The sequence below is a fragment of the Streptomyces tropicalis genome, assembly GCF_029269835.1.
Taxonomy (GTDB): domain Bacteria; phylum Actinomycetota; class Actinomycetes; order Streptomycetales; family Streptomycetaceae; genus Streptomyces; species Streptomyces tropicalis.
Window position 1 is genome coordinate 56,949 of record NZ_JARJBB010000018.1, and the last position, 56,512, is coordinate 113,460.

The following is a 56,512-nucleotide window of genomic DNA, read 5'->3' on the forward strand; positions in this document are numbered from 1 at the left end:
GCCTGCACACCGCCGTGCTGCGGCACTCCCTGACGGCCTTCCTGCTGCGCCTCGCGCATCTCGCCGCGAGTTCCGCCGAGGCGGAACGGCGCCCGGGCGACACCACGTTCACCCTCTTCCGGGACGCGGTCGAGGAGGGCTTCACCGTCAACCACAGCGTCAGCGCCTACGCCGAGGCGCTCGGTTACTCGCGCCGCACCCTGGTGCGGGCCGTGCGCGCCGCCACCGGCGAGACCCCCAAGGGCTTCATCGACAAGCGGGTCGTGCTGGAGGCCAAACGGCTGCTCGCCCACACCGACCTGCCGATCGGCCGGGTGGGCGCCGCGATCGGCTACCCCGACGCGGCGAACTTCTCCAAGTTCTTCCAGCTGCACACCGGGCAGACGCCGGTGGCGTTCCGCGCGGACATGCGCTGAGGCGCCCGTCTCCGCCGGGCCGGCGGCAGCGCCCCCGGGCGGCGCGGCGCACCGCGCCGCCCGAGGGGGCGGTCCGCACGGCCGGGTCAGTGGCCGAAGTCGAACCAGTTGACGTTCACGAAGTCGGCCGGCTGGCCGCTGGTGAAGGTGAGGTACACGTCGTGGGTGCCGGTCACCGCGTCCATGTTCGCGGGGACCGTCCGCCACGACTGCCAGCCGCCCGTGCCGGCCAGCGCGAAGCTGCCGACGGGCGTGCTGCTGCGGCTGTCCAGGCGCACCTCGACCAGTCCGCTCACCCCGCCCGCCGCACCGGAGGCGACGCGGGCGTAGAACTGGTGGGCGGCGGTGGAGCCGAAGTCGACTCCCCTGTAGAGGGCCCAGTCGCCGTTCGCGAGCGATCCGACGTCCTGGCCGCCGCCGCTGTCGGTGGTCCCCTCCGTGACGGCGCCCGACTGGCCGTCGTAGGACTCGGCCTGGATCGGGCCGTACGCGTCGCGGCCGCCGGAGGGCGGGGGCGTGGTGCCGCCCCCGCCGCCCGAGGACTGGAGCACCTGGACGTAGTCGACCGTCATGGGGTGCCCGGGCTCCGTCCCGCTGTCCGGGCCGCCGCCGAAGGCGCCCGGGAAGCCGCCGCCCATGGCCACGTTCAGGATGACGAAGTAGCCGTGGTTCGTGGCGTTGGCCCAGGTCGTCGCGTCGACCTGATTGGCCTTCACCGTGTGGAAGTCGACCCCGTCCAGGTAGAAGCGGATCTCCTCCGGGCTGGTCGAGCGGTCCCACTCCATGGCGTAGGTGTGGAAGCCGGCCTGGCAGCTGGTGCCGGTGCACGCCGTCGAACCGCCGATGCCCGAGGTCTCGTTGCAGGGGCCGCCGGGGTTGGTGCCGCAGTGCATCGTGGCCCAGTCGGTGTTGAGGCCCTGGACGTTCTCCATGACGTCCAGCTCACCCACGCCGGGCCAGTTCTGGTAGTTGCCGCGGAAGGGTGATCCGAGCATCCAGAAGGCGGGCCAGTAGCCCTTGGCGGCCGCGCCGGTCACGTTCGGCAGCTGGATGCGGGCCTGGACCCGCAGGGTGCCCCCGGCCGGCGGCCGGAAGTCGGTGCGGGTGGTCTCGATGCGGCCCGAGGTCCAGTTGCCGGAGGCGTCGCGGCGCGGGGTGATGAGCAGGTTGCCGTTGCCGTCCAGCGCCACGTTGCCGGTGCCGGAGGTCATCGACTCGACCTCTCCCGTGCCCCAGTTGGCGGCGCCGCCCGGATAGGACGTGCCGGTGTCGTACTGCCAGTCGGCGGTGTTGACGCCGGAGCCCGCGGGGCCGTTGAAGTCGTCCAGGAACACCTGGGTCCAGCCCGCCGGGGGAGTGGGCGCGGAGGCGTTCGCGGACGGAGTCGCGGCGGTGGCGGCGGCCGCGGCGAGGCCGAGGGTGCCCAGCACCGCGACGAACGTCCGCCGCAGCGAACGCCGTCTGCGGCGCGGGCCTGAAGGGATGCCGGAGGGTTCACGCATGGGGGGCCTCTCGGTCGGAATGGGCGTGCGGATGCCTCGCCGTGGGGCGGCCTGGGAATTCTGAGAGCGCTCTCAGGCGATGGTGCGCCGCCAATGTGCTCCCGGACCCCGCGGTCGTCAAGACTTCAAGCAGCCAAAGTCCTTACGGTGCACGGGAGTTCAGGTGGCGAAGGCCGGGATTGCCCGGATGTCGGGGGATGCCTCCGCCCGGGTCTCCGGCCCCGTCCCGCGCTTGTCACGTCGGTGCGTCCCGAACGTCCGCCGCTTCGCACGCGGTTGACTATCCGCCGCACCTACCCCTCCGTAACCTACGCGTCCGTAAGTTCTGAGCCGCATCGCGTCACCGAACGGAAGGGACGTACAGGTGATGTCACACGTGTGGAGAAAGCCGCCGCGGGGAGCGGGACGGCGGGGCGGGGCCCTGCCGCTGGACGGGGCCCGACCGGAGTGCGGGCCGCCGGTCCGCCGGGGCCGGTCGCGGGGCCGGATGGTCACGACCGTCCTGCTCGGTGCCGGGGTCCTGCTCGGCGGTGCGGTGGCCGGACCCGCCGCCCCCGCGTCGGCCGGTGAGCCGCCCGCCTGCTCCGCGCCGGACGCCGCGATCTACCGCACCCCGGACGGCGCCGGTGCCGCGCCGGGCGCGGTCGTCGCCTGCCGCCGGCTGGACTCCCTGCCGATGATCGGCGACTCCGTGCCGCTGACGGCGTGGAAGGTCCGCTACGGCACCACCGACGGGCGCGGCCGGCCCGCAGAGGTGGCCGGCACCGTCGCCGTGCCCGACGCCCCCTGGACCGGGCCGGGGGAGCGGCCGGTGGTCGCGTTCGTCCCCGGCACCCTCGGCATCGGGACGCAGTGCGCCTTCTCCAAGCAGCTCGCCGGCCAGTACCAGGACGCCTACGAGGGTCCGAACCTCTCCGCCCTGCTGCGCGCCGGGTACGCGGTCGCGGCCACGGACGGCGCCGGCTACCTCGACGGCCAGGTGCACCCGTACGTCTCCGGCGCCGACGCCGGTCACGCCGTCCTCGACATGGTGCGGGCCGCGACCCGGGTGCCCGGCAGCGGGGTGGGTGCGACGGCGCCGGTGGGCATCTGGGGCTATTCCGAGGGGGGCTCGGGCAGCCTGTGGGCCGCGCAGCTCGCCCGCTCCTACGCCCCGGAGCTGCACGTCGTCGGCGCGGCGTCCGGCGGGACCCCGGCCGACCTGCGGGCGGAGGCGCTGCACCTGAACGGCGGGCCGTTCGCCGGGTTCCTCGTGGACGCGGTGATCGGCATGGCGGTCACCCACCCGGAGATGCCGCTCACCGGCCTCCTGAACGCGCAGGGCCGCAAGGCCTTCACGGACGCCGAGTCGCTGTGCGCGGTCGGCACCGTCGTGCGCTTCGCCGGCGCCCGCTTCGAGCAGTACACCGAGGACCGGGTCACGCTGGAGCAGCTCTTCGCGATGCGCGGACCGGACGGCACGACCTGGGGCGAGGCGGTCGACGCCAACCGGCTGGGCACGGACGTGGGCCGGCCCGGATCCGGGGCCCGGTACGAGATCGGCTTCCCCGTCCTGCAGTACCGGGGCGCCCTCGACGAGGTGATCCCCACGGAGGTCGCCGACGCCGAGCACCGGTCGTACTGCGCCGCGGGCGTCACCACCCGGTCCGCGACCCTCCCGGCCGACCACCTCCTGGGCGACGCAGCGGGGGTCGGCCCGGCGACGGCCTGGCTGGCGGACCGCTTCGCGGGCAGACCGGAGTCCGGCACCTGCTGAACCACCGGACCGGCGCCGGCTTCCCTGCGGGGGTGCCGGCGCCGGTCGTCCGCGCCCACGCCTCTCACCGATCAGCGCACCGATCGGCGGGTCCCGGACCGGGCCCCCGGCTCCGAAGGCTCCTTGACCAGCGACGCATCCAGGCCGTGTCCGGGAGGCCGTGTCACAGGGGGGACTTCACGGACGCGCCCTGGACCGCGAGACTCGCCCGCACCCATGTCCTGTCCGCCGTCAGGTACGCGTCCACCTTCAGGCCCACCTCCGCGAGTGCCCCCTCGAACTGCTCCCTGGTCAGCGGACGGGACAGGAACGTCTGCGTCCAGGTGGCATCCGGGAACTCGTACGCCGCGGTGACCGAGTTCACGCCATCGCCGGCCGGCTCCGCCGACACGATCCGCACCGTGAAACCGGCGGGGTCGACGCGCTCGCGCGGCACGTGCGTGTGCCACGCCTCCCCCTCCCGCTGGATCAGCACGCAGCCGGTCGCCGCGAGATGCCGCACGCAGGTACGCAGGAGCGCGCGCCGCACCGCGGCGTCCGAGGCATGGACGAGGAACGACGCGAGCATCACCACGTCGAACGTCGTGCCCAGGTCGAGGTCCTCGATGGGGCTGTGTACCGTGCGTGCCCCGCGGACGCGGTCGAGCATCTCCCGGGACTCGTCCACAGCGGTCACCGTGAAACCCCGCTCCAGAAGCGGGTGGGTCACGCGCCCCGCCCCACAGCCCAGCTCCAACAGGTGCGCACCCGCCGGCACGGCCGCGGCGACGACGTCCGGCTCGGTCCCTGCCGGAAGCCGCGTGTACAGCTCGACCGCGCAGCCGTCCGGCGTGATCGTCCCCGGGCCGGTCCCCCGGTGTCCCGCTCGCCTGATCGTCCCCATGCCGGTCCAACGGATCGGCGCGGGCGGCGGTTCCCTGTCCAGCCGCCCCCTTCGCCGCACCTGCAGCCGCCCCGGTCGCCGGGCCGCCGTCCCGGGACGTCCGGCCCCCGCGCCACGGCGGCGCGGGGGCCGGGGCCGGTCCGTGCGGGCCCGGGCTACTGCTGCCGGTACAGGTGGACCGTGGTCGCCACCTGGCACACGCCCGGCTGGACGACCTCGGTGCGCAGCACACCGCGGGCGGCGTCGTAGTCGACGCCCTCCGCCTCGAAGGTGCCGGTGCACACACTGCGCTGTGGCAGCGCGAACAGGCTGGTCACGTGGCCGGTGACCGGACCGCCGTCCAGGCGGTGCTCCAGGTCGACCTGGAGCACCGGCCGGTCCTCGGGGAAGAGCGTCCGGGAACCGTCGTCCGAGGCGCACAGCAGCCGGGTGTCGTTCACGAAGTCGCAGCCCTGGATGTCCCGGACGGGCTTGTCCAGGGTGATCTGCGGGGCCTGCGGCAGCGCGCCCCCGGCGCGCGGGGTGGAGGCGTTGAGCAGCGGCGCGGGGAACACCTGGAGCCGGTCCTGGTCGCCCCACTCGCCCGACACCAGCCACTGCGCGTCCGGGGAGACGGCGGCGAAGGAGTTGTTGAGCTTCTCGCCCGGGTCGAGCCGGTGGACGTACTCGTAGCGCTGCCCGGCCGGCGTGGTCACCGCGTACATCTTCGACGTCGCCGAGTCCGGGCCCTGGTAGGCGTCGAAGACGTAGCCGCGGGCGATGTCGGGGTCGCCCACGTGGTTCCAGCCCTCGATGCGCAGGCTCAGCGGGATGGAGCCGAGCCCGCGGTACAGCAGGGTGCCGTCCGCGCGACTGGCCAGCCCCTGCCCGCCGCTCAGCGAGTCCACGTACGCCGTGCCGGCCTCCGTCCAGGCCGGTCCCGCGGCCGTCGCGGCGGTGGCGTCACCCAGTACGAGCGCCGCCGACAGCGCGGCCACCGACCATAACTGACGTCTCATCACATACCTGCCGTATCCGTTGGGGGGTGGGCTCCCGCATGCAACCACGGATCGGTCCTCGGGTCACCGCCCCGGGCGGCCCCGCCGCGGAAGCCTCCGCGAGGGACGGGGGTGCCACGGAGGCGCGGGGCGGCGCGGACGGGGGAGAAAGCGGCGCAGACAGGGGCGAGTGGGGTGGAAGGACTCGTCATCCGGCCCCCGGCCGGGCCATGATCCGTGCAGGCGCCCCCCCCGCTGCCGGGGTGGGCGCCGAGGTGGCCGTGGGCGAAAGGATGCAGGCGTGAGGCTGACGATTCTGGGCGGCGGCGGATTCCGGGTGCCGCTCGTGTACGGGGCGCTGCTGGGCGATCGCGGCGAGGGGCGGGTCACGCAGGTGCTGCTGCACGACCTCGACGCCGGACGGCTGTCCGCGGTGACCCGGGTGCTGGCCGAACAGGCGGCGGGCGTGCCGGACGCGCCCCGGGTCACCACCACGACCGACCTGGACGAGGCGCTGCGCGGCTCCGACTTCGTCTTCTCCGCGATCCGCGTCGGCGGTCTGCAGGGGCGCGCCGACGACGAGCGGGTGGCCCTGGCCGAGGGCGTGCTCGGCCAGGAGACGGTGGGCGCCGGCGGCATCGCCTACGGACTGCGCACGGTCCCGGTGGCCGTCGACATCGCCCGCCGCGCGGCCCGCCTCGCGCCCGACGCCTGGGTCATCAACTTCACCAACCCCGCGGGCCTGGTCACCGAGGCGATGTCCGCCCATCTCGGGGACCGCGTCATCGGTATCTGCGACTCCCCGGTCGGCCTCGGCCGCCGCGTCGCCCGCGTGCTCGGCGCGGACCCGGCCCGGGCGTGGGTCGACTACGCCGGCCTCAACCACCTCGGCTGGGTGAACGGCCTGCGCATCGCCGGACGGGACGAACTCCCGCGCCTGCTCGCCGATCCCGCCCTGCTCGGCTCCTTCGAGGAGGGGCGGCTCTTCGGCGCCGACTGGCTGCAGTCGCTCGGCGCGATCCCCAACGAATACCTGCACTACTACTACTTCAACCGCGAGGCCGTCCGCGCCTACCGGCGGGCGGAGCCGACCCGCGGCGCGTTCCTGCGCGACCAGCAGGCCCGCTTCTACGCGGAGGCGGGCGCCCCGGACGCTCCCGCGCTCGCCCTGTGGGACCGCACGCGCGCCGAGCGCGAGGCCACCTACATGGCGGAGAACCGGGAGACGGCCGGGGCGGGCGAGCGCGCGGCGGACGACCTGTCCGGCGGCTACGAGAAGGTCGCCCTGGCGCTGATGCGGGCCGTCGCCCGCGACGAGCGCGCCACGCTGATCCTCGACGTCCGCAACCGCGGCACCCTCCCCGCCCTGGACGACGAGGCGGTCGTCGAGGTCCCGTGCCTCGTCGACGCGAACGGGGCGCATCCGGCAGCCGTGAGCCCGCTCCCGGAGCACGCCACCGGGCTGGTCTGCGCCGTCAAGGCGGTCGAGCGCGCGGTGCTCGCCGCCGCCGCGTCGGGCTCGCGCGCCGACGCCGTACGGGCCTTCGCGCTGCATCCGCTCGTGGACTCCGTGACGGTGGCACGGCGGCTCGTGGACGGCTACGTGTCCGTCCACCCCGGTCTGGCCTACCTGAGGTGATCCTCGCGGGACGGGTCCGGGACGGGGCGGATGCACCGGGACGGCCGGTCGCTCCCCCGTAGCAGCGACCGACCCCCCGTTCCCCCGTGCTCCCCGCCCCGTTTCCCCCGTTCCCCCGTGCTCCCCCGTTCCCTTTCACTGTTGAGAGTCGGCGGCCGGGCCCCTGATACACCCCTCGGAAAAAACTTTCCCGGGTCCCCGTCCCGGACCGCGGACGCCGACGTGCAGGGGCCGCCGTGTCGGCGAGAATGACCGCGTCGATCATGCCGAACGGCCGCAGGACGTGCCGTAGTCCGGGGGAGGAACCAGATGACCGCGATCCATCGTGCCGCCGTGACCGCCGGGCCGCGAACCGTGTCCGGCACGATCACGCGGATGCGTCCGCCGCGGGGGGACGAGATTGAGGGGGACGTCCACCACCGGGCCCTGCCACCCGACGGTCCGGGCGGCCTGCGACCGAGTCGTCACGGGGGAGACGCCCAGGCATGAACTCGTCACTGTCGTCGTCCGTCGCGGAACGGGCCGACGGATCAACCGTGAGGATCGGCGCCCTCGTTCCGCTGACTCGGCCCGGCTGGGCCGAGGCGGGCCGGCACCTGCTCGCCGGTCTCGAGACAGCCGTCCGCGAAGTCAATGACACCGGCGGGATCGCCGGAAGGCCACTCGAACTGGTGGTCCGGGACACCGCGGCCGACCCGCAGAGGGCCGCGGCGGCCGTGGACGAACTGGCGCGCCTGGGGGTGGCCGCCCTGGCGGGGGAGTACCACAGCGTCGTCGCCCGCGCCGCCGCCGCCCGGGCCGACGCCCTCGGCCTGCCGTTCCTCTGCTCGTCGGCGGTTCTCGACGCGCTCACCGAACAGCCGACGGAGTGGGTCGCGCGCCTCTGCCCGGCGCAGTCCCACGGCTGGCAGATCTACGCGGACTTCCTCCTCGGCGCGGGCCACCGCCGCATCGCCGTGGCTGCCCAGGCGAGTGTCTACTGGGCGGCTGGGACCCGGATTCTGCGGGACTGCCTTGCCCCACGCGGCGGCACCGTCGTCGAACTCGACATGGGCAGGCTCGCTCCCGCGGCCGTGTGCGACGAACTCGTCCACCATCGCACGACAGCCCTCCTCCTTCTGGCCGGCCACCCGGAGCCGGCGGTGTCGATCGTCCAGTCCGTCCGCCGTGACGAGCGCCTCGCCGAGATCCTGATCGGCGCTCCGGCCGGGCAGCCGGAGTTCGCCGAATGGGCGGCGCTGCTGGGCGACGACGGCTCGGCGATCCCGTTCCTGCGCTACCTGCCCGAGCGTCTCGGCCCGCTCGGTGCACGAGTCGGGACGGCCCTCCGGGAACGGCTGGGCGCAGCACCCTCGTTCGTGGCCTTCGAGGGCTACGACACGGTGGCCGTCCTCGCCGATGTGCTGCGCTCGCACGGCGCGGACCGGGCGCGCATCGCCGAATCCTGGCCGCGGGTCGACGTCGAGGGCACCCGCGGGCGGATCCGGTTCTCCCGCGCGCCGGGCATCGGCGTGTGGCAATGGACGTGGGCGTCGGTCCAAGTCGTCGATCGGGATCCCGCGGAGCCCGATCGCCTCCGGATCCTTCACGTCGGCTGAGGGAGCACGGAGGCCCGACTGCCCGGATCCCGCAGCGGGACGATCCGGCCGTCCCGCTGCGGGAGTCGGACACGCTCTAGGCCGGCGCCGCCGCCCGTGAGGTGTCCGGGGCCGGGGGAGCGGTCGTGGGGGCCGGGACGGCCGGGAGCAGGGGGCCGGCCGAATGGGTCCGCTGGGCCGGGAGCGTCACCGGGCGCACCGGCCGCGGGCCCGACACCACCGCGTAGTCCTGACCCAGGAAGGGCGGCACGATCCGCCCGGGATCCTCGCCCAGCGCCAACTGCACGGCGGCCCACGGGGCGTTGAGGCCGCACAGGGACAGCTGGTGCAGTCCGCCCGCCGGGCGGCTGTTGACGTCGAGCAGCACCGGCCGGTCGCCGTACATCCGGAACTGGATGTTGGACAGGTAGTGCAGGCCGAAGCCCTCCGCGATCAGCCGGGCCGGCGCCAGCCACTGCTCGTGCAGGGTGAAGCCGCGGCGCCGCCCGTGCTTGGTGCGCCCCACGGCCAGCCGGATCCGGTTGTCCGGGCCGGTCAGGCAGTCGACCGACACCTCCGGCTGTTCCAGCCGCGGCATGACCAGCCAGTCGACCTCCTCCTCCGCCTGCTCCAGCGCCCGCAGCACCAGATCGAGCTGCACGTAGGGGCTCGGGAAGCCGTCCAGCTGTGCCAGCGAGAAGGGGGTGCGGGTGAGGACGCGGAAGCCGACCCCGCCCGCGCCGGACGCAGGCTTGAAGCAGGCCCGGTGCCCGGCACCCTCCAACTCCGCGACTGCGGAGCGGAGTTCGTCGGCGTTGCGGACCCGCCACCACGGCGGCACCGGCACCCCCACCGAGCGGACCGCCTCGTACGCGGTCGCCTTGTCCTCGAAGACGGCCACGGCCTGCGGGGTCGGGGCGAGCAGCGCCGTGCCCACGGCGGCGAAGTCGGCGCGGTGCGCCACGATCGCGGCCTGGTGCAGCCGCGGCACGAACACGTCGATGCCGCGCCGCAGGCACTGGTCGAGTGCGTACTCGACGTACGCGGCCGGGGACAGGCCCTCGGGCTCCGGCTCGGCGGTGTCGGCGGCGGCCAGGACGGGGGAGTCGGGGTCGCCGTGCGTGGCGTGGATCTCCACCGCCCGGTCGGCCGGATTTCTCCGCAACTGGTCCATGAAGAACACGTTCTCCGCGTACGTGCGGTTGAGCCAGACGCGTACGCGAGAGACCATGCAGAGGCCGCCTTTCACGGTGCGCGGGCAGGGCGGAGCGGGCCGTGCCCGGCCAGGGGGGATGGAGGTACACCAAATCGCCCTGCACGAGGGAGAGTTGCGGGCGCGGTGTCGGGCCGATCATACGGCTTTCAATCGACCCGGCGTGCAACGCGCAGGTTACGGATTTCCGGACCCGCCTCGCCCCCTCTCCCGCGCTCCCCTCGTCCGCCGACCGCGCACCGCACCCCGTGGAGGCCGGCGGCGAGCCTGCCCCCGGCCCCACGCCAGGGCCGGGACGTGGCCTGAGCGGCGGCTTTCGGCCGTACGGCGGACGCGGCCCGCCCGGGTCCCGTCTTGTCCCGCGCCGCCGGGTGTGCTCTTGTGGTCCCGGCAGTGACTGCGACGGGCGACGAGGGGTGAGCGGTGACGGGGACGGCCGGTGACGCCGGACAGCTGCTGGCCATCAGCGACCTGCACATCGCCTACGCCGAGAACCGCGCTCTCGTGGAGCGGATGACGCCCCGGTCGGACGCGGACTGGCTGCTGGTGGCCGGCGACGTGGCCGAGACCGTGGCCGACGTCCGCTGGGCCCTGAAGACGCTCGCCGCCCGCTTCCACAAGGTCGTCTGGGCCCCGGGCAACCACGAGCTGTGGACCCACCCGCGCGACCCGGTCACCCTGCGCGGCACCGCCCGCTACGACCACCTCGTCGCCCTCTGCCGCGACCTGGGCGTGATCACGCCCGAGGACCCCTACCCCGTCTGGGATGGCCCCGGCGGCCCGGTGGCCGTGGCGCCCCTGTTCCTGTTGTACGACTACTCCTTCCTGCCGGACGGCTGCGCGACCAAGGAGGAGGGGCTCGCGTACGCGCACGGCACCGGAGTCGTGTGCAGCGACGAGCACCTGCTGCACCCCGACCCCTACCCGACCCGGGACGCCTGGTGCCGGGACCGGGTCGCCGGGACCGAGCGCCGGCTCGCCGCCCTCCCCGACGACCTGCCCACGGTGCTCGTCAACCACTACCCCCTGCACCGCCATCCGACGGACGTGCTCCGGTACCCGGAGTTCGCCATGTGGTGCGGGACCCGGCTGACCGCGGACTGGCACCGCAGGTTCCGGGTGGCCGCCATGGTCTACGGGCACCTCCACATCCCCCGGACCACCTGGCACGAGGAGGTCCGCTTCGAGGAGGTGTCGGTGGGCTACCCCCGTGAGTGGCGCAAGCGTCCCGAACCCCCGGGAAGGCTGCGCCGGATCCTGCCGGTGGAGGTCGGACCGCGTTGATCGAGGAGCTGCTCCCGGACTCGGTCGTCGCCGTGGAGGCGTACGGCGACGACGAGACCGACGGCGCCCCGCTGTACCCCGGGGAGGAGGCGCTGGTGGCGCGGGCGGTCGCCAAGCGCCGTCGCGAGTTCACCGCCGTGCGCGCCTGCGCCCGCCGGGCGATGGAGAAGCTCGGTGTGCCGCCGCAGCCGATCCTGACCGGCGAGCGGGGCGCCCCGCGCTGGCCGCAGGGCCTCGCCGGCAGCATGACCCACTGCGACGGCTACCGGGCCGCCGCGCTGGTCCGCGCCGCCGACCTGGCCTCCCTCGGCATCGACGCCGAACCCCACGGCCCGCTCCCGGACGGGGTGCTGGCCACGGTCGCGCTGCCGGGCGAGCGGGAGCGGCTGGACCGGCTGGCCGCCGCGCATCCCGAAGTGCACGGGGACAGGCTGCTCTTCAGTGCGAAGGAGTCCGTCTACAAGGCGTGGTTCCCCCTGACCGGGGAGTGGCTGGACTTCGCGGAGGCCGACATCGCGATCGAGGCGGACTCCGGCGCGGGCGGCCGCTTCCGCGCCGAACTCCTCGTCCCCGGACCGGTGGTCGCCGGCCGCCGGCTCACCCACTTCACCGGCCGGTGGACCGTCGGGCGCGACCTCGTGGTCACCGCGGTGACGGTCCCCCACGTCTGACCCGGGCGGCACGCCCCCGGCCCGGCCGGCGGGTCACGGCCGCGGGCACCACGCGCGCAGGAGGTGGAAGAACTCCGCCTCGTTGCCCGTCAGGCCGGCGCCGGACAGGGCGTCCTCCGCCTCGGCGAGGACGGCGGGCGGGACGAGGGGTGGCCGGCCGCCGTCCGGCGGGCCGTCGAAGGCGGCGCGCACCGTGTGCAGCAGCCGCAGATAGGCCTGGACGGCGGTGCGCTCGCGGTCGGTCAGTACGGCGGTCGGCATGTCGCTCTCCCCGGTCGGCGTCACACGGTCGCGCGCCCCGCCCCTCGCGGCGCGCGCGCACCGCCGCACGGCGGCGGCGCACTCCCAGCTTGCCGTCCGCCACTGACAATGCCCCGCCGGCGCGTGCCGCCGCGTCAGGACTCGGGGCGCCTGACGCTCTCCAGGAGCATGTCCAGCCACTCGGCGACCTTGTCGCGGTGCTGGTCGGTGGGGAGCTGCGCGGCCCGCCAGGCGATGCCGCGGACCCCGTGGTCCTGCAGAAGCCGTTCGAGCGGGTCGTCCTCGGCCGCGGCGGCCTGCCGCTCGGAGTCGGCGAGCCGCTGGAGGAGGTCCTGCTCGGTGCGCTGCAGGGCACCCGCCAGGGCCTCCGGGTCCTCGGCCGTCAGGAAGCCCGCGTGCACGCGGAAGAAGCGCTGGATGGCGTCGCAGTGCTCCATCGTGGGCCGCCGGTCGCCGTTGATGAGGGCGCCCGCCTGCTGGCGCGACATGCCCGCCCCGTCGGCGATCTCCTGCTGGGTGTAGCGTCGTCCGTTCGGCTTCAGGCGGGTGCGGCGCAGCAGGTCCAGACGCTGCAGGAACCGGGCCTGCACGTCCGGCTCGCCCGCGGCGCCGCCGTCGAGCAGCGCCCTGACCACCGGCTCGGGCACGCCGCAGGACGCGGACAGGCGCTCGGCGCCGAAGACCTCCGCGCGGGGGACGCCCAGACGCTCGGCGAGTGCCGTGACGCGCGCGACGACGACCGGCAGCACGGCAGGCCCCCCGGTGCCCGGATCCTCGAAGCCATCCGTCACCGACAGATCTCCTACGTCTCTCACAGGCTCTCACAAGCGGTTGCCGTGAACTCCCCGGAGGTTATCGGTTCGTTCGAACGCACATCCAGGTCTCGCCACAACTGTGGCCAATTTCAGCCGTCAACCAGCATGAAATGCCACGATAGTTGACACGGATCGCGTCCGGGAAGGAGGATCAAGGCGCCGCGTGAAGGCCGCAGAGGCAAGAGGGGTGACCTCCCGATGGCAACTCAGGCAGGAGGGCAGCCGTCCGTGCCTCAGCCCGTGCCCGACAGTCCCGAGGTGCAGGCCTATCTGCGGGACTGCGCCACGCTCCTGGAGGCCGTCTCCTTCCCGTCGTTCGTCGTCGACCACCGCTGGGACGTCCTGCTGTCCAACAGCGCGTTCGCGTCGCTCTTCCAGCGCGTCGGCCCGCACCCCACGGCGATGCCGAACGCCAACTTCCTGCGGTTCGTGCTCTTCCACCCCGACGCGGCCGGCGTGCTCGGCGAGCACGAGTCCCGGTGGTGCCTGCCGATGCTGGCACACTTCGCCGCGGCCGTGGACCGCTGCGGCCACGATCCCCAGCTCCAGTCCGTCCGGCGGGAGATCGCGCAGGACCCGATCATGGAGGCCGCCTACCGGCACGGGCTGCCGCACTGGATCCGCGCGGTCGGCGAGGCCGCCCTCGCCACCGACGGCGCGGTGCGTCCCCTGCTGCACCCCGACCCGCGCTGGGGTGCCACCGAGTGCCGCATCGTCGAGGAGACGCCGGGAGTGCTGCGCGAGCTGGGGTGCACGCGGTTCACGCTGGTCCTGCGCGACCCGCGCCGCCCGGCCCCGGCCGCGCGCGGACCGCAGGGCACCCGCCGGTCGGCCGGTCACCTCAGTGTGGTGCCCGCGCCGGAGTCCTGACCCGGCCCCGCCGGCGTTCAGGCCGCCGACGGCGCCGGGTCCGCCGGAGCCGTCCACCCCCCGCGCGCGGCCCCGGCACACCCGTGGAACGGCGGCCGGTCCGTCGTACGGCAGGACGCGACCGACCCGCGCGGGGAGCGACGCCGGTACGGACCTCCGGCGGGACGCCGGGGAGCGGTCCCGGGCGGGACCGGCACGGTTCTGCGGCGGGACACCAGGGGGATGCGGCTCCGAGCGCACCCGGCCGGACCCGCGGCGGGAAGCGGAGGGGTGCGGCTCCGAGGGGCCGGGCCCGTGCGCCGCGTGGCGCCGTCGTCATCGCTCCGACACGACGAGGACCAGGGGGACGGAACGGCACGGCACCAGGCGCCTGCCGTCGGCGGCGGCCGGCCGGGCCCGCTCCAGCACCGCCCCGAAGTCCGGGCCGCGGGTGAGCGACCCCGCCAGGTGCGAAGGGTCCGCGGACGCGGCCACCCGCCCCCGCGCGTTCACCAGATGGGCGGCCCCCGGCAGTTCGCGCAGCAGGGGCAGCACCGCCGCCTCGAAGTGCCGCAGGTACACGTCGGCCGCGGCCACCCCGGCGAACCGGCCGGCCAGTTCCACCGGTACGGACAGGGTGAGGCTGTACTCGTCCGAGCAGAGGTAGTCCACATAGGGCCCGGCCACCGCCCGCAGCCCGGTGTCGCGGGGGAGTGCGAACCAGTCCCAGTGCGTGTAGTCCGCGTAGGCGGACCGCCCCGGGTCGAGGTCGGGCAGCAGCGGCCGTACGTCCCCGCGCGCCGTGCTCTGCCACCACTCCAGCCACGCCGGCACGTCGGCCAGCAGCCCCGGCGCGGCGACGAAGCCGACCCCGGAGACCAGCTCCCCGCCTGCCAGGCGCCGGTGCAGCCCGGGCCGCAGCGCGGCGAGATCGGCCGTCGCCGGGCACCGGCCGCCCACGGCCACCCGGGCCAGGAGCGCCGCCGTCTCCGCGGCGGTTTCCGCGACCGCCTCGAAGACCGCCTCCAGTGCCCGGCCGACGCGCGCCGCGGCGCGTTCCTCCGCCGGGCTGCCGGGCGGCGCGGCCGCCGCCCCGGCGGGTGCGGGGCTCCTGCTCATGGCGCTCTCCAGCGGACGGGACCGGACGGGATGCGGCTACAGGGCCAGGCGCACGGCGACGAGCCGTGCCGCCGAGGCGCGCACGCACCGCTCGGCCAGCGCGCGGGCCGCATCACGGGAGCCATCCTGCACGGCGCGGATCACGGCGCGATGACGTGTCGCGACTTCTTCACGATATTCGTCGTCGCCGAGCACGAGGCAGAGCAGCGCCCCGACGTCCGTCTGGAGGGCGATCTGCTCCCGGGTCAGCCGGGCCGACTGCGCGGCCGCCGCCAGCTCCACGTGGAAGCGCCCGTACACCCGGCTGCGCTCCGCGGCCTCGCCCGCGGCGGCCAGTTCGGCGGCGGTGCGGTGCAGCGGGACGAGGTCGCCCGGCTCCGTGCGCTCCGCCGCGAGCCCGGCCGCGGTGCCCGACAGGGCGGCCCAGTGGTCGCCCAGGTCGCGCAGCTCCTCGGTGGACCAGCCGCGCAGCCGGGTGCGCAGCCGCTCGGCGCCGGGCCGCTCGGGCAGCGAGACGAAGCTGCCGCCGCCGCGACCGCGCCGGGTGGTCACCAGTCCCTGCTGGCGCAGGGCCATCAGCGCCTCCCGCAGGGTCACCGTGGACACCCCGAGCCGCCCGGCCAGTTCGCTCTCGCCGGGCAGCTGCTCCCCGTCGGCGAGCAGCCCGAGTTCGATGGCGTCGCCGATGCGGCGCACCACGGTCTCCACCCGGGCGCGGTTCTCCAGCGGCGCGAAGACGGCACCGCGCGACCCGGTGGGCCGGCCCGGCCGCCGGGACGGCCCCGCCACGCCGACCGCACCGGTGCCGCCGTCCTTATCCCGTTGTTCCACGGCCACCACCTTGCCAGTTGACTCAAGTTTTGCCCGGAGGCGGTCTTGAGTTTTGAACTATGACTTCATATGTTTCCCCCCAACGTTCGAGAACGCCAGAAAGGTTCCCCGCATGGAGGGAAGTGCCGTCCGGCTGCAGGGCCTGCGCAAGACGTTCGGAGAGACCACTGCGGTCGACGGGGTCGATCTGGACGTCCGGGACGGGGAGTTCTTCTCCATGCTGGGCCCGTCCGGCTCGGGCAAGACCACGGTCCTGCGCCTGATCGCCGGCTTCGAGACACCTACCGAGGGCCGCGTCGCCCTCGCCGGCCGGGACGTCACGGAGCGCGCCCCGTTCGTGCGGGACGTGCACACCGTCTTCCAGGACTACGCCCTCTTCCCGCACATGACGGTCGAGCAGAACGTCGCCTACGGCCTCGCGGTCCGCAAGGTCCCGAAGGCCGAACGGCTCGTCCGTGCCCGCAAGGCGCTCGCCGAGGTGGACCTGGAGGGGTTCGGCAGACGCCGCCCGGACCGGCTCTCCGGGGGCCAGCGCCAGCGGGTCGCGCTCGCCCGCGCCCTCGTCGGGCGTCCCCGGGTACTGCTCCTCGACGAACCGCTCGGCGCCCTCGACCTCAAGCTGCGCGAGCAGATGCAGGTCGAACTCAAGGCACTGCAGCGGGAGGTGGGCATCACCTTCGTCCTGGTCACCCACGACCAGGAGGAGGCCCTGACGATGAGCGACCGCATCGCGGTCTTCCGGCAGGGCCGCATCGAACAGGTGGGCACCCCCGCCGAGATCTACGAACGCCCGGCCACCGCGTTCGTCGCCTCCTTCGTCGGCACCTCCAACCTGCTGCAGGGCGACGCCGCCCGGCGGATCCTCGGCACCCCGGAGACCCACAGCGTCCGCCCCGAGAAGATCCGCGTGCTGAAGGAGTCGGCCACCGCCGACGAGCCGGAGACGGCCACCGCCACCGGAACCGTCGCCGAGGTGGTCTACGCGGGCGGCAGCACCCGCTTCCTGGTCGACCTCGACGCGGGCGGCCGGCTCACCGCACTCCAGCAGAACCTGGACACCTCCGCCGAGGACGTCGCCGCCTACCGCGGCAGCCGGGTCCGCCTGGCGTGGCGGCGCCGCCACGCCGTGCCGATCCCCGACGCCCGCTGACCCCACCCGCCCCCAGGGAGAACGTCGTGCCCCTCACCCGAACGCTCACCGCCGCGGCCGCCACCGCGCTGCTGCTCACGGCCACCGCCTGCGGATCCGGCTCGGCCGGATCCTCCGGCGGCGGGCTCAACCCGCCCCGTCTGAAGGCTCCGTCGAAGCTCGGCCGGGCCGAGGGGCAGGTCGACCTGGTCGCCTGGGCCGGCTATGTGGAGGACGGCTCCAACGACCCCAAGGCCGACTGGGTCAGCTCCTTCGAGAAGAGCACAGGTTGTCAGGTCCACTCTAAAGTGGCGGCCAGCTCCGACGAGATGGTCAAACTGATGAAGACCGGCGAGTACGACGCCGTGTCCGCCTCCGGCGACGCCTCGCTGCGCCTGATCGCCTCCGGCGACGCCGCTCCCGTGAACACCTCCCTCGTCCCCAACTACCGGGACATCTTCCCCGACCTGAAGATGCAGCCCTGGAACTCCGTCAAGGGCACCGCCTACGGCATCCCGCACGGCCGCGGCGCCAACCTCCTGATGTACAACACGGCGAAGGTCCACCCGGCACCCGACTCCTGGTCCGCCGTCTTCGACGACGCCGCCGCCCACCGGGGCCACGTCACCGCGTACGACTCGCCCATCTACATCGCCGACGCCGCCCTCTACCTCCGGGCCACCCGCCCCGAGCTGAAGATCAAGGACCCCTACGCGCTCGACCAGAAGCAGTTCGACGCCGCGGTCGCCCTGCTGAAGAAGCAGAACCGGTCCGTCGGCGAGTACTGGGGCGACTACCTCAAGGAGGTCTCCGCCTTCAAGAGCGGCGACTCCGTGGTCGGCACCACCTGGCAGGTCATCGCGAACCTCGCGGCCTCCGAGGGCGCCAAGGTCAAGGCCGTGCTCCCCAAGGAGGGGTCGACCGGCTGGTCGGACACCTGGATGGTTTCGGCCAGGGCCAAGCACCCCACCTGCGCCTACAAGTGGCTCGACTGGATCGTGTCCCCCAAGGTCAATGCCCAGGTCGCCGAGTACTTCGGCGAGGCCCCCGCCAACGCCAAGGCCTGCGCCCACACCTCCGACAAGGGCTTCTGCACCACCTACCACGCCGCCGACACCGCCTACTGGAAGCGGATCGCCTTCTGGAACACCCCCATCCAGCAGTGCCTGGACGGACGCACCGACGTCCGGTGCGTCCCGTACGCCCGGTGGGTGCAGGCCTGGACCGAGATCAAGGGCTGAACCATGACCGTCACCGCGCAGCCCGCCGGAGGGCGCCCCGAGGGCGCCCTCCGGCGGCTGGCCGGGCTGCTGCACCGCCGCCCCCGGCTCCGGCTCACCCTGCTGCTCGCGGCGCCGCTGCTGTGGCTGACCGTGCTCTACCTCGGCTCCCTGGCCGCGCTGTTCGTCTCCGCCTTCTGGACGACCGACTCCTTCACCTCCCAGGTGGTGCGGGTCTGGTCGGCCGACAACTTCCACGAGCTGTTCACCACGCCGGTCTACCGCCAGGTCGCGCTGCGCAGCGTCGGCGTGGCCCTCGCGGTCACCGCGCTGTGCGTCGTGATCGCCTTCCCGCTCGCCTTCTACACCGCCCGGATCGCCCCGCCCCGCAGGCGCCCGTTCCTGGTGGTCGGGATCCTCACGCCGCTGTGGGCGAGTTACCTGGTCAAGGTGTACGCCTGGCGGCTGATCCTGTCCCAGGGCGGGCTCGCCGACTGGCTCCTGCGCCCCCTCGGGCTCAGCGGACCCGGGTTCGGCCTGACGGCGGCGGTCCTGACCCTCACCTACCTGTGGCTGCCGTACATGGTCCTGCCCGTCCACACCGCGCTGGAGCGGCTCCCCGCCGCCCTGCTCGACGCCTCCGCCGACCTCGGCGCCGGTGCCTGGCGCACCTTCCGCTCCGTCGTGGTGCCCCTGGTGCTGCCGTCGGTCGCCGCGGGATCGGTCTTCACCTTCTCGCTCAGCCTCGGCGACTACATCACCGTGCAGATCGTGGGCGGCAAGACCCAGCTCATCGGCAACCTCGTCTACTCCGACATCGAGCTGAACCTGCCCATGGCCGCCGCGCTCGGCACGGTCCCCGTCGTCGTCATCGTGCTGTACCTGCTGGCCGTGCGCCGCACCGGCGCCCTCAGCAGCCTGTAAAGGGGGTCCCACGTCATGCAGCTGTCCCGCCGGGCCCGCGTCGCCCTGCGCGTCGCCGCCGGCCTCGGCTTCGCGGTGATCTACGTCCCGCTCCTGCTCGTCCTCGTCAACTCGCTCAACCCGGACCGCAGCGCGAGCTGGCCGCCGCCCGGCCTGACGCTGCACTGGTGGTCGGTCGCCTGGACCAACTCCGGTGCGCGGGCGGCCCTCTGGGTGTCCGTCAAGGCCGGACTGGGCGCCACCGCGGTCGCCCTGGTCCTCGGCACGCTCATCGCCTTCGCGGTGGCCCGGCACCGCTTCTTCGGCCGCGACGCCCTGTCCTTCGTCGTCGTCCTGCCGATCGCGCTGCCCGGCATCGTCACCGGCATCGCCCTCAACTCCGCCTTCCAGGCCGTCCTCCAGCCGCTCGGCATCGGCCTCGGCCTGTTCACCGTCGTCGTCGGGCACGCCACCTTCTGCGTGGTCGTCGTCTTCAACAACGTCGCCGCCCGCCTGCGCCGCACCTCGGGCTCCTACGAGGACGCGGCGGCCGACCTCGGCGCGCACACCTTCCGCGCCTTCGCCGACGTCACCTTCCCGCTGGTGCGGTCGGCGCTGTTCGCGGGCGGGCTGCTGGCCTTCGCGCTCTCCTTCGACGAGATCGTGGTGACCACCTTCACCGCCGGCCCCGGCATCGAGACCCTCCCCGTGTGGATCTTCGGCAACATGACCCGGCCGCAGCAGGCGCCGGTGGTGAACGTCGTGGCCGCCGTCCTGGTGCTGCTCTCCGTCATCCCCGTCCACGCCGCCCAGCGCCTGTCCGCGGACACCGCGACCGGAAGCCGGGTCTGACCCCCCTGCCCGGCCCGGAGACCGGGCAAGGCAGCGGCCTCATCCCGTCGGCACGGGCACCGGTTCCGGCTGCGGCGCCGGCTCCTGCCCCGGTTCCGGGCGGGCGCCGGTGGACTCCAGCCGGAGCATCGCCGCCTCGTCCGGGGAACCGGGCACGGCCTGGTAGACCACCATCCGCCGGCCGCCCGTCGGGGCCAGCCGCATGACCTCGTACGTGGGCGTCATCGCTCCGGCCCCCGGATGCCGGAAGCACTTCTGCCCGCCACCGCGCTCACACACGTCGTACCGCTCCCACAGACGCGCGAACTGCGGTGACTTGAGCGCCAGTTCGCCGACGGGCTCGGTCAGTCCGGGGTTGTCCGGGTCGGCGCCGGCGACCGCGCGCAGATGCGCCACCGGGTGCGCGACCGTGTCCTCCCAGGGCTCGTGGAGCGTCCGGCCGCGGAGGGAACGCAGTGAGGAAGTCCCCGGCCGAGCCGGACGACGTCCCCTGGCCCACCCACGCCCACGGTCCCGCCGAGGCCGTGCCCCGACCGACCAGGGCGCTCCACGAGGGCGACGGCGAGGTGGCGGACGGGGCCCTCCGCCCGCTCGACGATCCGCCACCCTCCGGCGAGGACCGTCCGGACGGCGAACTCCGCGCTCTGGCACGATCGTCGCCGGCCCCGGACCGGCCGGCCGGACCCGGGCCCGGGCCCGCCGCAGGCACGCACGCGGTGACGCCCGTCGGACGCCCGCAGGAGGACACCCCGTGACCACCGTCGTTCCCGAGACCGTCCGCACCGCCCGGCTCACTCTGCTGCCCCTGGCGGCCGTGCACGCCGACGAGATGGCGGCGGCGCTGTCGGACCCGGCCCTGCACACCTTCGTCGGCGGGACCCCGGCCACCGCGCAGGCGCTGCGCACCCGTTACGCACGCCTGGCCGCCGGCTCGCCCGACCCCGCCGTCACGTGGTGCAACTGGGTCGTGCAGCTCCGCGCCCCGGGTTCCCCGGAAGGCACGGTCCCGGGTTCCCCGTCCGGCACGGCCGCGGGCTCCCTGACCGGCACGGTCCAGGCGACGGTCACCGGCGACGGGCTGGAGGCGGAGATCGCCTGGGTCGTGGGAACCCCCTGGCAGCGGCACGGCATCGCCACCGAAGCGGCCCGGGGACTGGTCGCCTGGCTGCGCGGACGCGGCGTGCGCACGGTCACCGCCCACATCCACCCCGGCCACACGGCGTCCGCCGCCGTGGCGACCGCCGCCGGCCTCACCCCGACCGGCCGGTGGCACGACGGCGAGGTGAGGTGGGAGCTGACGATCCGGTGATCACCGATCGTCCCGGTACGCCCTGGCCGATTCCGGTCCGTCCGGACCGTCCGGTGTTTCCGGCCTGTTCCCCGATGCTGTGGTATGTGACATAGTACCGGCGTGAGCGAGTCGCTGACCTGCGATGTCGTGGTCGTCGGTGCCGGGATGGTGGGCGCCGCGTGTGCCTTGTACGCCTCCCGGGCCGGACTGGACGTGACCGTCGTCGACCGCGGGCCGGTCGCCGGGGGCACCACCGGCGCGGGGGAGGGAAACCTCCTCGTCTCCGACAAGGAGCCCGGACCCGAGCTGGACCTCGCCCTGTACTCGCTGCGCCTGTGGCGGGAGCTGGCCGGCGAGATCGGCGACCTGGTCGAGTACGAGTCCAAGGGCGGCCTGGTCGTCGCCGCCACCCCCGCCTCCCTGGCCGCGCTCGGGGCCCTGACCGCCGCCCAGCGGCGGGCCGGGGTCACCGCGACGGAGGTCGGGGCCGACCGGCTCCCGGAGTACGAGCCGCACCTGGCCGCCGGACTCGCCGGCGCCGTGCACCATCCGCAGGACGCCCAGGTCATGCCCGCCCTCGCCGCCGCCCACGTCCTGCGCATCTCCGGCGCGCGGCTGCTGACCGGCCGTACCGTCACCGGCGTGCTGCGGGACGCGGCCGGGACCGTGCGCGGGGTGCGCACCGACCGGGGCGCCGTCCACGCCCCGTCCGTCGTCAACGCGGCCGGCGTGTGGGGCGGTGAACTGGCGGCGCACGCCGGGGTGTCCCTGCCCGTGGCGCCCCGCCGCGGCTTCGTGCTCGTCACCGAACCGCTGCCGCCGCGCATCCGGCACAAGGTCTACGCCGCCGAGTACGTCCAGGACGTCGCCGGCGGCACCGCGGCCCTGCGCACGTCGCCCGTGGTCGAGGGCACCGCTGCCGGGCCGGTGCTGATCGGCGCCAGCCGGGAACGCGTCGGCTTCGACCGGACGCCGTCCCTGCCGGCGCTGCGGGCGCTGGCGGCCGGGGCGACCCGGCTGTTCCCCTTCCTGGCCGGCGTCCGTGCCGTGCGCGCGTACGCCGGGTTCCGTCCCTACCTGCCCGACCACCTGCCCGCGATCGGCCCGGACCCCCGCGCCCCCGGCCTGCTGCACGCGTGCGGGCACGAGGGCGCGGGCATCGGGCTGTCCACCGGGACCGGGCGGCTGATCGCCCAGGTCCTCACCGGTGCGGAACCCGCCCTGGACCTGGCGCCGTTCCGGCCCGACCGCTTCCCGGCCTCCGCCCCGACGGCCCGTCCGGCGACGGAAACGGGGGAGGCGCGGTGAGCGCCCGGGAGCCGTCGGCGCGGCCCGGTCCCGGCTGCACCCGTTCCTTCACGGTCACCTTCGACGGCCGGGAGATCGAGGTACTGCCCGGCCGCACGGTCGCCGCCGCGCTGCTCGCGGCCGGGGTGACCTCCTGGCGCACCACACGGCGCGCCGGCCGCCCCCGCGGGGTCTTCTGCGGGATCGGAGTCTGCTTCGACTGCCTGGTGACCGTCAACGGCCGCCCCGGCCAGCGGGCCTGCCTGCGCCCGGCCCGCCCCGGCGACGTCATCCGCACCGAGGAGGGGACCGGACATGCGGACTGACCTGGTGGTGATCGGCGCCGGCCCGGCGGGGCTCGCCGCGGCGCTGGCCGCGGACGCGCGCGGGACGCGGGTCGCCGTCCTCGACGCGGGCCCCGCGCCGGGCGGCCAGATCCACCGGCAGCCCCCCGCGGGCGCGGACACCGCCGCCGCCACGGCGCCACCGCACGTGAGGCGCACCTGGCGGAGCCTCGCCGCCGCCCTCGCCGCCAGTACCGTGACCGTGCTGACGGAACATCATGTCTGGTGCGTGGAGCCCGGTTTCACCGTCCACGCCCTGTGCGGACCCGGCCAGGACGAACCGGTCGCAGTCCGGGCGGCCGCGGTGCTGCTGGCCACCGGGGGCTACGAGAAGGTGCTCCCCTTCCCCGGCTGGACCCTGCCCGGCGTCCTCACCGCGGGCGGGGCCCAGGCGCTGCTCAAGGGCGCGCTGACGGCACCCGGGCAGCGGGCCGTCGTCGCGGGCACCGGGCCGCTGCTGCTGCCGGTCGCCACCGCACTGGCCGCGGCCGGCACCGAGGTCGCCGCCCTCGTGGAGTCCGCGGGTCCCACGGCGCTCCTGCGGCACGGACCGGCCCTGGCAGCCAAGGCCCCCGAGGGCGCCTGGCACGCCGCCCGCCTGCTGCGCCACCGCGTCCCCGTGCTGACCCGGCACACCGTCGTCCGCGCCCACGGCTCCGCCGCCCTGACCGGGGTCACCGTCGCCGCCCTGGACCGCGCCGGACACGTCCGCCCCGGCAGCGAGCGGCTCCTGCACTGCGACACCCTCGCCGTCGGCCACGGCATGCTCCCGCACACCGACCTCGCCGGCTCCCTCGGCTGCCCCCTGGACGGCTCGGCCGTACGGGTCGACGCCGAACAGCGCACCGGCGTGCCCGGCGTGTGGGCGGCGGGCGAGGCCACCGGCGTCGGCGGCGCGGCGCTCGCCCTCGCCGAGGGCCACATCGCGGGCCGGTCCGCGGCGGCCCGCCTGCGCGGCGCCGCGCCCGACCCGGCGGGGTGGTCCGCCGCCGCCCGCGCCCGCCGGACCCTGCGAGCCGGGGCGGCCGCCCTCGACGCCGTGTTCGCCCCGCCGGCCGGCTGGGCCCGGCAGGTCACCGACGACACCGTGGTCTGCCGCTGCGAGGACGTCACCGCCGGCGCCGTGCGCGAGGCCGTCGACCGACTCGGTGCGGAAGACCTGCGCACCGTGAAGCTGCTCACCCGGGCCGGAATGGGCTGGTGCCAGGGCCGGATGTGCCACCCGGGGATCGCCGGCCTCACCGGATGCCCGCCGGTCCCGCCGCGGGCGCTGCCCGCCCGCCCCGTCCCGCTCGGCGTCCTCGCCCGGCAGGCCACCGAGGAAGGAACCGCATGAAACCCCACCGCCCCTGGCACGGCGTCCTGGTCGCCACCGCCCTGCCGCTGCGCGCCGACCTCGGCGTCGACTACGACCGCTACGCCGAGCACTGCGCCTGGCTCGTCGACCAGGGCTGCGACGGCGTCGTCCCGAACGGCTCGCTCGGCGAGTACCAGGTGCTCACCCCCGAGGAGCGCGCCCGCGTCGTCGACACCGCGGTCGCCGTCGTCGGCGGGCAGCGCGTGGTGCCGGGCGTGGCGGCCTACGGATCCGCCGAGGCGCGCCGCTGGGCCGAGCAGGCGGCCGGCGCGGGCTGCCGGGCGGTGATGCTGCTGCCGCCCAACGCCTACCGCGCCGACGAGCGCGCGGTCCTCGCCCACTACGCCGAGGTGGCGAGGGCGGGCCTGCCGGTCGTGGCCTACAACAACCCCGTCGACACCAAGGTGGACCTGGTGCCGGAACTGCTGGCGAGACTGCACGGCGAAGGGTACGTGCAGGCCGTCAAGGAGTTCTCCGGAGACGTCCGCCGTGCCTACCGGATCGCCGAACTGGCCCCGGAACTGGACCTGCTGGCCGGCGCCGACGACGTGGTGCTGGAACTGGCCCTGGCCGGCGCCCGCGGCTGGGTGGCCGGCTTCCCCAACGCCCTGCCCGGCGCCTGCGTGGAGCTGTTCCACGCGGCCGCCGACGGCGACCTGGTCACGGCACGGCACCTGTACCGGCAGCTCCACCCGCTGCTGCGCTGGGACTCGCGGACCGAGTTCGTGCAGGCCGTCAAGACGTCCATGGACGCCGTGGGCCGGTACGGGGGGCCGGTCAGGCCGCCGCGGATGCCGCTCCTGCCCGCGCAGGAGGCGGCCGTGCGCGCCGCCACCGAGAAGGCCGTCGCCGCGGGCCTCGGCTAGGCGGCCCCGGCATGCGCAGCAGACTCGTCCTGCACGCCGTCGACTCGCACACCGAGGGCATGCCCACCCGCGTGGTGACCGGCGGGATCGGCACCCTGCCCGGCGCGACCATGAACGAGCGGCGGCTGTGGTTCCGCGAACACCGCGACGACGTCAAGCGGTTGCTGATGAACGAACCGCGCGGCCACGCCGCCATGAGCGGCGCCGTCCTCCAGCCGACTACCCGGCCCGACTGCGACTGGGGCGTCGTCTACATCGAGGTCTCCGGCTACCTCCCGATGTGCGGCCACGGCACCATCGGCGTGGCGACCGTGCTCGTCGAGACCGGCATGGTCGAGGTCGTCGAACCGGTCACCACCATCCGGCTGGACACCCCGGCCGGCCCGGTGACCGCGGAGGTCGCCGTCGAGGGCGGCGCCGCCCGCGCGGTCACCCTCACGAACGTGCCGTCCTTCAGCGCCGGACTCGACCGCACCGCCACCCTGCCCGACGGGCGCACGGTGACGTACGACCTCGCCTACGGCGGGAACTTCTACGCCATCCTGCCGCTCGACCGGTTGGGCCTGCCCTTCGACCGCGCCCGCAAGGACGACATCCTCGCGGCGGGCCTGGCGCTGATGGACGCCGTGAACGCGGCGGGCGAGCCGGTGCACCCGGAGGACCCGTCCATCCGCGGCCTGCACCACGTCCACCTGTACGCGCCGGACTCCACCGCCCGCCACGCCCGGCACGCCATGGTGATCAGCCCCGGCTGGTTCGACCGCTCGCCGTGCGGCACCGGCACCAGCGCGCGGATGGCGCAACTGCACGCCCGGGGCGAACTGCCCCTGCACACCGACTTCGTGAACGAGTCCTTCATCGGCACCCGGTTCACCGGGCGGCTCCTGGGCACCACCACGGTCGCCGGGCACCCCGCGGTGCTGCCCCGCTTCACCGGCCGCGCGTGGATCACCGGAACCGCCCAGTACCTGCTGGACCCGGACGACCCCTTCCCCTCCGGGTTCGTGCTCTAGAAGCCTCCCGGCCGCCACCGACACCGTCCGCACCGAGGGAGAGGGGGCCGCATGGCACCGCAGCACAGCCGCGCCCTGCCCGCGCTGGGCAGACGGCCGAGCCTGCGGGAGCGGGTGGCGGACGCGCTGCGGGCCGCACTGGTCACCGGCGAACTCCGGCCGGGCGAGGTGTACTCCGTGCCCGGCCTGGCCGGCCGCTTCGGCGTCTCCGCGACCCCGGTGCGCGAGGCGATGCTCGACCTCGCCAAGGAGGGCCTGGTCGACACCGTCCCGAACAAGGGCTTCCGGGTCACCGCGCTCTCCGGGCGCCGACTCGACGAGTACACCCACGTCCGGTCCCTGATAGAGATCCCGACGACGGCCGCCCTCGCGGCCACCGCGGACCCGGCCCGCCTGCGCGCCCTGCGCCCCGCCGCGCAGGAGATCGTGGACTGCGCCGCCGCCGGGGACCTCGTCGCGTACATCGAGGCGGACCTGCGCTTCCATCTCGGCCTGCTGGCCCTCGCGGGCAACGAGCACCTGGTGGAGGTGGTCCGCGACCTGCGCCGCCGCTCCCGCCTGTACGGGCTCGGCGCCCTGGCCGAGCAGGGCCGGCTGACCGCCTCCGCCGAGGAGCACCTGGAGATCGTGGACGCGCTGATCGCCCGGGACGAGCAGGCCGTGCGCGAGGTGATGACCCGTCACCTCGGGCACGTCCGGGGGCTGTGGGCCGCACCGTGACGGGTGGCGGGGCCGGGTCAGGGTGCCGACAGCGACGCTCGTCGCGCCCCGTTTCCGCGACCGCCCGCGGCCCCCAGCGCCAGGAGCGTGCTCCGCGCGGTGGTGACCGACGCGCAGTTCTGGGCGGCATAGGTCAGGGCCAGACGGTGCCTGCCGAGGGAGCAGTCCGCGACCGCGTCGGCGACGAGGAACGGCTGCACGTCGTGCGAGAAGGCGTCCACCGCCGTCATCAGGACGCCCACGTGGGCGTACACCCCGCACAGGATCAGCTGGTCCCGGCCCGACGAGCGCAGCAGGTCCAGCAGCCCCGAGCGCACCAGGGCGCTGTAGCGCCACTTGGTGAACACCTGGTCGCCGGGGCGTGGAGCGAGCTCCTCCACGACCTGGCGGTCCCCGGCGTCGGCCCGCATGCCCGGACCCCAGAAGTCCTTCAGCAGGCCGCGCTGCTCGTCGTCCATGTCGCCCGGCTGCGCCGTGTACACCACCGGCACGTCCAGTTGGGCGCAGCGGTCCCTCAACAGGCGGCAGTGGTGCAGGAGTTCCGAAGCGGGGGAGCGGTCGGGGGTGAACGGGCGCAGGAAGTAGCGCTGCATGTCGTGGACGAGGAGGACGGCTCGCCCGGGGTCCGGGACCCAGGGCACCCTGCTCTCCGGCAGGTCGCGCTCGGTGGGCATGGGGTAGGGCGGGATCGGGTCGATGCTCAACGGAACCTCGCAGGGGAGCGTGCAGGGGTGGGGAGGGCCGGCGACCGGGCTCACGCGCGCCAGGCGGCGGCGACCGACAGGGCCTGGGCCGGGTTGAGACGGGGGTCGCACAGGGTGGTGTAGGGCCCGCGGAGCCCCGGGCCGGCCAGGTCCGCCGGGTCGGCGACGCACTCGGCCACCGCGTCGGGTGTCGCCTCCAGATGGAGACCGCCCGCCACACCGCCCCCCTGCCGTACCCCGGCCAGGAACTCACCGACCTCCTGCAGCACGTCCGTCATCAACCGCGTCTTGCGGCCGTCCGGCGCAGTGACGGTGTTGCCGTGCAGCGGGTCGCTCAGCCACACAGCGTCAGCAGCTCCGCGGGGGTGCACCGCGGGCCGATCTTGCAGGCGACCGGATTGACGACGTCGGCGAGGAGCCGTACATGGGCGCCTCCCGGGTTGCGGGTCCGCTCCCCGATCCACGGCCAATGGGTGGAGCTGAGGAGCAGCCTGCCGTCGTCCGAGCGGCGCAGGGACGGCAGTTCGTAGTCGAGCAGCAGGGCCTCATGGCTCGTCCAGACCACCGGATCGGGCAGCGGGGTCCAGGTGGCGCGGTGGCGGCGCAGGCGGTCCATGGCCGCGGCGGCGGCCCGGTAGCCGGTGACCAGCCGGAGCGGATCGGGCCGCCGCGCCATCGGCTCGGGCTCCGCTCCGTTGACCACCAGGCCCCGGAAGACGGGCAGTTCCCGGCCGCCCACGATCTCGGTGGGCCGCGACCGGGGCTTGGCGAACTGGCCGGCGATCCGCCCGACGCGGACGACGGGCAGCCCCGTGTTCATACGGACGACGCCGGCGAGGGCGTCCAGCAGACCGGTCTTGCGGTCGACGATCTCCGGGGTGCAGTCGGCCGGGTCCTCCGCGCAGTCGCCGGCCTGCACGACGAGCAGCCGACCCGCCGCGGCCTCGGCCAGCAGCGACCTCAACTGCCGTACCTCGTCCCAGGCGACGAGTCCGGGCAGGGCGGCGAGGTCCGCCCGCACCTTCTCCACCAGCCAGGCGTCCCCCCAGTCCGGCTGCTGGCCCGCGGGCAGGCGCCGGTAGCGGTCCAGCGCGGAGCCGGCCGGAGGCGAGCGGAACAGGTCGGGTGCGGCGAGTGTGCCGGCGGGACTGATCACGGCTGGTCCTCCGGGTGGGCGGGGGCGAGCGGGACGGGGTGCGGTTCCGGGGCGGCGCCGGCGGGTCGGGAGCCGGCACCGGCCACCGGATCGGCGTCCGGCCGGGCTTCCGGTGCGGACGCCGCCTCGGGGGCGCGTGCCGCGGCCGCCACCGCGGCGGCCACCTCCGGTGCCACCCGCGGGTCCAGGACGTCCGGGACCACCCGGTGCGCCGCCAGGTCGTCCGAGGCCAGGCCGACGATGGCGTCGGCAGCGGCCAGCATCATCCGGTCCGTGATGCGGGAGGCGCCCGCGTCGAGCGCGCCTCGGAAGATCCCGGGGCAGGCCAGGAGGTTGCTGATCTGGTTGGGGTGGTCGCTGCGGCCGGTGGCGACGACGGCCGCGTGCCGGGCCGCTGCCTCCGGTGCGATCTCCGGGGTCGGGTTCGACAGGGCGAAGACCACCGCCCCCGGCGCCATCGAGGCGATCAGCTCCTCCGGCACGGTCGCCGAGGACACCCCGACGAACACGTCGGCACCCGGCAGTACGTCGGCCAGTCCACCGCGCCGGTGCGGCGGCCCGGTCAGCTCGGCCAGCCGCTCCTTCGCCGGTGTCAGCCCCGGCCGGTCGCGGTGCACCACCCCCTGCGAGTCCAGCACGGTGACCTCGCCGGCCCCGGCGGCCGCCAGCATCCGGGCGCAGGCGCTCCCGGCGGCCCCGGCCCCGGAGACCACCACGCGCATCGCGCCCAGCGGCTTCCCCAGCAGCAGGGCCGAGCTGCGCAGCGCGGCCAGCACCACGACGGCGGTGCCGTGCTGGTCGTTGTGCATCACCGGGCAGTCCAGCGCCGCGTCGAGGGCCCTCTCCAGCTCGAAGCAGCGGGGCGCGGCCACGTCCTCCAGGTTGACCGCGCCGAAGGACGGGCGCAGCCGGGCGAGCGTCTCCACGATCTCGTCCACGTCCTGGGTGCGCAGCACCAGCGGGATGGAGTCGAGACCGCCCAGCGCCTTGAACAGCGCCGACTTGCCCTCCATCACCGGCAGGGCCGCCGCCGGCCCGACGTCGCCCAGTCCCAGCACCGCCGTGCCGTCGCTGACGACGGCCACCAGCCGATGCGCCCAGGTGTAGCGGGCGGCCAGCCGGTCGTCCTCGGCGATGGCACGGCTGACCCGGGCGACGCCCGGGGTGGAGATGACGGACAGGCTCCGGGCGTCCAGCGGGGCCCGGGGAGCGTTCGTACTCAGTTTGCCGCCCACATGGGCCTGGAATATCTCGGCCTCGGTGAGCAGTTCGGAACGGGTCCGATGGGTGACCGACACAGGCATCCCTTCCTCGGGGAGCGGGTGATCGCCCTCGACGCTAGCCGCGGCGGCCGGGCGGCGGAACTACTCGTCCGAGTGGGTGGGCCGCCCTCGGACCGCCCCGGTGCGCCGCGGCCCCGCGGACCCCCGGCAGGCCCGCACGTTCGAGTAGTTGTAGGCGGCACGGGCCCTGCGGAAGGCTCGTCGGTGTCTCCCTTCCTTTTCCCAGGCTCACCCGAATCGCCATTCCCGCTGCGGGAATGGCCCGCCGTATTCGTAGGAGGCGCCATGACCGGTCTGCTCGGCACCCTGCTCGCCCCGGACGGCGAACCCCCCGCCTACGCCCTGCTGCACCGTCCGGAGAGCGGCGCGCCCGATCGGGTCGACGTGCTCGTGGGGGACCTGAGCGAGCCTGCGTCCCTCGCCGACCTTCCGCTCGACGACGCAGCGGCGCCCCTCCGCGACGCCGGCGAGCGGCACGACCTGCTGGCCGTCGTCCCGTTCCGGCAGCTGGCCGAACGGGGTTTCGCCGCAGTCGACGACGGAGCCCCGCTGCTCGCCCTGCGCGTCACCGGCCAGGAGTCGGTGCCCCTGACCGAGATGCTGCGCCAGCTGCCCGACGAGCGCCCGGCCGTGCGTGACGCCGGCTTCGTCGTGGACGACGCGGCCTACACCGACCTGGTGAGGACCGTGCTGAGCGAGGAGATCGGCAGCGGCCGCGGAGCCAACTTCGTCATCGAGCGGCCCTTCACGGCCGAACTCGATCCCTGCGGCCCCGACACGGCGCTGTCCGTCTTCCGCCGGCTGCTGCTCCAGGAGCGCGGCACCTACTGGACGTTCCTGGTCCGGGCCGGCGACCGTACCTTCGTCGGTGCCTCCCCGGAGCGGCACGTCAGCGCCGTGGGCGGCGAGGTGGTGATGAACCCCATCAGCGGCACCTATCGCTACCCGCCCGAAGGGCCGTCGCTCACGGGACTGCTGTCCTTCCTGGCGGACCGCAAGGAGACCGACGAGCTGCTGATGGTGGTGGACGAGGAACTGAAGATGATGGGCCGCATCTGCGAGCGGGGCGGGCGCATCGTGGGCCCGTTCCTGAAGCCGATGGCCCGGCTCGCCCACACCGAGTACCTCATCAGGGGGCGCAGCACCCGGCCGGTGCCGGACATCCTGCGCGAGACCCTCTTCGCCCCGACCGTGACCGGCAGCCCTCTGCAGAGCGCCTGCGAGGTGATCAGCCGCTACGAACCGGACGGCCGCGGCTACTACAGCGGAGTGCTCGCCCTGGTCGGGCGGGACGCGGCGGATGACCGCCGGCTCGACTCGGCCATCATGATCCGCACGGCGGGGATCGATCGCGCCGGCCGCATGCGCGTCGGCGTCGGCGCGACCCTCGTCCGGCACTCCGACCCGGAGGCGGAACTCGCCGAGACGCACGCCAAGGCGGCCGGGCTGCTGGCCGCCGTGCACGGCGTCCGGCAGCCGTCCCCGGCGGGAGAGGACCCGTACGGGGCGGAGCCGGCCGGGGCCGGGCCCGGGGCGCGCGTGCCGGCGCGGGCCCGGGACGAGCCGGCCGGAACCGGGCCGGAGTCCGCCCGCAGCGCACCCGACTGGTCGGTCGATCCCCGCGTCCGCGCCGCTCTGGCCGGTCGCAACACCTCCCTGGCCCCGTTCTGGCTGGACCGCGGCGACGATCGTCCCGGCGGCCTGCGCGGAAGCGTGCTCCTCGTCGACGCGGAGGACACCTTCACCGCGATGCTCGGGCACCAACTCGGCGCGCTCGGGCTGGCCCCGTGCATCCGGCGGTGGGACGAACTGACGGGCACGGACGACACGGAGGGGTACGACCTCGTCGTCGTCGGGCCGGGCCCGGGCGACCCGCGTGCGGGAGCCGGCCCCAAGATCGACACCCTGCGCGCCCTCACCCGCCGGCTCCTCCACGGCGCGGCCCCGTTCCTCTCGGTCTGCCTCGGCCACCAGGTCCTCGCCGGGGAACTCGGGCTGCCCCTGATCCGCAAGCCCCACCCGCACCAGGGCCGCCAGCGTGTGATCGACCTGTTCGGCCGGCGCCGCCGGGTCGGCTTCTACAACAGCTTCGCCGCCGTCGCGGACCGCGACCGCCTGTGCCCACCGGGCCTGCCGGGGGCTCCGGTGCAGGTCAGCCGGGACACCGCGACGCACGAGGTGCACGCTCTGCGCGGCCCGCACTTCGAGTCCCTGCAGTTCCACCCCGAGTCCGTCCTGAGCACCCACGGCTTCGACGTCCTGCGCGAGGCGGCGACGGGGCTGCTCGCCGTGCCCGCCACCGCCCACAGCGCCTGATCCGGCAGAGGGAGACATCGTGCCGAAACTGATCGTGAGCAACCAGCGCACCGACGAGATGATCGGCGACCTGGGCACCCTGCCCCCCGAGTACCGCCGTTACGTCGCCGGCCAGGCCCAGCGCATGATCTGGCTGGCCGGACCGGGAGACGTCTTCGTCCTCCCGGTCGAACTGGACGAGGAGTTCCTCTCCTACGTCGCCCGGCTCAAGGGCGTCGACCGTTCCTCCTGGACGGTCGTCGTCCCGCCCGTGGGACGCCTCGGCGAGGACGTGCTGTCCCGGGACCGCCTGGAGGACCCGGGTTTCGTCGCCCGGCTGCGCGCCGCCGTGCGCGAGCACGGCGTACGCACGATCCTGCCCTTCCACTTCGATCGCGTGAGCGTCCGGCTGGCCCGCACCCTCGGCCTCGACGCGCACACCCCGGGCTTCCCCTTCGCCGCCCAGAGCGGCACCGCCCTGCTCAACAGCAAGGCCACCTTCCGGGCCCTGGCCGTCGGCCACGGCATACCGGTGCCCCACGGCACGGTCACCGACGACCGGGCCGAGGCCGAGGAGTTCCTGTGGGACGCCCTGGGGGCGGGCCGACCGGTCATCGCCAAGCAGGACTTCCACGTCGGCGGCATCGGCAACGAGATCGTCAGCCCGGTCCCCGGCGTCCGCCCCATCGGCGCCACCGGCACCGAGGTCGTCACCGACCGCGCCGCGCTCGCCGCGCACCTGGACCGGCGCTGGGCGTCCTGGACCGGCCCGCACCGGGGCCGGGTGGTGCTGGAGCACTACACGCCCGAGTCCCCGGCGATCTACTCCGAACTGCGTGTCGAGGACGACGGCGTCCGGCTCGTCGGCCACGGCGAGATGCGGATGAAGCCGGTGATCAACGGCCTGGTCGTGCCCGCGCCCTCGCAGCGGCTCGCGGCGTTCGCCACCTTCCTGGACGACTCCCGCCGACTGTCCGGGACGCTGCGGCGGATCGGCTACCGAGGAAGCCTCAGCGTGGACGCGATCGTCACTCCGGACGAGCGCATCCTCGTCAACGAGATCAACGGGCGCGTCGTCGGCTCCGCGCACATCCATCGCATCGGAGAGGAACTCGTGGGCGGGAACTACCCCGAGGAGCGGGTCCTGGTCGAGAAGCGCCGGGTCGCCTTCCCGGACTTCCGCACCACCCTGGACGAACTCGTCGACGCCGGGCTCGCCTACGACGCCGCCCGCCGGACGGGGGTGGTGGTCACCGTCCATGACAACGGCCGCACCGGAGGCTTCGGCGGAAGCTGCCTGATCGCACCGGACGACACCGCCGTCCGGGAGTTGGAGGAGGAAGTGGACGCGCTCTTCGGGGGCACGCATGAGTGACGAGGACGGCATGGGAGCAGCAGTGGGCGGGACGACGCAGCAGACGCAGACCGAGCCCGGTGAAGCGCCGCCCGTGGGTTACCGCGCCCTGCTCACCCGGCCCGGGGTGCGGCCCTGGCTGCTGGTCACCCTGGCGGCGAAACTGCCCGTCGCCATGGCGCCCCTCGCCCTCGTCTTCCTGGTGCGCGCGACACCGGGCGGCTACACGCTGGGTGCGGTGCTCGGCGGGGCGTACGTGGTCGGAGAGGTCGTCGGGGCACCGGTGCTGGGAGCCCGGCTCACCGGAGCGCGGCTGCGCCGCGAGCTGGCGCTGGGACTTCTGCTGGGCGCGGCCGCCTTCGCGGGGCTGGCCTTCTGCGGCAGCGCGCCACGACCCGTCGCGGTGGCCCTGGCCTTCCTCGCCGGTGGCGCTCCCGCCGCGCACGCGGGCGGACTGCGGGCCCTGCTCGTCGGTGCCGTGCCGGAGGAGGCCGTGGCCCGCGCACTGAGCGTCGAGACCACGCTGACGCAGGGCGTCTGGGCGGTGGCACCGGCAGCGGTGGCCTTCCTCGCGCTGGGCGCGGCACCCGGTGCGCCGCTCCTCCTCGCGGCCGTCTGCGCGGCTCTGGCCGCGTTCGGCGTGCGGACCCTGCCGCAGGCCGGCGCGGAGGCGGATCCCGGTCCGTACGGCGCCGCTCCCCCCGTGTCCCGGGTGAAGGCGCTGGCCGCGGGGTGGCCGGTCTACCTCACCAGTGCCGCCGCGATGGCGTTGCTGGCCACGGCGGAACTGGTGCTCCCGGCGCTGCTGGAGTACCGCGGGCTGCCGGTGGCCTGGTCCGGGCCGCTGCTGACGGTGTTCTCCGTGGCCAGCGTCCTGGGCGGCCTGGTGTACGGGGCCCGGACGTGGCCCGGCGGGGCGCGCGCCCAGAGCCTGGTCCTGCTGGTCGTGATGGCCGTCTTCGTGGCCCTGACCGCCGTCCTGCCCGGACTCGCCGGCATCGCGGTGGCGCTGCTGCTGGCCGGTGCCTTCAAGTCGGGTGTCATGGTCACACGGAACCTGTCCCTGCGGGAGCGGGTGCCGGCCGGGATGCTTGCTGCGGGCTACTCCGTCATGTACGCCGTCCAGGGGGTGGGGTACAGCCTCACCGCGTCCGTCGCCGCCGCGGTCCTCGCGCACGCGGCCCCGGTGGTGGCCGTCCTGTGCGGCGCGGCGCTCACCCTGCTGCTCACCCTGGTGAGCGCGCTGGCCGAACGCCGTTCGCGCGTCGCATAGCCGGGCACCTCGCGCAACTCTCACCCGCTGCTTTCGGCCGAATTCACGCTGCGTCGCCCTTTCATATGCCGTTCACGGATGAACGGTTCGGGGTCGTTAAACTCCCTGGAGGGAAAGGCGATTGACCCGCCCGGACGAAAGGGCGACCCGGCGCGAGAAAGCGGTGAGAAACCATTGTCCTTGGCCGCGGAGAACGAGGAATCGGTACTCCTGGGTTCTGCCTCCCTGCTTGCCTCACAAGGCAGCGTCGACCAACTCGCCGCACTGCTGCGGGCCGTGGTGACCGAACCGCTCGGACTGGTGCGCGCGCTGGCCTCGGTCGGCTCCGTCGACAGGGCCGTGGAACTCGTCGAAACGGCTCTCACCCTGGGTCTGCCGTCCGACCTCACGGACCGACTGCGCTGCCTCCTGGTGGAGTTGCGGCTGGCGGGCGGTGAGGTCGACCCGGCCCTGGACCTGGCGGAGAGGATCCTCGGGGAGCACTCGGGGGCGCCGTCCTCGGTCCACGCCGCCGTGGCGGCCGGCCGGGTGTTCGGCCGCTACGCCAGGAACGCCGAGGAGGGCCGCCGGCACGCCGAGACGGTGCTGCGGGAGCACGACGGCCGGATCGCCGGGGACGCCGAGGTGCTCGCCGCGGCGACGGTGCTGTCCGACGCGGTGCTCTCCGACGGCCGCGTCGTCGAGGGGCTGCGGCTGGCGCGGGCCGCCGTGGCCTCCGCACCCGACATGCCGTCGCCGGTCTGGCGTGCCCACCTCCACCTGGTGCTGGCCGAGAGACTGGTCGATGCGGGCGCCGCCGAGGAGGCCGAACGGGCTGTCGCGGCCGCCCGGGAGAGTGTGGGAAGGACGAGCGGCGGCGGTGCGGACATGGCGTTCGCCCACCTGCGGGCCCGTCTGCTGAGCCATCAGGGCAGGCTGGCCGAGGCCCGCGACGAGGCGCAGAAGGCCCTGTCCGCGGCCGTCGGCAGGGGAGCCCGGATCCATGTGCCGCCGCTGCTGGCCGCGCTGGGTCAGTTCGCCCTGCGGTTCGGCGACGTCGAGGGAGCCGCCGGCTTCGTGCGCCGCTGCCGCAAGGCGCTCGGTGAACTCGGCGGCCACCTTCCGTCGTCGGCCTACGACTGGGTCGCGCTCCAGGTCGCCTCCGCCCGGTGCGGAGACCGCGCCGCCCTGGAACGGATGACCCGCGACTACGCCGCCGCGAACCGGAGGGTCGCGCTCTTCGCGCGCCGGCCCGGCGCGGCCGCGTGGTTCGTCCGGACCGCGCTGGCGGCGGGAGACCCGCACTGGGCCGCGGTCGCGGCCCGGACGGCCGCGCGACTGGCCGAACGGAACCCCGGCGTGCCCACGCTCGCCGCGGCGGCGCTGCACGCGGACAGTCTGCTGCGGGGCGACCCCGACGGGCTGGTGCGGGCGGCCACCGAACACCGCCACCACTGGGCCAGGACGACCGCGGCGGAGGACCTGACCGCGCTGCTCGACGCCCGCTCCCGCCGGCCCGCACCGACGGCGAAGGACGAGGCCGGCACCGGGACGCCGGCCGAAGCGCTCAGCGACGTGGAGCGCAGGGTGGCCCGGCTCGTCGGCGAGGGGCTGACCAATCAGCAGGTCGCCCTGCGACTCCGCCGTTCCCCGCACACCGTCAACTACCACCTGCGCAACATCTTCCGGAAACTGGACATCGGGTCCCGGGTGGAACTCGCCCGCCAGGCCCACCTGTGGACGGCGGCGCGCTGACCGCGTGCACGGCCGGTGCCCCCGGTGGCCGGCCGGGCACGAATCCTCCCCCCGGCACGGCGGCTCACCGCTCCAGGTCCGTGCGGGCGGTCTCCGGCAGCCGCAGGTAGACCAGTGTCGACAGCAGGCAGACCACGGAGACGTACCACGGGAAGAGACCCGAGCGGCCGAGGTCCTTGAACAGGGTGCCGACGTACGGGGCCGTGCCGCCGAACAGGGCGACCGTGAGGGAGTAGGGGAAGCCGATGCCGGCCGCCCGCACCCAGGGCGGGAAGATCTCGGCGTTGACCGCCGCGCTGATCGAGGTGAAGCCGGTCAGCAGCACCATGCCCGCGCACTGCACCAGCAGCAGCACCGCGAACGAGTCGCGCAGCGCGTGCAGCAGGGGCACCGCCAGCAGGGCGAAGCCCAGACCGAAGGCGAGCAGCAGGGGGCGCCGGCCCACCCGGTCCGAGAGCAGCCCGCCGAGCGGCTGGAGCAGCCCGAAGAAGGCCAGCGACAGTGTGCCCGCGAGCAGCGCGTCGGACGTGTCCACCCCAGCGTTCAGCTCGGCGTACGTCGGCAGGTACGACGTCCAGGTGTAGTAGGCGAGGGTGCCCCCCGCCGTGATGCCGCAGATCAGCAGGGACTCGCGCGGGTGGCGGCGCAGCGCCTCCAGCAGCCCCGGGCGTGGCGCCTGCCGCCCGCTGTCGCTGCGGGTCTCCTGCGCGCCGCGCCGGATCCAGAACCCGGTCAGGGCGAGGACGGCGCCGAGGAGGAAGGGGACGCGCCAGCCCCAGCCGTGCATCGCGTCCGGGGCGAGCGTGTCCACGAGCAGGGTCGCCACGCCGGACGCGAGCAGCTGTCCCGCGGTGGTGGAGACGTACTGGAAGCTGGAGAACAGCCCGCGCCGGCCGGGGGCCGCGGACTCCACCAGGAAGGTCGTGGAGGCCGCGAACTCGCCGCCCACGGACAGGCCCTGGAGCAGCCGGGCGAGCACCAGCACCGCCGGAGCGGCGAGTCCCGCCGTCGCGTACGACGGGGTCAGGCCCACCAGCAGACTGCTGCCGCCCATCAGCAGGATGGTCACGGTCAGCGCGGTACGCCGCCCGTGCCGGTCGGCGACCGCGCCCATGAGCAGACCGCCGACCGGGCGCATGAAGAAGCCGACGGCGAACACCGCGAAGGTCGACAGCAGCGGCACGAGCGAGCTGCCCGCGCCCGGGGGAAAGATCTCGGCCGCGATGTAGGTCGCCAGAAACGTGTAGGCGTACCAGTCGTACCACTCCACGGCATTGCCCACCGAGGCCGCGAGGAGCTGGCGGACGGGCCGTTTCGTCGGGGCCGGGGCGGTCTGCACACTGGTCATGCTCGCGACCATCCCCGGCGCGGCGGTCCCGCACACCTCGCGGCACCCCGCGTACCGACGACTTTCACATTGGCGCCATCGCACCCTTCCCTGTCGTTTGCTGCTCTTGGAACACTCGCTGCGCGCACATTCCGTCATGTCCCAGCCGTCGGTGCGCCAGCACGAGAGGTCTCCCACCCGATGCCCGAAGTCAACCGGCGCCGATTCCTCCAGGTCGCGGGCGCCACGTCGGCCTTCGCCGCGCTGTCCAACAGCATCCAGCGGGCCGCCGCGCTGCCCGCGAACCACCGCACGGGGTCCCTCGAGGACGTCGAGCACATCGTCGTCCTCATGCAGGAGAACCGTTCCTTCGACCACTACTTCGGCACGCTCCGCGGGGTCCGCGGCTTCGGCGACCCCCGCCCGGTGGCCCTGGGCAACGGCAAGCCCGTCTGGCACCAGCCGGACGGCGCGAAGGAGATCCTGCCCTTCCGCCCCGACGCCGACGACCTCGGCCTGGCCTTCATCCAGGACCTGCCGCACGGCTGGAACGACGGCCACGCCGCGTTCAACGGCGGCCGCTACGACGGATGGGTGGCCGCCAAGTCCGCCACGACGATGGCGTACCTGACCCGCGAGGACATCCCCTTCCACTACGCCCTCGCCGACGCCTTCACCATCTGCGACGCCTACCACTGCTCGCTGATCGGCTCCACCGACCCCAACCGCTACTACATGTGGACGGGGTTCACCGGCAACGACGGCCGCGGCGGCGGCCCGGTCCTCGGCAACGACGAGGCGGGCTACGGCTGGACCACGTACCCCGAGCGCCTGGAGCGTGCGGGGGTGTCCTGGCGGATCTACCAGGACGTCGGCGACGGGCTGGACGCCGCCGGCGGCTGGGGCTGGATCGAGGACGCCTACCGCGGCAACTACGGCGACAACTCGCTGCTGTACTTCGACCAGTACCGCAACGCCAAGCCGGGCGACCCGCTCTACGACAAGGCCCGCACCGGCACCGACGCCCGCCGCGGCGAGGGCTTCTTCGACCGGCTCCGGGCCGACGTCAAGGGCGGCCGGCTGCCTCAGGTGTCCTGGATCGTCGCTCCCGAGGCGTTCACCGAACACCCCAACTGGCCCGCCAACTACGGCGCCTGGTACGTCTCCCAGGTGCTGGACGCGCTCACCTCCGACCCGGAGGTCTGGGCGAGGACCGCGCTGTTCGTCACCTACGACGAGAACGACGGCTTCTTCGACCACGTGGTGCCGCCCTTCCCGCCGGGCTCCGCCGGGCAGGGCCTGTCGACGGTCGACGCCGGACCGGACCTCTTCCGCGGCGACGCCGGCCACGTCGCCGGCCCCTACGGTCTCGGCCAGCGCGTGCCGATGCTCGTGGTGTCGCCGTGGAGCAAGGGCGGGTTCGTCTGCTCCGAGACCCTGGACCACACCTCGATCATCCGCTTCGTCGAGCGCCGCTTCGGCGTGCACGAGCCCCACATCTCGCCCTGGCGCCGCGCGGTCTGCGGCGACCTGACCGCCGCGTTCGACTTCTCCCGCCCCGACGCCCGGCCGGTCTCCCTGCCCGACACGGCCGGATACCGCCCGCCGGACCACGAGCGGCACCCGGACTACGTGCCGACCCCGCCCGCGCACCCCGTCCTGCCCCCGCAGGAGCGCGGCCACCGCCCCACCCGCCCGCTCAAGTACGCCCCCGCCGTGGACGGTTCGGCGGACGCGGCGACCGGGAAGCTCACCTTGACCTTCGCCTCCGGGGCGCACGCCGGCGCCGCCTTCCTCGTCACCTCCGGCAACCGCGCCGACGGCCCGTGGACGTACACGACCGAGGCGGGACGGACCGTGTCCGACGCCTGGAACTCGGCCTACTCGGGCGGCGCGCACGACCTGACCGTGCACGGCCCCAACGGATTCCTGCGCGCCTTCCGCGGCCCCGGCCGCACCGCGGGCCCGGAGGCCACCGCCCGGCACTCCGGCGACGGTGTCGAACTCACCTTCACCCAGCGGGGATCAGGGACGGTACGGCTGAAGGTCGCCGACGGGTACGGCGGCCGCCCGCGGACGGTGACCGTGCGTCCCGGCGCCACGGTGCGGCTCTCGGTCGACCTCGCGGCGAGCGGGCGGTGGTACGACCTGTCCGTCACGTCCGAGGCGGATCCGTCCTTCCTGCGGCGGTTCGCCGGGCATGTGGAGAACGGGCGTCCCGGCGTGAGCGATCCGGCGCTGGTGACCGTATGACGCGCGTCTCGGCGGCGGTTGCCCTCCGGACGTCTCACGGTACTGTGCCCCGGTGACCACGCATTCGAACACACCTGCAGGTTGGTACCCGGATCCGCACGGAGCGTCCCAGACGCTCCGGTACTGGGACGGTTCCCAGTGGACCGAGCACACCCATGCGGCCGGCCGGCAGGGGCCCGCCGCACCGCAGGTGCCCCAGCAGCCGGCTGCTCCCGACGGGCGCGTGCAGCGCCAGATACGCGAGGAGGCCGGGGTCGCCTCGAACGCCGTCGGCGGCGGCTCGCTGTTCAGCGAGCCGGTGCTGGTGGTGAACCAGAAGGCCAAGCTGATCGAGCTGACCAACGAGTACAAGGTCTTCGACCAGCACGGCCGGGAGATCGGCGCGGTGACCGAGGTCGGGCAGAGCGCGCTGAAGAAGATCCTGCGCTTCGTCTCCAGCCTCGACCAGTTCATGACCCACAAGCTGGAGATCCGCGACACCCACGGCCGCCCGCTGCTGCTGCTGACCCGGCCCGCGAAGATCTTCAAGTCCCGGGTCGTCGTCTCGCGCCCGGACGGCCAGGTCGTCGGCGAGATCGTTCAGAAGAACGTCTTCGGCAAGATCAACTTCGCCATGAACGCGGACGGCCGCCAGGTCGGCGCGATCAAGGCGGAGAACTGGCGCGCCTGGAACTTCGCGATCGTCGACCACGCCGAGAACGAGGTCGCCCGGATCACGAAGACCTGGGAGGGCCTGGCCAAGACGATGTTCACCACGGCCGACAACTACGTCCTGCAGATCCACTTCCAGTTGCCCGAGCCGCTGCTGAGCCTGGTGGTCGCGACGGCGCTGACCGTCGACACCGCGCTCAAGCAGGACGCGCGCGGCTGGGGATGACGGACGTCACCGCACGGTGAGCCGGCCCGGTCCGGACGGGCCGGGCAGCAACCCCGCCTCCGGCACGGCCGGTTCGGGGTCCAGGGCCAGGACGGCGGCCACGGGGTGCTCCTCGTGGCCGCCGTCGTGCACGGCCCCGTGGCGCCCCGCACCGGACACGTCCGCCTCCTCGGGGTGCGGGGTCGCCCGGGACAGCGCCACCACGCCCGACGCGGCCATCGCCGCCCCCGCGAGGGCGAGCAGCACGCCCGCCGCCCCGCCGCGCAGGCCCTGGCCGAGCAGGGTCAGCCCGATCGCCGCGGCCGCCACCGGGTTGGCCAGCGTCACCACCGCCAGCGGGGCGCCCAGGCCGCCGCGGTAGGCGGTCTGCGACAGCAGCAGCCCGCTCGTCGCGAACGCGGCCACGAGCAGCGCCAGCAGCAGCACCCGCGCGCTCAGCAGCGGGCCCGAGTGGTCCGTCGCCGCCACCGTCACCGTCTGCGTGAGGGCGGACGCCACCCCGGAGGCGACCCCGGACGCCGTCGCGTGCCGCAGCCCCGGACGGCTCCCCGGCCGGGACAGCGCGCCGATGAGCACGGCCGTCGCACCGGCGATCGCCAGCGCCTCGACCGGGCCGAGCACCTGCTCGGGCGCCGGACCGGACGCCACCATGAGCAGCCCGCCGAGCCCGGCCAGGGTGAACGCCGTGCCCCGCCACTCGGCGGTGGTCACCCGCCGCCCGGCCATCCGCGCCCCCAGCGGTACGGCGGCCACCAGGGTCAGCGCACCCAGCGGCTGCACCACGGTCAGCGGGCCGTACCGCAGGGCCACCACGTGCAGCAGGGCCGCCGAGCCGTTCAGCGCGACCGCCCCCCACCAGGGTCCCGAGCGCAGCAGATGCAGGACCCCCGGCGCGGTGTCCCGGCGGGCCAGGCGCTCCTGGGCCACCGCGGCGGCCGCGTAGGCGACCGCGGAGAACAGCGAGAGGGCCACGGCGAGGAGGGTGGCGCTCATCGGCCCGCCCCCACCAGCACCGCGTCCTCGGCCGGCGCGAGCCGTCCGGGGGCCCGCGCGACCGTGACCGCCCGGCGCCGCGGCATCGGGACCACCGCCAGGGCCAGGGCCAGCAGCGCCGCCGCCACCAGGGAGTCGAGCCAGTAGTGGTTCGCCGTGCCCACTATCACCAGCAGGGTCAGCAGGGGGTGCAGCAGCCACAGCCACCGGAAGCGGGACCGGGTGGCGGCGATCAGCCCGATCGCCACCATCAGCGCCCAGCCGAAGTGCAGTGACGGCATCGCCGCGAACTGGTTCGAGAGGTGGTCGCTGCGCGGCGGCCCGTACACCGACGGCCCGTAGACGCGCGCGGTGTCCACCAGGTGCGCCGCGGCGAGCATCCGCGGTGGCGCGAGGGGGAACGCCAGGTGCAGGGCCAGGGCGGCGGCCGTGATCGCGGCGAGCACCCGGCGCGCCCACACGTAGTGCGCCGGGCGCCGCAGGTAGAGCCAGACCAGGAAGGCCGCAGTGGCCGGGAAGTGCACGGCGGCGTAGTACGTGTTCGCCACGTGCGCCGGCGCCGTGCCGTGCAGCAGCAGCGACTGCACCGCGCCCTCGCCGGGCAGGTGGACGGTCCGCTCCAGGTCCCACACGCGCCGGGCGTCGTGGTAGGCCTCGCCGGTGTGCCCGGCGGCCACCTGCCGGCCGAGCTTGTAGACCAGGAAGAGTCCTGCGACCAGCAGGAACTCGCGGACGAGCGGGGGCCGCGCCGGTGCGTCGGGCTCCTTCTCGGCGGCCTCGGTTCGGGTCTGCATACCCCGGCCCCCTCGCGGACGGTCGTGCGTGTGGTGGTGCGTCCGGGCCCGCTGGTGCGACGCGCCGGACATCGATACGGTAGCGTACCGATACGGCAGTGTACCGATACGTTCGAGTACCGGTACACTGGCGTATCGATGGATGTGGGTCACCCGGTGAGCGGGCCGCCGGGCCCGTGGGACACGAGTGAGGAGAGCGCGATGACGCCGCAGGCCGCGGACGGACCGGAATCGGTCGTCGCCTCGCGCCGCTCCAAGCTGACGCCCGAGCGTGAGCAGGAGTTCTTCGACGCCGTGCTCGACCAGATCCGCGAGTGCGGCTACGACTCCGTCACCATGGAGGGCATCGCCGCGAGCACCCGGTGCAGCAAGTCCACGCTCTACCGGCAGTGGAGGACCAAGCCGCAGTTCGTGGCCGCCGCGCTGCGCTCCCGGCGCAGCTCCCGGTTCGACGGTATCGACACCGGCACGCTCGCCGAGGACCTGCGGCACGCCGCACGGGCCGCGGGGGAGTGGTCCGGCAAGGACACCCGGCTGGTGCAGGCCCTCGGGCACGCGATCACCCAGGACCCGGAGTTGCGGTGCGCGCTGCGCGAGACGCTCGTGGAGCCGGAGATCGCCGCGCTCAAGCAGATCCTGCTGCGGGGTGTGGAGCGCGGCGAGATCCGCGCGGGACACCCGGCGCTGGAGTTCGTGCCGGTGCAGATGTTCGGCGTCATGCGCGTCCGTCCCGTCCTCGAGGGGGAGTACGCCGACCCGGACTACCTGCTCCGGTTCGTGGAGGCCGCCGTGCTGCCGGCGCTCGGCCTCACCTGAAGACCCAGGCCGCCGTCCGTGGGATGACTGGACGGTGGCCTGATCGCGCCGCACCGTGGGGACGGGGGCGGCGCGGAACCCGGCCGGGCGGGCTCCCTCTGGAGCGGAGAGGGACCCCGTCCGGCCGCCCGGCGCCCGGCCCCGCGTCCGGCGGCGCGGTGGCCGGGGCCGCGAACCGGGGGGCCGACGCCCCCCGGTTCACACGTTCTGGCCGGGACCGCCGCCCGAGGCGGCCTTGATGCCCCGGGTGATGTCGTCGATCACGGACTCCTTCTGCCCGACGTCCACCCCGAAGCGGACCACGACCATCTGCCTGGACACCGCGGGCGAGGGGAAGGCCAGGGACTCGACGTAACCGTCGGCGCCCTTGCCGGTGACCACCTTCCATCGCACCAGGTAGCCCGGCTGGCCGGCCACCGTCACCGGCTTCGAGGACAGCACCTGGTGCGAGGTGATGCTGCCGTAGGTCCGGCCGCCGTAGGACTGCTGGGCGTTGGCCGATATGTCGGCCGTGGCGACCTCCTCGGCCGTGCTGCCCGGGGTCCGCAGCGCGATGCTGGGCGCCGAGTACGCGCCGCCCTTGGTGCAGGTCTTCGAGGGGTCGCCGGGGCACTTGTAGGAGTCGTCCGCGTTCACCTGCGCCCCCGTCGGGAGCTGCTGCCCGTACCAGCCGTCCGGTATCGGCAGGCTGATGCCGGAGGCCGCGTCGGTCACGGAGCCGCTCCTGATCTTCGGCGCGGCGGGAGCGTCCGGGCCGGACGAACCGCCGTCGCCGCCGCCCGAGCCGCCGTCCCCGCCGGACCCGCCCGACCCACCGAACGGTCCGCCCGGCCCCTGACCGCCGTCGGAGCCGCCGGGCCCCTGGCCCTGCCCGTGGCCCCCCGGCCGGGAGCCGGCCCGCTCGCTCCCCGAACCGCCGTGCGCGGCCAGGGCGTACACGCCGACGCCGATGCACGTCAGCACCGCGGCCGCCGCCGCCACGGCCACCCCGATCCGCAGCCCGCGCCGCCGGCCGGCCGGCGGCTGCGCCGGGTGGGCCGGATACGCGGGGTGGGCCGGATACGCGGGGTGCGCCCCGTACGGTCCGGCAGCGGACGCCTGACCCGGGTATGCGCCGGGTGCGGGCATCTGACCCGGGTACGCGCCGGGCGCGGGCGCCTGACGCGGGTACGGTCCCGCGACGGGAGCCTGGCCCGGGGGTGCGCCGGGTGCGGGCGCCTGTGCCGGAGGACCCCATACGTCGGCCGACCCGGCGGGGCGGGTCCGGTCCGTCCAGGCCCCGCCGTCCCACCAGCGCTCGGTGGCGGGGCCGTCACTTGTCTGCCCGGGGTCGGGGTACCAGCCGGGAGGAGTCACCTGCGTCATGCCCCCACCGTATGAGGTGTCGGTGAAAGGGTGATGAGAGGCCCCGTGCCCACAACCACGCTGCCCCGCCCCGCCGTACGACTGAGGGAGCCGCCGTGCCCCCGCCGACCCGGCGCGAGCCACCCCGTCCGCCGACACCGGCCACCCCACCGTCCGACACCGGCCACCCCACCGTCCATCCGCCCCGGCCGACTCGGCCGCCGGCGCCGGGGGTGAGCGCCACGGGTCGCGCGGGGCGACGGGCCCGTGGCGGCGGACCGCGCCCGCCCGCGGTGGGGGAGCGCGCCGGGTCTGCGGCGGGTCTGCGGCGGGTCTGCGCCGGGTCTGCGGCGGGGCCTGCGGCCCGCCGGACCGGGCCGCGGCGCAGGTGCGTGTCCGGGGCGTCATGGCGGCCCGTGCCCGGTCCGTGGGGCCGGGGCGGGCGCGGCCGGGGGTGGCGGAGCGGGTGCGGGGCGCGGACTCGGCTTCGCCCGGCCCGTGGCGGCGACTCCACAGGCGCGTGGCGATGCTTGCCCGGCCCGTGACGGCGGTCCGCCCGGCCGACGGCGGTGTTGGTTCGGCCCGTGACGGCGTCTTGCCCGCTTCGCTGTGTGCGGGTTCGGCCCGTGACGGCGGTCCGCCCGGCCGACGGCGGTGTTGGTTCGGCCCGTGACGGCGTCTTGCCCGCTTCGCTGCGTGTGGGTTCGGCCTGTGACGGCGGTCCGCCCGGCCGACGGTGGTGTCGGCTCAGCCCGAGACGGCGATCCGCGCGGTCCGCGGCGGTGCTTGCCCGGCCCGTGACGGAGACCCGGCCGGGTGCCGGATGCCCGGTGCGGCCCGCGTCCGGTTCGCGGCGTGGGGACGGCCCCGTGCGGCCGGATCGACGTGTGCCGTGCCGGGGCGGCGGGAATCCTCACCGGTTCGGGCTCCCCGTTCCGGACGGTCACGGGCAACCGGATTTCCTCCGTCGTTCGCTGACGCAGTGTCATCGTCCGCGCGTGCAGGTCACGGGGGTGTCGCGTCGCCCCCTGTACCGTCCTTCACCCGTCGAGGCAACAGGTACCCGGACCGGCCTCCACTTCGGCGTTCCGGCGGCTACTCTCGAGTTCTGTACGTCGTTCGGGCGACTTGGGGAGGTAGCGGGATGACAGAGGTACGGCCGGGTGCGGTCGCCTCGCCTTCCCTGTGGGAGCGCGACGCGGAGGTCGCCTCCGTCCTCGCGGCGATCGACGCCCTGTGCGCCGATCGCACGTCCACGGGGACCCTGATGGTCATCCAGGCCGAGGCCGGGCTCGGCAAGACCGCCCTGCTGACCGAGACACGCCGCCTCGCCGAACAGCGGGGCTGCACCGTCTGGTCGGCGCGCAGCGGCGAGACCCTGCGGTCCGTACCGTTCAACGTCGTCCGGCAGTTGCTGCAGCCCGCCCTGATGTCGCTCATGCCCGAGGAGGCCCGCGAGTACCTCGGCGACTGGTACGACATCGCCGGCCCCGCCCTCGGCATCGCCGACCCGGGCGACCGGCAGGCCGACCCGCAGGGCGTGTGCGACGGCCTGGTCGCCGCGGTGCGCAGGCTCGCCAAGCGCGAGTGGCCGCTCGTGCTGCTCGTCGACGACGCGCACTGGGCCGACCAGGAGACCCTGCGCTGGCTCGCCGCCTTCGCCGAGCGCGTCGGCGACCTCTCCGTACTGGTCGTCGTCACCCGCCGCCCCGGCGAGGTCGCCGGGGAGAGCGCCCACCACCTGGACGCCGTCGCCGCCGCGGCCGGCGTCAGCAGCCTGAGCGCACTGACTCCGGAGGCCACCTGCGGCCTCACCCGCGCCACCCTCGGCCCGCATGCGGACGCCCCGTTCTGTCGCGAGGTGTGGGCCGTCACCGGCGGCAACCCGTACGACACCGTCGAACTCCTAGCCAAGGTCCGCGACAGCGAACTCGAACCGGTCGAGGCCCGCGCGGGCGAACTGCGCGCGCTGAACCGCTCCGCCCGCGGCGGCGGCCTCGTCGCCCGCCTGGAGGACCTCGGCATCGACGCCACCCGGTTCGCCTGGGCCGCCGCCATCCTCGGCACCGGCATCACGGTCGACCTGGTGGCCCGGCTCGCCACCATGGGACGCGAGGACGCCGCGCGCTGCGCCGAACTGCTGCGCGGCGCACGCATCCTGACCGGCCCCGACCCGGCCGCGGGCGGCGGATCCGACGGCGACCTCGACTTCGTGCACCCGCTCATCGCGTCCGCCGTCTACCACTCCATCCCGGACGCCCTGCGCACCGCGATGCACGGCATCGCCGCCCAGGTGGTCGCCGACTCCGGCCTCGGTGCCGCGGCGGCCTCCCGCCACCTGCTCCAGGTGCACCCGGACGACGACGAGGAACTCGTCGGCCAACTGCGCCTGGCCGCCCGGGAACACCCCGCCGTCGGCGCACCCGACGCCGCCCGCCGCTGCCTGGAGCGGGCGCTGCTGGAGCCCCCGACCCCCGAGATCCACGCCCGCGTCCTGTACGAACTCGGCTGCGCCACCCTCCTGACCGCGCCCGCCAGGACCATCGAGCACCTCCAGACGGCGCTCGCCATGCCCGGTCTCGACGGCGGCGCCCGGGTGGACGCCGTCTGCCGCCTGTCGCAGGCCCTGCTCCACAACGACCAGCTGGAGGAGGCCGTCCGCACCGTCGAGGCGGAGGCCGCCCGGCACGAACCCGGGCCCACCCGGCTGCGGTTGCACGCCGTGCAGTACATGTGGGAGGGCATCCACGCGGGCGAGGCCGGTTCACCGGGCCGCTCCGAGCGGCTCGCCGAACTCGCCGCGGGCTGCACCGGAAGGGACAACGCCGAGCGCGCGCTGCTCATCCTGCGCGGCTTCGACGCCATGACCCACGGCGAGAGCGCCGTGGAGGTCGCCGAACTGTGCGACCGCGCGCTCGTCAACGGCCGCCTCGCGCCGGGCCTCGGATGGACCGACCCCGAGTGGGGGATCGAGCTCCTGCTGATGCTGGCCAGCACCTACGCCTACTGCGACCGGCTCGACCGCGCCGACGCCCTGTTCAACGAGGGCCTGCGCGCCTACGAGACCGCGGGCTGGAGCGGCGGCCACCTCTCCCTGGCCCACGCCTACGTCGGCCTCGGCCACCGCAGGCGCGGCCGCCTGGTCGAGGCGGAGGCCGCCCTGCGCGAGTCCCTGCGGATCGCCGAGCGGGTCGGCCGCGGCCTGCCGCTGTACTGGACGGCCACCTGCAACCTCGTCGACACCCTCCTCGCCCGCGGGCGCGTCGAGGAGGCCTGGGAGATCGCCGAACGGTACGGGTTCGCCCCGCCGTACCCGACCACGATCGTCATGCCCGACCCGCGCTGCGTGCGCGGCAGGCTGCTGCTCGCGGTCGGCCGCACCGAGGACGGCGTCAACGAACTGGAGGCCGCCGAGAAGGCGGCGGCCGTGCGCGGCCACCACAACCCGGTGATGGTGCCGTGGGCGGTCGACCTCGCCCGCGCCCTCGCCGCCCAGGATCCGGCCCGCGCCGGGCGGCTCGCCGCCGACAACCGCCGCCAGGCCGAGCGCTTCGGCACCGACACCGCCATCGGCGAGGCCCTGCGCTGTGCCGCCGCCCTGGAGACCGGGCAGCGTGCGGTCCGGCTCGCCGCCCAGGCCGTCGCCTACCTGGAGGCGTCGCCCTGCCAGTACGAGCACGCGGCGGCCCGGGTGGAGTACGGCATCGCCGCGCGCTCCGCCGCCGAGCTCAACCGGGGCCTGGCACTGGCGCGTTCGTGCGGAGCGGACGGCCTGGTGGACCAGGCCCGCCAGGCACTGGAGTCGGGTCTCACCCCGAGTTGACCGCCGTCGGACTCCCGCCCTCCGCGCGAGCGGCGGGAGGACGGCGGCCGTCCCGGTGCCGGGCGGGGCGTCCGGTCCCCGTCACGGACGGTCCGTGAGGACCACCCAGACCTGCCCCGGCGCGAAGTCCACCGGTGTGCCGTCGGCGGCGGCGAACCGCGTGCCGTCCTGCGCCCGTGCGCGGGTCCAGGTCACGTCGTGCACGCGGCCGTCCCGCAGCACCTCCGCCGTCCCGGAGCCCACGGTCTCCGTGTACGGGGTGGGGTTGCCCAGCACGTCGTGCAGCTGCGAGGAGCGCACCCGCACGTGCTGCACCACCACGGTGGCAGGCGCCAGTTGCGCACCGCCGGCCGTGACCGCGGGCGTTCCGTCCATCGCCACCCGCCAGCCGTGCCGGTCCGGCGCCCAGGTGAAGGTGAAGCGGGCCGCCGGATAGCGCACCTCCAGCGTGGTCCCGCTCCGGCCTCCCGCCGGTGCCGGACCGTAGCGGAAGCCGGTGGTCAGCGCCCCGGGACCCGGCGCGGAGGGCAGCAGCCCGTGCGGGCGCACATAGAGGTTGTGCGGGGCCGCCCGGCCGCCGTCCCGGAAGTAGGCGCCGGGCTTCCGGCCCGGGGGAGCGGCCGTGAGGGGCGCCGCGTCGATCAGCGGCAGCAGCCTGCTCTGCGCGCCGGAGAAGGCGAGCACCGGACGGTGGAACTGGCGCAGCAGCTCCAGATCGGACGCGCGGGCGCTGCGCACCGGACCCACCACCGGCGGCAGCCGAGTGGCGTACACCGCCATCAGCCGGCTCAGCCCGCCCTCCACCTGTTCCACGTACACCACGTCCGCGGCGTCCAGGCCGGTCTGGGGACGGGCCGGCGCCACGTTGTCGATCTTGACGGCGAGGACCGGTCCGGCGGGGCGGCTCTGCTCCGCCGAGGGATGCGCCGGGCCGCGCCCGTGGCCCGCGGTGCAGCCCGAGGCCAGGGCGGCCGCCGCCACGGCGGCGAGCAGCGCGACCGCCCCCGGCACCCGCCGCCGGCGTGCCCGCCGTCCGCCGTCCGTCGTCCGCATCCCCGTCCCTCTTTCGTCCTTCTGCCTGTCTCTCCGGTTGTCCGTCTCTCCGGCACGCCGGGGCACTCGTCGCCCTGACGGCCCCCGACGGCCCGCCACGCCGGCCCCGTGCCGCCCGGCGGGGGCTACCCGCCGAGGATCTCTGCCAGGTCGTAGCGCACCGGCTCGTCCAGCTGTGCGTACGTGCAGCTCTCCGCGGTGCGGTCCGGGCGCCAGCGGCGGAACCGCGCCGTGTGCCGGAAGCGCGCCCCGTTCTCCATGTGGTCGTACGCCACCTCGGCCACCCGCTCCGGCCGCAGCGGCACCCACGACAGGTCCTTCTTGCCCGTCCAGCGGCTCGGCGCACCCGGCAGCCGGTCCGAGGCGTGGGCCGCCTCCTCCGACCAGGCCGCCCACGGGTGTCCGGCGGCGTCGTCCATCCGCAGCGGCTCCAGCTCCTCGACCAGCTCGGCACGCCGCTTCATCGGGAACGCCGCCGACACGCCCACGTGCTGGAGCCGACCCCGGTCGTCGAACAGCCCGAGCAGCAGGGACCCGACGACGGGACCGCTCTTGTGGAGGCGGTAGCCGGCGACGACCACGTCCGCGGTGCGCTCGTGCTTGATCTTGAACATGGCCCGTTCGTCCGGGCGGTAGGCCAGCCCGAGCGGCTTGGCGACGACACCGTCGAGTCCCGCCCCCTCGTACTGCTCGAACCACCGCCGGGCCACCTCCACATCGGTGGTCGCCGGCGCCACATGCACCGGAGCCGTCGTCCCCGCCAGCGCCCGCTCCAGCAGCGCCCGGCGGTCGGACAGCGGGACGTCGAGCAGCGACTCGCCGTCCAGGGCCAGCAGGTCGAAGGCGACGAACGACGACGGCGTGCGCTCGGCCAGCGTGCGCACCCGGGACTCGGCCGGGTGGATACGCTCGCTCAGCGCATCGAAGTCCAGCCGCCCCTCCCGCGCGACCACGATCTCCCCGTCCAGCACGCAGCGCCCGGGCAGCCGCTCCTTCAGCGCCGCCACCAGCTCCGGGAAATACCTGGTCAGCGGCTTTCCCGTACGGCTGCCCAGCTCGACCTCGTCCCCGTCGCGGAACACGATCGCCCGGAACCCGTCCCACTTCGCCTCGTACTGCATGCCCGGCGGGATCGCCGCCACCGACTTGGCGAGCATCGGTTTCAGGGGCGGCATCACCGGCAGATCCATGCTCCGATTGTGCGCGCGGGCGGCCACCTCCGCCCGGTGTGCGCGCCGGGCGGGTCGCGCCTACCGTGGCTCGCATGGGCGATGCGGTGGAACTCGACGTGGGCGGCCGGACCGTGCGGCTGTCCAGCCCCGACAAGGTCTTCTTCCCCGAGCGCGGCTTCACCAAGCTGGACGTCGCCCGGTACTACGCGGCCGTGGCCCCCGGCATCCTGCGCGCCCTGCGCGACCGCCCCACCACCCTCCAGCGCTATCCCGACGGGGTGGAGGGGGAGTGGTTCTACCAGAAGCGCGCGCCCAAGGGCATGCCCGACTGGATCCCGACCGCGCACATCACCTTCCCCAGCGGCCGCAGCGCCGACGAGATGTGCCCCACCGAGGAGGCGGCCGTGGTGTGGGCCGCGCAGTACGGCACGGTCACCTTCCACCCCTGGCCGGTGCGCCGCGACGACGTCGAGCACCCCGACGAGCTGCGCATCGACCTCGACCCGCAGCCCGGCACCGACTTCGCGGACGCCGTCCGCGCCGCCCACGAACTGCGCGGTGTCCTCGACGAGTTCGGCGGCCTGCGCGGCTGGCCGAAGACCTCCGGCGGCCGGGGGCTGCACGTCTTCGTGCCGATCGAGCCCCGCTGGACCTTCACCCAGGTGCGGCGGGCGGCCATCGCGGTGGGGCGGGAGATGGAGCGGCGCATGCCGGAGCAGGTCACGATCAAGTGGTGGAAGGAGGAGCGCGGCCGCCGCATCTTCCTCGACTACAACCAGACCGCCCGCGACCGCACCATCGCCTCCGCCTACTCCGTGCGTCCCCTGCCGCACGCCCCGGTCTCCGCGCCCTTGCGCTGGGAGGAGACCGGCGACGTGCACCCCCAGGACTTCGACCTGGCGACGATGCCGGCCCGCTTCGCCGAACTCGGCGACGTGCACGCCGACATGGACGCCTCGGCCCACTCCCTGGAGGCACTCCTGGACCTGGCCGCGAAGGACGAGCACGACCACGGACTCGGCGACCTGCCCTACCCGCCGGAGTACCCGAAGATGCCCGGCGAGCCGAAGCGCGTCCAGCCCAGCCGCGCCAAGCGCACGTCCCCCGCACCGCCCGAGTGAGCCCGTGCGGCCCCCGGCACGGCCGCTCCCGTTCTCCCGGCCCTCTCCCTCGCCGAGCCGCCACCCGGCAGCGCGGAACCGCACTTTCCGCCGGACCTGACGGCTGATCACCCGTACGGCCCCTGCCTGTGCCGGGGATATCCTGATCGGCAACCGCCGGTGAGGAGTCCCGAAGTGAGCGACACAGCGTCCCGCCCCACCCTGGAGGCCGTGGCCGCGCGTGCGGGAGTGTCCCGGGCCACCGTGTCCCGTGTGGTCAACGGCTCGGACGGGGTGCGCGAGCCCCTGGCCGAGCGGGTCCGCCAGGCCGTCGAGGAACTCGGGTACGTGCCCAACCAGGCGGCCCGCTCCCTGGTGACCAGGCGTCACGACGCGGTCGCCGTCGTCATCGCCGAACCGGAGGCGCGGGTCTTCGCTGACCCCTTCTTCGCGCTCCAGCTGCGCGGTATCAGCCAGGAGCTCACCGCCCACGACTCCCAGCTGGTGCTGCTGCTCACCGAGGGCCGGGGCGACCACACCCGGGTCGGCCGCTACCTCGCCGGCGGCCACGTCGACGGCGCGCTCGTCTTCTCGCTCCACCTGGACGACCCGCTGCCGGGCCTGATCCGGCGGGCCGGCGTGCCCACCGTGTTCGGCGGACGGCCCGGCTGGAGCGACGACGCGGACGGGATCGTGTACGTCGACAGCGACAACCGCGGCGGCGCCCGGGAGGCCGTACGGCATCTCGTCGGCCTCGGCCGCACCCGCGTCGCGCACATATCCGGACCCCTCGACCAGACGTCGGCGGCGGACCGGCTCGACGGCTACCGGGACGTCATGGCCGACGCCGATCCGCGGCTGGTCGCCGAGAGCGACTTCACCCACGCCGGCGGCGAGCGCGCCATGCGCGAACTCCTCGACCGCTGCCCCGACCTGGACGCCGTGTTCGCGGCCAACGACCTCACCGCCTCGGGGGCCCTGCGGGTCCTGCGCGAGCGCGGGCTCCGGGTCCCCGAGGACGTGGCCGTGGCCGGCTTCGACGACATGCTGCCGGTGGCCGAGCAGACCGAGCCGCCGCTGACGACGGTCCGCCAGGACATCGAGGAGATGGGCCGCCTGATGGCCCGCCTCCTCCTGCGCGGCCTCGACCGTCGCGGCCCCGGGCCGCGCACCGGCGGCCAGGACGCCCCGGACGGCCCCGACGGCCCGTCCGGCATCGTCCTGCCGACCACCCTGGTCCGGCGCGCCTCCGCCTGAGCATCCTCGCGCGGAGCGGGCCGGGCACGGGGTCCGCCCCGCGAGGCGCGCCGGACCCCGTGCCGGCCGTCGGGGGGTCACATCTGCTGCGACGCGCTCCTGATCACCGCGAAGCGGGCGCCGTCGGGGTCGGCGAGGCGGGCCATGCGGCCGACCCCCTCGACGTCCCGGGGAGGCATCCGGACCGTGCCGCCGAGCTCCAGGGCCCGGGCGACGGTCGCGTCCGTGTCCGCGACCTCGAAGTACGGCAGCCAGTACGCGCCGGCCTCGGCCTCGACGGGGTCGTCGCCGAGCGGGACGATGCCGCCGAACATCGCGCTCTCCCCGCCCTCGGCGGGGTTGACGCAGGTGTAGGTGCCGCCGGGGAAGGACACCGCGGAGGTCTCCAGGCCGAGCACCTTGTGGTAGAAGGCCGCGGCCGCGGCGATGTCGGGGGTGTACAGCTCCACCCAGCACAGCGAGCCGGGGTCGCCCGCTTTGTCCACGCCCTTCGTCAGCCCCGGCTGCCAGAGACCGAAGGGGACGCCCGCCCGGTCCGACAGCACCGCCATGTGGCCCTGTCCCATCACGTCCATCGGCGGCACCAGCACCTGCCCGCGCGCCTGCTCGGCGGTCTTGGCCGTGGCGTCCGCGTCAGCACTCTGGAAGTAGACCGTCCAGGACGGCGGACCCTGCTCCGGGCCGGTCTGCATGCCCCCGGCCACCGTGCTGCCGGCGAGCTGGAAGAAGCCGTAGCCGCCTGCCTCGGGCCCGGCCGACTGGAAGTCCCAGCCGAACAGGCCGCCGTAGAAGGCGCGGGCGCCGTCGATGTCGGACGAGCCGACGTCGATCCAGTTCGGCGCTCCGTCGACGAAACGGGTGGTGAGCATCCGTGCCCTCCTTCGAAGGGTCCCGTGGTCTGCTCTGCCGAGTCTGGCACCGCCCACTGACAATCGCTGCCGGAGCACGGGCGGCCGGGGGGGGGTACGGCGCCGGACGATCCGCTCCGCCCCCGCGCGCCGCCGTGCGCAGCGGGTGCCGGTGCGACGATCATCGAGCCTGCCCGGGCCCCTCCCGGTCCCGGCAGGACCTGCCGGGGGGCGCGCTCGAGGCGTACGCGGGCCCGTCCCGGGCGGGCCGGGGCGGGCGGGACGCCGCGTTGACCGGTCATTGACCGGTCGTTGATCGATCGTTTTTCGCGCCCCGGCAGGCTCTCCCCCATGCACACCGAGACGATCACACCGGCCGCCCCCGCCTGGCAGGCCCAGGCCCTGTGCGCACAGACCGGGGCGGACTTCTTCTTTCCCGAGCCGGGCAGCTCGGTGCGGGAGGCCAAGCGCATCTGCGGCATGTGCGAGATGCGCCCGGCCTGCCTGGAGTACGCACTCGAGAACGACGAGCGCTTCGGCGTCTGGGGCGGCCTGTCCGAGAAGGAACGCCTGGCACTGCGCCGCGCCGCCTAAGGCTGTGGCCGGAGGGGTGTGCCGGGATGCTCGCGGCGTCCGGTGCCGGGGGCACCTCCCACGCCGTTCAGGCTGCGGGGGAGCATCGCACGGCGGAGCGTCGCCCGCGTACGGGATGTACCCGGGTGAGGCGACGACGCGGCGAGGTGCCGTGCCGGGCGTCGCGAGCCGGTCGACCTTTCCGGCCACAGCACCGGGCCGTCCGGCCGCACCGTCGGCCCGGCCGCGCACCGCGCACCGCGGGGCGCGGTGCCGGGCGGCCCGTGTGTTCAGCCGGCCGCCCGGGCCGCCATCCGCGCCTTGCGGGCCGCGAGACGCTCGTCGAATTTCAGCGCCTCCGCGTCCAGGCCGCCCATGAACACGCCCAGCTCCTCCTGCGCCTGCAGCCCCTCCGGGCCGAGCCCGTCGATCTCCATGATCTTCAGGAAGCGCAGCACCGGCTCCAGCACGTCGTCGTGGTGGATGCGCATGTTGTAGACCTCGCCGATGGCCATTTGCGCCGCCGCCCGCTCGAAGCCCGGGATGCCGTGGCCGGGCATGCGGAAGTTCACGACCACGTCCCGCACCGCCTGCATGGTGAGGTCGGGGGCGAGCTCGAAGGCCGACTTGAGCAGGTTGCGGTAGAAGACCATGTGCAGGTTCTCGTCGGTCGCGATGCGCGCCAGCATGCGGTCGCAGACCGGATCGCCGGACTGGTGGCCGGTGTTGCGGTGCGAGATGCGGGTGGCGAGCTCCTGGAAGGCGACGTACGCGATCGAGTGCAGCATCGAGTGCCGGTTGTCCGACTCGAAACCCTCGCTCATGTGCGCCATGCGGAACCGCTCCAGCTGGTCCGGGTCGACCGCGCGCGAGGCGAGCAGGTAGTCCCGCATCACGATGCCGTGCCGGCCCTCCTCCGCCGTCCAGCGGTGCACCCACGTGCCCCACGCGCCGTCCCGGCCGAAGAGCGAGGCGATCTCGTGGTGGTAGCTCGGCAGGTTGTCCTCGGTGAGCAGGTTCACCACCAGGGCCGTGCGGCCGATGTCGGTGACCTTGGACTGCTCCTTGTCCCAGGCCTCGCCGTCCTCGAACAGGCCCGGGAAGTTGCGGCCGTCGCTCCAGGGCACGTACTCGTGCGGCATCCAGTCCTTGGCGACCTTCAGGTGCCGGTCGAGCTCCCGCTCCACGACCTCCTCCAGCGCGTACAGCAGTCGCGCGTCGGTCCACGCGTTGGACGGGCTGCCGAGGTGGGGGGAGGTGATCGTCACGGGAACTCCAGGGGGACGGGGTGCGGGCGGACCGGACCGGCGAGCGGGTGCCGGAACCTACGGGATCGTAGGCTACGAAGCCGTAGGTTACGAAGCCGTAGATTAAGTTCGCTGTAAAGATTGCTGATCAGACCGTCCCGCCGGGCAGTTGACCAGGGCGCACGACGGCCCCGGGACCGCAGGTCCCGGGGCCGAACGGGGGGCGTGCCCATCCGGTCAGGCGTACAGGTCGCGCATCCTGACCGAGAGGCACGTCACACATCCCTCGAGCTTCTCGAACTCGCTGATGTCCACCACCACCGGCTCGAAGCCGAGATCGCCGAGCAGCTCCGCCGTCTTCGGCGCGCTCGCCGCGATCAGCAGCCGGTTGCCACCGAGCAGCACCACGTGCCCGCCGGCCTCCTCGGGCACCGGCAGGAACCGCGCGTACAGCGACGGGG

The 56,512-nt window shown here is 74.7% G+C and carries 50 protein-coding genes and 1 pseudogene (2 of these 51 only partly in view); 30 read left to right on the forward strand and 21 right to left on the reverse strand.

What is annotated here, in order from left to right; all coding sequences use genetic code 11:
• On the forward strand, positions 1-416 hold the final stretch of the coding sequence (locus P3H78_RS26325; RefSeq protein WP_276111649.1) for a helix-turn-helix domain-containing protein. It extends 493 nt beyond the left edge of the window; the window shows 416 of its 909 coding nt (coding positions 494-909); the start codon falls outside the window, past its left edge; the stop codon is at positions 414-416.
• Positions 417-502: 86 nt separating this feature from the next.
• On the opposite strand, the gene P3H78_RS26330 is transcribed toward P3H78_RS26325, so the two are convergent.
• A complete protein-coding gene (locus P3H78_RS26330) occupies positions 503-1,918 on the reverse strand; it encodes a glycoside hydrolase family 16 protein (protein ID WP_276111650.1) in 1,416 nt (471 codons plus the stop codon).
• Positions 1,919-2,405: 487 nt separating this feature from the next.
• Here P3H78_RS26330 and P3H78_RS26335 point away from each other — a divergent pair, with 487 nt between their 5' ends.
• Complete coding sequence (locus P3H78_RS26335) at positions 2,406-3,674, forward strand: lipase family protein (protein WP_276111651.1); 1,269 nt, start codon at positions 2,406-2,408, stop codon at positions 3,672-3,674.
• Positions 3,675-3,837: 163 nt separating this feature from the next.
• Here P3H78_RS26335 and P3H78_RS26340 read toward each other — a convergent pair whose 3' ends face one another.
• Positions 3,838-4,557 carry a class I SAM-dependent methyltransferase gene (locus tag P3H78_RS26340; protein WP_276111652.1) on the reverse strand — a complete coding sequence of 240 codons (720 nt, stop codon included), beginning with the start codon at positions 4,555-4,557 and terminating at the stop codon, positions 3,838-3,840.
• 155 nt (positions 4,558-4,712) lie between these two features.
• Entirely contained in the window at positions 4,713-5,555 is an 843-nt protein-coding gene (locus P3H78_RS26345; RefSeq protein WP_276111653.1) for a hypothetical protein, read from the reverse strand.
• A gap of 280 nt (positions 5,556-5,835) precedes the next feature.
• Here P3H78_RS26345 and P3H78_RS26350 point away from each other — a divergent pair, with 280 nt between their 5' ends.
• The gene (locus tag P3H78_RS26350) at positions 5,836-7,173 is read left to right on the forward strand and encodes a 6-phospho-beta-glucosidase (protein ID WP_276111654.1); all 1,338 of its coding nucleotides are present in this window, start codon (positions 5,836-5,838) and stop codon (positions 7,171-7,173) included.
• Between the two features lie 485 nt (positions 7,174-7,658).
• Positions 7,659-8,771 (forward strand): ABC transporter substrate-binding protein, encoded by a 1,113-nt coding sequence (locus P3H78_RS26355; RefSeq protein WP_276111655.1) that lies wholly within the window; start codon positions 7,659-7,661, stop codon positions 8,769-8,771.
• A gap of 76 nt (positions 8,772-8,847) precedes the next feature.
• Here the strand turns inward: P3H78_RS26355 and P3H78_RS26360 are convergent, their stop codons facing one another.
• A complete protein-coding gene (locus P3H78_RS26360; RefSeq protein ID WP_276111656.1) occupies positions 8,848-9,981 on the reverse strand; it encodes an ATP-grasp domain-containing protein in 1,134 nt (377 codons plus the stop codon).
• A gap of 405 nt (positions 9,982-10,386) precedes the next feature.
• Here P3H78_RS26360 and P3H78_RS26365 point away from each other — a divergent pair, with 405 nt between their 5' ends.
• The gene (locus tag P3H78_RS26365) at positions 10,387-11,247 is read left to right on the forward strand and encodes a metallophosphoesterase family protein (RefSeq protein ID WP_276111657.1); all 861 of its coding nucleotides are present in this window, start codon (positions 10,387-10,389) and stop codon (positions 11,245-11,247) included.
• On the forward strand, positions 11,244-11,918 hold the full coding sequence (locus tag P3H78_RS26370) for a 4'-phosphopantetheinyl transferase family protein (protein WP_276111658.1): 675 nt from the start codon (positions 11,244-11,246) through the stop codon (positions 11,916-11,918). Before P3H78_RS26365 ends, P3H78_RS26370 begins: the two co-directional genes overlap by 4 nt.
• A gap of 33 nt (positions 11,919-11,951) precedes the next feature.
• Here the strand turns inward: P3H78_RS26370 and P3H78_RS26375 are convergent, their stop codons facing one another.
• Entirely contained in the window at positions 11,952-12,179 is a 228-nt protein-coding gene (locus P3H78_RS26375; protein ID WP_276111659.1) for a hypothetical protein, read from the reverse strand.
• Positions 12,180-12,313: 134 nt separating this feature from the next.
• Positions 12,314-12,970: a helix-turn-helix domain-containing protein gene (locus tag P3H78_RS26380; protein WP_276111660.1), complete on the reverse strand. Its 657-nt coding sequence runs from the start codon at positions 12,968-12,970 to the stop codon at positions 12,314-12,316.
• 222 nt (positions 12,971-13,192) lie between these two features.
• On the opposite strand from P3H78_RS26380, the gene P3H78_RS26385 reads away from it, so the two are divergent.
• Complete coding sequence (locus tag P3H78_RS26385; RefSeq protein ID WP_276111661.1) at positions 13,193-13,864, forward strand: MmyB family transcriptional regulator; 672 nt, start codon at positions 13,193-13,195, stop codon at positions 13,862-13,864.
• 315 nt (positions 13,865-14,179) lie between these two features.
• On the opposite strand, the gene P3H78_RS26390 is transcribed toward P3H78_RS26385, so the two are convergent.
• Positions 14,180-14,962 (reverse strand): cache domain-containing protein, encoded by a 783-nt coding sequence (locus P3H78_RS26390; protein ID WP_276111662.1) that lies wholly within the window; start codon positions 14,960-14,962, stop codon positions 14,180-14,182.
• 36 nt (positions 14,963-14,998) lie between these two features.
• The gene (locus P3H78_RS26395) at positions 14,999-15,751 is read right to left on the reverse strand and encodes a FadR/GntR family transcriptional regulator (protein ID WP_276111706.1); all 753 of its coding nucleotides are present in this window, start codon (positions 15,749-15,751) and stop codon (positions 14,999-15,001) included.
• Between the two features lie 154 nt (positions 15,752-15,905).
• Here P3H78_RS26395 and P3H78_RS26400 point away from each other — a divergent pair, with 154 nt between their 5' ends.
• From P3H78_RS26400 to P3H78_RS26415, 4 genes are read left to right on the forward strand one after another with little or no spacing between them, the layout of a single operon-like run.
• Positions 15,906-16,943, forward strand: coding sequence for an ABC transporter ATP-binding protein (locus P3H78_RS26400; RefSeq protein ID WP_276111663.1), 1,038 nt, complete (start codon positions 15,906-15,908; stop codon positions 16,941-16,943).
• A gap of 26 nt (positions 16,944-16,969) precedes the next feature.
• Positions 16,970-18,163, forward strand: a complete 1,194-nt coding sequence (locus P3H78_RS26405; protein ID WP_276111664.1) for an ABC transporter substrate-binding protein — start codon at positions 16,970-16,972, stop codon at positions 18,161-18,163.
• Between the two features lie 3 nt (positions 18,164-18,166).
• Positions 18,167-19,066 (forward strand): ABC transporter permease, encoded by a 900-nt coding sequence (locus tag P3H78_RS26410; RefSeq protein WP_276111665.1) that lies wholly within the window; start codon positions 18,167-18,169, stop codon positions 19,064-19,066.
• A 15-nt stretch (positions 19,067-19,081) separates the two neighbouring features.
• Positions 19,082-19,897, forward strand: coding sequence for an ABC transporter permease (locus tag P3H78_RS26415; protein ID WP_276111666.1), 816 nt, complete (start codon positions 19,082-19,084; stop codon positions 19,895-19,897).
• Between the two features lie 39 nt (positions 19,898-19,936).
• Here the strand turns inward: P3H78_RS26415 and P3H78_RS26420 are convergent, their stop codons facing one another.
• The gene (locus P3H78_RS26420; protein ID WP_276111707.1) at positions 19,937-20,353 is read right to left on the reverse strand and encodes an MmyB family transcriptional regulator; all 417 of its coding nucleotides are present in this window, start codon (positions 20,351-20,353) and stop codon (positions 19,937-19,939) included.
• Here P3H78_RS26420 and P3H78_RS26425 point away from each other — a divergent pair.
• From P3H78_RS26425 to P3H78_RS26460, 8 genes are all read left to right on the forward strand, one after another.
• A complete protein-coding gene (locus P3H78_RS26425; RefSeq protein WP_276111710.1) occupies positions 20,353-20,652 on the forward strand; it encodes a hypothetical protein in 300 nt (99 codons plus the stop codon). The genes P3H78_RS26420 and P3H78_RS26425 overlap by 1 nt on opposite strands.
• Entirely contained in the window at positions 20,649-21,206 is a 558-nt protein-coding gene (locus P3H78_RS26430) for a GNAT family N-acetyltransferase (protein WP_276111667.1), read from the forward strand. Before P3H78_RS26425 ends, P3H78_RS26430 begins: the two co-directional genes overlap by 4 nt.
• Positions 21,207-21,308: 102 nt before the next feature.
• A complete protein-coding gene (locus P3H78_RS26435; protein WP_276111668.1) occupies positions 21,309-22,496 on the forward strand; it encodes an NAD(P)/FAD-dependent oxidoreductase in 1,188 nt (395 codons plus the stop codon).
• Positions 22,493-22,801, forward strand: coding sequence for a (2Fe-2S)-binding protein (locus tag P3H78_RS26440; protein ID WP_276111669.1), 309 nt, complete (start codon positions 22,493-22,495; stop codon positions 22,799-22,801). The genes P3H78_RS26435 and P3H78_RS26440 overlap by 4 nt, the downstream gene beginning before the upstream one ends.
• Positions 22,791-24,155 (forward strand): FAD/NAD(P)-dependent oxidoreductase, encoded by a 1,365-nt coding sequence (locus P3H78_RS26445; protein ID WP_276111670.1) that lies wholly within the window; start codon positions 22,791-22,793, stop codon positions 24,153-24,155. The genes P3H78_RS26440 and P3H78_RS26445 overlap by 11 nt, the downstream gene beginning before the upstream one ends.
• The gene (locus tag P3H78_RS26450; RefSeq protein ID WP_276111671.1) at positions 24,152-25,042 is read left to right on the forward strand and encodes a dihydrodipicolinate synthase family protein; all 891 of its coding nucleotides are present in this window, start codon (positions 24,152-24,154) and stop codon (positions 25,040-25,042) included. Before P3H78_RS26445 ends, P3H78_RS26450 begins: the two co-directional genes overlap by 4 nt.
• A gap of 11 nt (positions 25,043-25,053) precedes the next feature.
• Positions 25,054-26,055: a proline racemase family protein gene (locus tag P3H78_RS26455; protein ID WP_276111672.1), complete on the forward strand. Its 1,002-nt coding sequence runs from the start codon at positions 25,054-25,056 to the stop codon at positions 26,053-26,055.
• 51 nt (positions 26,056-26,106) lie between these two features.
• On the forward strand, positions 26,107-26,775 hold the full coding sequence (locus P3H78_RS26460) for a GntR family transcriptional regulator (protein ID WP_276111673.1): 669 nt from the start codon (positions 26,107-26,109) through the stop codon (positions 26,773-26,775).
• Positions 26,776-26,792: 17 nt separating this feature from the next.
• On the opposite strand, the gene P3H78_RS26465 is transcribed toward P3H78_RS26460, so the two are convergent.
• From P3H78_RS26465 to P3H78_RS26475, 3 genes and pseudogenes are all read right to left on the reverse strand, one after another.
• On the reverse strand, positions 26,793-27,479 hold the full coding sequence (locus tag P3H78_RS26465; protein ID WP_438828044.1) for an isochorismatase family protein: 687 nt from the start codon (positions 27,477-27,479) through the stop codon (positions 26,793-26,795).
• A 50-nt stretch (positions 27,480-27,529) separates the two neighbouring features.
• Positions 27,530-28,599 (reverse strand): annotated as a pseudogene (locus P3H78_RS26470) (3-deoxy-7-phosphoheptulonate synthase).
• A gap of 32 nt (positions 28,600-28,631) precedes the next feature.
• Positions 28,632-29,933: an NAD(P)-dependent malic enzyme gene (locus tag P3H78_RS26475; protein ID WP_276111674.1), complete on the reverse strand. Its 1,302-nt coding sequence runs from the start codon at positions 29,931-29,933 to the stop codon at positions 28,632-28,634.
• Between the two features lie 270 nt (positions 29,934-30,203).
• Between P3H78_RS26475 and P3H78_RS26480 the strand changes: the two genes are divergently transcribed.
• The 4 genes from P3H78_RS26480 to P3H78_RS26495 all read left to right on the forward strand — a co-directional run bounded on the left by P3H78_RS26480 (position 30,204) and on the right by P3H78_RS26495 (position 36,574).
• Positions 30,204-32,234 (forward strand): anthranilate synthase family protein, encoded by a 2,031-nt coding sequence (locus P3H78_RS26480; RefSeq protein WP_276111675.1) that lies wholly within the window; start codon positions 30,204-30,206, stop codon positions 32,232-32,234.
• 19 nt (positions 32,235-32,253) lie between these two features.
• The gene (locus tag P3H78_RS26485; protein ID WP_276111676.1) at positions 32,254-33,588 is read left to right on the forward strand and encodes a preATP grasp domain-containing protein; all 1,335 of its coding nucleotides are present in this window, start codon (positions 32,254-32,256) and stop codon (positions 33,586-33,588) included.
• On the forward strand, positions 33,581-34,840 hold the full coding sequence (locus P3H78_RS26490; RefSeq protein ID WP_276111677.1) for an MFS transporter: 1,260 nt from the start codon (positions 33,581-33,583) through the stop codon (positions 34,838-34,840). The genes P3H78_RS26485 and P3H78_RS26490 overlap by 8 nt, the downstream gene beginning before the upstream one ends.
• Positions 34,841-35,020: 180 nt before the next feature.
• Positions 35,021-36,574 carry a helix-turn-helix domain-containing protein gene (locus P3H78_RS26495; RefSeq protein WP_276111678.1) on the forward strand — a complete coding sequence of 518 codons (1,554 nt, stop codon included), beginning with the start codon at positions 35,021-35,023 and terminating at the stop codon, positions 36,572-36,574.
• Positions 36,575-36,638: 64 nt separating this feature from the next.
• Here the strand turns inward: P3H78_RS26495 and P3H78_RS26500 are convergent, their stop codons facing one another.
• The gene (locus P3H78_RS26500; protein ID WP_438828045.1) at positions 36,639-37,934 is read right to left on the reverse strand and encodes an MFS transporter; all 1,296 of its coding nucleotides are present in this window, start codon (positions 37,932-37,934) and stop codon (positions 36,639-36,641) included.
• 168 nt (positions 37,935-38,102) lie between these two features.
• On the opposite strand from P3H78_RS26500, the gene P3H78_RS26505 reads away from it, so the two are divergent.
• Together P3H78_RS26505 and P3H78_RS26510 are read left to right on the forward strand one after the other, a co-directional pair.
• Positions 38,103-40,154, forward strand: a complete 2,052-nt coding sequence (locus tag P3H78_RS26505; protein ID WP_276111680.1) for a phosphocholine-specific phospholipase C — start codon at positions 38,103-38,105, stop codon at positions 40,152-40,154.
• Between the two features lie 52 nt (positions 40,155-40,206).
• On the forward strand, positions 40,207-41,031 hold the full coding sequence (locus P3H78_RS26510) for an LURP-one-related family protein (RefSeq protein ID WP_276111681.1): 825 nt from the start codon (positions 40,207-40,209) through the stop codon (positions 41,029-41,031).
• A gap of 6 nt (positions 41,032-41,037) precedes the next feature.
• Here P3H78_RS26510 and P3H78_RS26515 read toward each other — a convergent pair whose 3' ends face one another.
• Positions 41,038-42,024, reverse strand: coding sequence for a DMT family transporter (locus P3H78_RS26515; RefSeq protein WP_276111682.1), 987 nt, complete (start codon positions 42,022-42,024; stop codon positions 41,038-41,040).
• Positions 42,021-42,818 (reverse strand): phosphatase PAP2 family protein, encoded by a 798-nt coding sequence (locus tag P3H78_RS26520; RefSeq protein WP_276111683.1) that lies wholly within the window; start codon positions 42,816-42,818, stop codon positions 42,021-42,023. The genes P3H78_RS26515 and P3H78_RS26520 overlap by 4 nt, the downstream gene beginning before the upstream one ends.
• Positions 42,819-43,019: 201 nt before the next feature.
• Here P3H78_RS26520 and P3H78_RS26525 point away from each other — a divergent pair, with 201 nt between their 5' ends.
• Positions 43,020-43,634 carry a TetR/AcrR family transcriptional regulator gene (locus P3H78_RS26525; protein ID WP_276111684.1) on the forward strand — a complete coding sequence of 205 codons (615 nt, stop codon included), beginning with the start codon at positions 43,020-43,022 and terminating at the stop codon, positions 43,632-43,634.
• A 198-nt stretch (positions 43,635-43,832) separates the two neighbouring features.
• On the opposite strand, the gene P3H78_RS26530 is transcribed toward P3H78_RS26525, so the two are convergent.
• Complete coding sequence (locus tag P3H78_RS26530; protein WP_276111685.1) at positions 43,833-44,999, reverse strand: DUF2510 domain-containing protein; 1,167 nt, start codon at positions 44,997-44,999, stop codon at positions 43,833-43,835.
• A 1,123-nt stretch (positions 45,000-46,122) separates the two neighbouring features.
• On the opposite strand from P3H78_RS26530, the gene P3H78_RS26535 reads away from it, so the two are divergent.
• On the forward strand, positions 46,123-48,801 hold the full coding sequence (locus tag P3H78_RS26535; RefSeq protein WP_276111686.1) for an ATP-binding protein: 2,679 nt from the start codon (positions 46,123-46,125) through the stop codon (positions 48,799-48,801).
• 81 nt (positions 48,802-48,882) lie between these two features.
• Here P3H78_RS26535 and P3H78_RS26540 read toward each other — a convergent pair whose 3' ends face one another.
• Both P3H78_RS26540 and P3H78_RS26545 read right to left on the reverse strand, forming a co-directional pair.
• Positions 48,883-49,854, reverse strand: a complete 972-nt coding sequence (locus tag P3H78_RS26540) for a DUF3048 domain-containing protein (RefSeq protein ID WP_276111687.1) — start codon at positions 49,852-49,854, stop codon at positions 48,883-48,885.
• A 125-nt stretch (positions 49,855-49,979) separates the two neighbouring features.
• On the reverse strand, positions 49,980-51,044 hold the full coding sequence (locus tag P3H78_RS26545; protein ID WP_276111688.1) for an ATP-dependent DNA ligase: 1,065 nt from the start codon (positions 51,042-51,044) through the stop codon (positions 49,980-49,982).
• Between the two features lie 74 nt (positions 51,045-51,118).
• Between P3H78_RS26545 and ligD the strand changes: the two genes are divergently transcribed.
• Together ligD and P3H78_RS26555 are read left to right on the forward strand one after the other, a co-directional pair.
• Positions 51,119-52,147: a non-homologous end-joining DNA ligase gene (gene ligD / locus P3H78_RS26550; RefSeq protein WP_276111689.1), complete on the forward strand. Its 1,029-nt coding sequence runs from the start codon at positions 51,119-51,121 to the stop codon at positions 52,145-52,147.
• A 174-nt stretch (positions 52,148-52,321) separates the two neighbouring features.
• The gene (locus P3H78_RS26555; RefSeq protein WP_276111690.1) at positions 52,322-53,383 is read left to right on the forward strand and encodes a LacI family DNA-binding transcriptional regulator; all 1,062 of its coding nucleotides are present in this window, start codon (positions 52,322-52,324) and stop codon (positions 53,381-53,383) included.
• Between the two features lie 77 nt (positions 53,384-53,460).
• Here the strand turns inward: P3H78_RS26555 and P3H78_RS26560 are convergent, their stop codons facing one another.
• On the reverse strand, positions 53,461-54,252 hold the full coding sequence (locus tag P3H78_RS26560) for a VOC family protein (RefSeq protein WP_276111691.1): 792 nt from the start codon (positions 54,250-54,252) through the stop codon (positions 53,461-53,463).
• A gap of 330 nt (positions 54,253-54,582) precedes the next feature.
• Here P3H78_RS26560 and P3H78_RS26565 point away from each other — a divergent pair, with 330 nt between their 5' ends.
• Complete coding sequence (locus P3H78_RS26565; RefSeq protein ID WP_276111692.1) at positions 54,583-54,825, forward strand: WhiB family transcriptional regulator; 243 nt, start codon at positions 54,583-54,585, stop codon at positions 54,823-54,825.
• A gap of 269 nt (positions 54,826-55,094) precedes the next feature.
• Here P3H78_RS26565 and P3H78_RS26570 read toward each other — a convergent pair whose 3' ends face one another.
• Both P3H78_RS26570 and ddaH read right to left on the reverse strand, forming a co-directional pair.
• Complete coding sequence (locus P3H78_RS26570) at positions 55,095-56,072, reverse strand: acyl-ACP desaturase (protein ID WP_276111693.1); 978 nt, start codon at positions 56,070-56,072, stop codon at positions 55,095-55,097.
• Positions 56,073-56,288: 216 nt separating this feature from the next.
• On the reverse strand, positions 56,289-56,512 hold the end of the coding sequence (gene ddaH / locus P3H78_RS26575) for a dimethylargininase (protein WP_276111694.1). 553 nt of this gene lie beyond the right edge of the window; only the last 224 of its 777 coding nucleotides appear in the window; its start codon lies off the right edge, out of view — the gene reads right to left on this strand; the stop codon is at positions 56,289-56,291.

Excerpts from the sequence above, each read along its gene's own strand:
- P3H78_RS26535 (WP_276111686.1), top strand. The coding sequence starts at position 46,123 with ATGACAGAGGTACGGCCGGGTGCGGTCGCCTCGCCTTCCCTGTGGGAG.
- P3H78_RS26460 (WP_276111673.1), top strand. The coding sequence starts at position 26,107 with ATGGCACCGCAGCACAGCCGCGCCCTGCCCGCGCTGGGCAGACGGCCG.
- P3H78_RS26340 (WP_276111652.1), bottom strand. The coding sequence starts at position 4,557 with ATGGGGACGATCAGGCGAGCGGGACACCGGGGGACCGGCCCGGGGACG.
- P3H78_RS26545 (WP_276111688.1), bottom strand. The coding sequence starts at position 51,044 with ATGGATCTGCCGGTGATGCCGCCCCTGAAACCGATGCTCGCCAAGTCG.
- ligD (WP_276111689.1), top strand. The coding sequence starts at position 51,119 with ATGGGCGATGCGGTGGAACTCGACGTGGGCGGCCGGACCGTGCGGCTG.
- P3H78_RS26330 (WP_276111650.1), bottom strand. The coding sequence starts at position 1,918 with ATGCGTGAACCCTCCGGCATCCCTTCAGGCCCGCGCCGCAGACGGCGT.
- P3H78_RS26400 (WP_276111663.1), top strand. The coding sequence starts at position 15,906 with ATGGAGGGAAGTGCCGTCCGGCTGCAGGGCCTGCGCAAGACGTTCGGA.
- P3H78_RS26520 (WP_276111683.1), bottom strand. The coding sequence starts at position 42,818 with ATGCAGACCCGAACCGAGGCCGCCGAGAAGGAGCCCGACGCACCGGCG.
- P3H78_RS26355 (WP_276111655.1), top strand. The coding sequence starts at position 7,659 with ATGAACTCGTCACTGTCGTCGTCCGTCGCGGAACGGGCCGACGGATCA.
- P3H78_RS26385 (WP_276111661.1), top strand. The coding sequence starts at position 13,193 with ATGGCAACTCAGGCAGGAGGGCAGCCGTCCGTGCCTCAGCCCGTGCCC.
- P3H78_RS26560 (WP_276111691.1), bottom strand. The coding sequence starts at position 54,252 with ATGCTCACCACCCGTTTCGTCGACGGAGCGCCGAACTGGATCGACGTC.
- P3H78_RS26345 (WP_276111653.1), bottom strand. The coding sequence starts at position 5,555 with ATGAGACGTCAGTTATGGTCGGTGGCCGCGCTGTCGGCGGCGCTCGTA.
- P3H78_RS26450 (WP_276111671.1), top strand. The coding sequence starts at position 24,152 with ATGAAACCCCACCGCCCCTGGCACGGCGTCCTGGTCGCCACCGCCCTG.
- P3H78_RS26540 (WP_276111687.1), bottom strand. The coding sequence starts at position 49,854 with ATGCGGACGACGGACGGCGGACGGCGGGCACGCCGGCGGCGGGTGCCG.
- P3H78_RS26500 (WP_438828045.1), bottom strand. The coding sequence starts at position 37,934 with ATGGTCGCGAGCATGACCAGTGTGCAGACCGCCCCGGCCCCGACGAAA.
- P3H78_RS26445 (WP_276111670.1), top strand. The coding sequence starts at position 22,791 with ATGCGGACTGACCTGGTGGTGATCGGCGCCGGCCCGGCGGGGCTCGCC.
- P3H78_RS26410 (WP_276111665.1), top strand. The coding sequence starts at position 18,167 with ATGACCGTCACCGCGCAGCCCGCCGGAGGGCGCCCCGAGGGCGCCCTC.
- P3H78_RS26335 (WP_276111651.1), top strand. The coding sequence starts at position 2,406 with ATGGTCACGACCGTCCTGCTCGGTGCCGGGGTCCTGCTCGGCGGTGCG.
- P3H78_RS26530 (WP_276111685.1), bottom strand. The coding sequence starts at position 44,999 with ATGACGCAGGTGACTCCTCCCGGCTGGTACCCCGACCCCGGGCAGACA.
- P3H78_RS26375 (WP_276111659.1), bottom strand. The coding sequence starts at position 12,179 with ATGCCGACCGCCGTACTGACCGACCGCGAGCGCACCGCCGTCCAGGCC.
- P3H78_RS26525 (WP_276111684.1), top strand. The coding sequence starts at position 43,020 with ATGACGCCGCAGGCCGCGGACGGACCGGAATCGGTCGTCGCCTCGCGC.
- P3H78_RS26515 (WP_276111682.1), bottom strand. The coding sequence starts at position 42,024 with ATGAGCGCCACCCTCCTCGCCGTGGCCCTCTCGCTGTTCTCCGCGGTC.
- P3H78_RS26490 (WP_276111677.1), top strand. The coding sequence starts at position 33,581 with ATGAGTGACGAGGACGGCATGGGAGCAGCAGTGGGCGGGACGACGCAG.
- P3H78_RS26565 (WP_276111692.1), top strand. The coding sequence starts at position 54,583 with ATGCACACCGAGACGATCACACCGGCCGCCCCCGCCTGGCAGGCCCAG.
- P3H78_RS26455 (WP_276111672.1), top strand. The coding sequence starts at position 25,054 with ATGCGCAGCAGACTCGTCCTGCACGCCGTCGACTCGCACACCGAGGGC.
- P3H78_RS26390 (WP_276111662.1), bottom strand. The coding sequence starts at position 14,962 with ATGAGCAGGAGCCCCGCACCCGCCGGGGCGGCGGCCGCGCCGCCCGGC.
- P3H78_RS26480 (WP_276111675.1), top strand. The coding sequence starts at position 30,204 with ATGACCGGTCTGCTCGGCACCCTGCTCGCCCCGGACGGCGAACCCCCC.
- P3H78_RS26505 (WP_276111680.1), top strand. The coding sequence starts at position 38,103 with ATGCCCGAAGTCAACCGGCGCCGATTCCTCCAGGTCGCGGGCGCCACG.
- P3H78_RS26360 (WP_276111656.1), bottom strand. The coding sequence starts at position 9,981 with ATGGTCTCTCGCGTACGCGTCTGGCTCAACCGCACGTACGCGGAGAAC.
- P3H78_RS26415 (WP_276111666.1), top strand. The coding sequence starts at position 19,082 with ATGCAGCTGTCCCGCCGGGCCCGCGTCGCCCTGCGCGTCGCCGCCGGC.